General features: G+C 67.3%; 42 protein-coding genes (2 of these 42 running past the window's edge). 20 read left to right on the forward strand and 22 right to left on the reverse strand.

All coding sequences use genetic code 11. The features are described from left to right. The 6 genes in view from tssK to DK26_RS29595 are tightly spaced (at most 48 nt apart) and all read left to right on the forward strand, a layout consistent with a single transcriptional unit that may run on beyond the window. Positions 1-985: the 3' portion of a type VI secretion system baseplate subunit TssK gene (gene tssK / locus DK26_RS06100; RefSeq protein ID WP_066469384.1), read on the forward strand. 353 nt of this gene lie to the left of the window's left edge; only the last 985 of its 1,338 coding nucleotides appear in the window; the start codon falls outside the window, past its left edge; the stop codon is at positions 983-985. After that, on the forward strand, positions 982-2,460 hold the full coding sequence (gene tssL / locus DK26_RS06105; RefSeq protein WP_066469385.1) for a type VI secretion system protein TssL, long form: 1,479 nt from the start codon (positions 982-984) through the stop codon (positions 2,458-2,460). The genes tssK and tssL overlap by 4 nt, the downstream gene beginning before the upstream one ends. 48 nt (positions 2,461-2,508) lie before the next feature. After that, positions 2,509-6,156 (forward strand): type VI secretion system membrane subunit TssM, encoded by a 3,648-nt coding sequence (gene tssM / locus DK26_RS06110; RefSeq protein ID WP_066469386.1) that lies wholly within the window; start codon positions 2,509-2,511, stop codon positions 6,154-6,156. Positions 6,157-6,159: 3 nt separating this feature from the next. Further along, complete coding sequence (gene tagF, locus DK26_RS06115; RefSeq protein ID WP_066469387.1) at positions 6,160-6,864, forward strand: type VI secretion system-associated protein TagF; 705 nt, start codon at positions 6,160-6,162, stop codon at positions 6,862-6,864. Further along, positions 6,861-7,655, forward strand: coding sequence for a PP2C family serine/threonine-protein phosphatase (locus tag DK26_RS06120; RefSeq protein WP_066469388.1), 795 nt, complete (start codon positions 6,861-6,863; stop codon positions 7,653-7,655). The genes tagF and DK26_RS06120 overlap by 4 nt, the downstream gene beginning before the upstream one ends. Beyond that, positions 7,652-9,700, forward strand: coding sequence for a serine/threonine-protein kinase (locus tag DK26_RS29595; RefSeq protein ID WP_066469390.1), 2,049 nt, complete (start codon positions 7,652-7,654; stop codon positions 9,698-9,700). Before DK26_RS06120 ends, DK26_RS29595 begins: the two co-directional genes overlap by 4 nt. Before the next feature lie 9 nt (positions 9,701-9,709). On the opposite strand, the gene DK26_RS06130 is transcribed toward DK26_RS29595, so the two are convergent. The 5 genes from DK26_RS06130 to DK26_RS06150 all read right to left on the reverse strand — a co-directional run bounded on the left by DK26_RS06130 (position 9,710) and on the right by DK26_RS06150 (position 16,186). Beyond that, positions 9,710-9,994: a hypothetical protein gene (locus tag DK26_RS06130; protein ID WP_066469392.1), complete on the reverse strand. Its 285-nt coding sequence runs from the start codon at positions 9,992-9,994 to the stop codon at positions 9,710-9,712. Positions 9,995-10,057: 63 nt separating this feature from the next. Further along, positions 10,058-11,692 carry a transglycosylase SLT domain-containing protein gene (locus tag DK26_RS28445; protein WP_066469393.1) on the reverse strand — a complete coding sequence of 545 codons (1,635 nt, stop codon included), beginning with the start codon at positions 11,690-11,692 and terminating at the stop codon, positions 10,058-10,060. Positions 11,693-11,801: 109 nt separating this feature from the next. Beyond that, a complete protein-coding gene (locus tag DK26_RS06140) occupies positions 11,802-13,349 on the reverse strand; it encodes a methyltransferase domain-containing protein (RefSeq protein ID WP_066469396.1) in 1,548 nt (515 codons plus the stop codon). Between the two features lie 43 nt (positions 13,350-13,392). Next, a complete protein-coding gene (locus tag DK26_RS06145; RefSeq protein WP_083532999.1) occupies positions 13,393-14,556 on the reverse strand; it encodes an OmpA family protein in 1,164 nt (387 codons plus the stop codon). A gap of 112 nt (positions 14,557-14,668) precedes the next feature. Further along, positions 14,669-16,186: a caspase family protein gene (locus DK26_RS06150; RefSeq protein WP_066469398.1), complete on the reverse strand. Its 1,518-nt coding sequence runs from the start codon at positions 16,184-16,186 to the stop codon at positions 14,669-14,671. A gap of 142 nt (positions 16,187-16,328) precedes the next feature. On the opposite strand from DK26_RS06150, the gene DK26_RS29600 reads away from it, so the two are divergent. The 3 genes from DK26_RS29600 to DK26_RS06170 are packed head-to-tail and all read left to right on the forward strand — an operon-like array spanning position 16,329 to position 19,889. Next, positions 16,329-17,582, forward strand: a complete 1,254-nt coding sequence (locus tag DK26_RS29600; protein WP_083533001.1) for a DUF4399 domain-containing protein — start codon at positions 16,329-16,331, stop codon at positions 17,580-17,582. Next, on the forward strand, positions 17,579-18,061 hold the full coding sequence (locus DK26_RS06165) for a DUF4399 domain-containing protein (protein WP_198162288.1): 483 nt from the start codon (positions 17,579-17,581) through the stop codon (positions 18,059-18,061). The genes DK26_RS29600 and DK26_RS06165 overlap by 4 nt, the downstream gene beginning before the upstream one ends. 49 nt (positions 18,062-18,110) lie before the next feature. Then, positions 18,111-19,889, forward strand: a complete 1,779-nt coding sequence (locus DK26_RS06170; protein ID WP_066469400.1) for an SUMF1/EgtB/PvdO family nonheme iron enzyme — start codon at positions 18,111-18,113, stop codon at positions 19,887-19,889. 80 nt (positions 19,890-19,969) lie between these two features. On the opposite strand, the gene DK26_RS06175 is transcribed toward DK26_RS06170, so the two are convergent. The 7 genes from DK26_RS06175 to DK26_RS06205 form a co-directional block, all read right to left on the reverse strand. Then, the gene (locus DK26_RS06175) at positions 19,970-20,308 is read right to left on the reverse strand and encodes an SUF system Fe-S cluster assembly protein (RefSeq protein WP_248309896.1); all 339 of its coding nucleotides are present in this window, start codon (positions 20,306-20,308) and stop codon (positions 19,970-19,972) included. Between the two features lie 70 nt (positions 20,309-20,378). Then, positions 20,379-21,617 carry a cysteine desulfurase gene (locus DK26_RS06180; protein WP_066469404.1) on the reverse strand — a complete coding sequence of 413 codons (1,239 nt, stop codon included), beginning with the start codon at positions 21,615-21,617 and terminating at the stop codon, positions 20,379-20,381. Positions 21,618-21,620: 3 nt separating this feature from the next. Next, positions 21,621-21,827, reverse strand: coding sequence for a 4-oxalocrotonate tautomerase family protein (locus DK26_RS06185; RefSeq protein WP_066469407.1), 207 nt, complete (start codon positions 21,825-21,827; stop codon positions 21,621-21,623). Further along, positions 21,827-23,176 carry a Fe-S cluster assembly protein SufD gene (gene sufD / locus DK26_RS06190; protein ID WP_066469409.1) on the reverse strand — a complete coding sequence of 450 codons (1,350 nt, stop codon included), beginning with the start codon at positions 23,174-23,176 and terminating at the stop codon, positions 21,827-21,829. The genes DK26_RS06185 and sufD overlap by 1 nt, the downstream gene beginning before the upstream one ends. Beyond that, positions 23,176-23,928, reverse strand: a complete 753-nt coding sequence (gene sufC, locus DK26_RS06195; protein WP_066469411.1) for a Fe-S cluster assembly ATPase SufC — start codon at positions 23,926-23,928, stop codon at positions 23,176-23,178. The genes sufD and sufC overlap by 1 nt, the downstream gene beginning before the upstream one ends. 137 nt (positions 23,929-24,065) lie before the next feature. Beyond that, positions 24,066-25,538, reverse strand: a complete 1,473-nt coding sequence (gene sufB / locus DK26_RS06200; protein ID WP_066469413.1) for a Fe-S cluster assembly protein SufB — start codon at positions 25,536-25,538, stop codon at positions 24,066-24,068. Between the two features lie 78 nt (positions 25,539-25,616). After that, positions 25,617-26,831, reverse strand: coding sequence for a cysteine desulfurase family protein (locus DK26_RS06205; RefSeq protein ID WP_066469415.1), 1,215 nt, complete (start codon positions 26,829-26,831; stop codon positions 25,617-25,619). 281 nt (positions 26,832-27,112) lie between these two features. Between DK26_RS06205 and DK26_RS06210 the strand changes: the two genes are divergently transcribed. Both DK26_RS06210 and tyrS read left to right on the forward strand, forming a co-directional pair. Beyond that, positions 27,113-27,784 carry an alpha/beta hydrolase gene (locus tag DK26_RS06210; RefSeq protein WP_066469417.1) on the forward strand — a complete coding sequence of 224 codons (672 nt, stop codon included), beginning with the start codon at positions 27,113-27,115 and terminating at the stop codon, positions 27,782-27,784. Positions 27,785-27,933: 149 nt separating this feature from the next. Continuing rightward, positions 27,934-29,175 carry a tyrosine--tRNA ligase gene (gene tyrS / locus DK26_RS06215; RefSeq protein ID WP_066469419.1) on the forward strand — a complete coding sequence of 414 codons (1,242 nt, stop codon included), beginning with the start codon at positions 27,934-27,936 and terminating at the stop codon, positions 29,173-29,175. Positions 29,176-29,365: 190 nt separating this feature from the next. Here tyrS and DK26_RS06220 read toward each other — a convergent pair whose 3' ends face one another. After that, positions 29,366-32,836, reverse strand: a complete 3,471-nt coding sequence (locus tag DK26_RS06220) for a hypothetical protein (protein WP_066469421.1) — start codon at positions 32,834-32,836, stop codon at positions 29,366-29,368. 209 nt (positions 32,837-33,045) lie between these two features. On the opposite strand from DK26_RS06220, the gene DK26_RS06225 reads away from it, so the two are divergent. Together DK26_RS06225 and DK26_RS06230 are read left to right on the forward strand one after the other, a co-directional pair. Next, complete coding sequence (locus tag DK26_RS06225) at positions 33,046-33,510, forward strand: peroxiredoxin (protein ID WP_066469423.1); 465 nt, start codon at positions 33,046-33,048, stop codon at positions 33,508-33,510. A 96-nt stretch (positions 33,511-33,606) separates the two neighbouring features. Next, positions 33,607-34,935, forward strand: coding sequence for a M23 family metallopeptidase (locus DK26_RS06230; protein WP_066469425.1), 1,329 nt, complete (start codon positions 33,607-33,609; stop codon positions 34,933-34,935). Positions 34,936-35,134: 199 nt separating this feature from the next. On the opposite strand, the gene DK26_RS06235 is transcribed toward DK26_RS06230, so the two are convergent. From DK26_RS06235 to DK26_RS06250, 4 genes are all read right to left on the reverse strand, one after another. Further along, entirely contained in the window at positions 35,135-36,241 is a 1,107-nt protein-coding gene (locus tag DK26_RS06235) for a GDSL-type esterase/lipase family protein (RefSeq protein ID WP_066469428.1), read from the reverse strand. Further along, a protein-coding gene (gene prfB / locus DK26_RS06240; protein WP_157089533.1) for a peptide chain release factor 2 occupies positions 36,238-37,366 on the reverse strand; the annotation gives its coding sequence in 2 pieces (ribosomal slippage) (positions 36,238-37,296 and positions 37,298-37,366; 1,128 coding nt in all). The genes DK26_RS06235 and prfB overlap by 4 nt, the downstream gene beginning before the upstream one ends. Before the next feature lie 132 nt (positions 37,367-37,498). Continuing rightward, on the reverse strand, positions 37,499-39,949 hold the full coding sequence (locus DK26_RS06245) for a penicillin-binding protein 1A (protein WP_066469432.1): 2,451 nt from the start codon (positions 39,947-39,949) through the stop codon (positions 37,499-37,501). Between the two features lie 153 nt (positions 39,950-40,102). Further along, positions 40,103-41,311: an N-acetylmuramoyl-L-alanine amidase gene (locus tag DK26_RS06250; protein ID WP_248309880.1), complete on the reverse strand. Its 1,209-nt coding sequence runs from the start codon at positions 41,309-41,311 to the stop codon at positions 40,103-40,105. 712 nt (positions 41,312-42,023) lie between these two features. Between DK26_RS06250 and DK26_RS06255 the strand changes: the two genes are divergently transcribed. The 3 genes from DK26_RS06255 (at position 42,024) to DK26_RS06265 (ending at position 46,956) form a co-directional block, all read left to right on the forward strand. After that, positions 42,024-44,906: a ribonuclease E/G gene (locus DK26_RS06255; RefSeq protein WP_066469436.1), complete on the forward strand. Its 2,883-nt coding sequence runs from the start codon at positions 42,024-42,026 to the stop codon at positions 44,904-44,906. A 653-nt stretch (positions 44,907-45,559) separates the two neighbouring features. Beyond that, positions 45,560-46,498, forward strand: a complete 939-nt coding sequence (locus DK26_RS28460) for a cell wall hydrolase (RefSeq protein WP_248309881.1) — start codon at positions 45,560-45,562, stop codon at positions 46,496-46,498. A 92-nt stretch (positions 46,499-46,590) separates the two neighbouring features. Next, complete coding sequence (locus DK26_RS06265) at positions 46,591-46,956, forward strand: hypothetical protein (protein WP_066469440.1); 366 nt, start codon at positions 46,591-46,593, stop codon at positions 46,954-46,956. Between the two features lie 12 nt (positions 46,957-46,968). Here the strand turns inward: DK26_RS06265 and DK26_RS06270 are convergent, their stop codons facing one another. From DK26_RS06270 to DK26_RS06290, 5 genes are all read right to left on the reverse strand, one after another. After that, on the reverse strand, positions 46,969-49,218 hold the full coding sequence (locus tag DK26_RS06270) for a mechanosensitive ion channel domain-containing protein (protein ID WP_066469442.1): 2,250 nt from the start codon (positions 49,216-49,218) through the stop codon (positions 46,969-46,971). A gap of 87 nt (positions 49,219-49,305) precedes the next feature. After that, complete coding sequence (locus tag DK26_RS06275; protein ID WP_066469444.1) at positions 49,306-50,496, reverse strand: aminotransferase class I/II-fold pyridoxal phosphate-dependent enzyme; 1,191 nt, start codon at positions 50,494-50,496, stop codon at positions 49,306-49,308. 66 nt (positions 50,497-50,562) lie between these two features. Continuing rightward, the gene (locus DK26_RS06280; protein WP_066469446.1) at positions 50,563-51,129 is read right to left on the reverse strand and encodes an ImmA/IrrE family metallo-endopeptidase; all 567 of its coding nucleotides are present in this window, start codon (positions 51,127-51,129) and stop codon (positions 50,563-50,565) included. A gap of 70 nt (positions 51,130-51,199) precedes the next feature. Beyond that, positions 51,200-52,168, reverse strand: a complete 969-nt coding sequence (locus DK26_RS06285; RefSeq protein ID WP_066469448.1) for a Gfo/Idh/MocA family oxidoreductase — start codon at positions 52,166-52,168, stop codon at positions 51,200-51,202. 88 nt (positions 52,169-52,256) lie between these two features. Continuing rightward, positions 52,257-53,510 (reverse strand): diguanylate cyclase, encoded by a 1,254-nt coding sequence (locus DK26_RS06290; protein ID WP_157089534.1) that lies wholly within the window; start codon positions 53,508-53,510, stop codon positions 52,257-52,259. A 187-nt stretch (positions 53,511-53,697) separates the two neighbouring features. Between DK26_RS06290 and DK26_RS06295 the strand changes: the two genes are divergently transcribed. From DK26_RS06295 to DK26_RS06310, 4 genes are all read left to right on the forward strand, one after another. Then, entirely contained in the window at positions 53,698-54,612 is a 915-nt protein-coding gene (locus tag DK26_RS06295) for a MerR family transcriptional regulator (RefSeq protein WP_066469452.1), read from the forward strand. A gap of 93 nt (positions 54,613-54,705) precedes the next feature. Then, a complete protein-coding gene (gene tenA / locus DK26_RS06300; RefSeq protein WP_066469454.1) occupies positions 54,706-55,389 on the forward strand; it encodes a thiaminase II in 684 nt (227 codons plus the stop codon). Positions 55,390-55,840: 451 nt separating this feature from the next. Beyond that, a complete protein-coding gene (locus DK26_RS06305; RefSeq protein WP_066469456.1) occupies positions 55,841-57,091 on the forward strand; it encodes an ABC transporter substrate-binding protein in 1,251 nt (416 codons plus the stop codon). Positions 57,092-57,255: 164 nt separating this feature from the next. Beyond that, positions 57,256-57,671 carry the 5' end (the start) of an AraC family transcriptional regulator gene (locus DK26_RS06310; protein WP_066469458.1) on the forward strand. The gene runs 439 nt beyond the window's last position, so 416 of the gene's 855 nt are visible here — the first part of the coding sequence; its start codon is at positions 57,256-57,258; its stop codon lies off the right edge, out of view.

Consider the following 57,671-nt stretch of genomic DNA (forward strand, 5'->3'; position numbering starts at 1 on the left):
CAGCGCCAGCCGCTTCTTCCCGTCGACGGAGATGCTGATCGACTCCACTGCCTCGCTGCGGATCGAGGAGGAGATCGACATCGCCCATCCGCGCATGGCGCTGGAGCTGCGCAAGACCGCCAAGCCCGGCTTTGTCGGCCTTGCCCTCGGCCGCATCCTCGAAGTGCGCGACCGCGCCGTCCTGTTCGACGAAAAATTCGCCCCTCCGATTCTGATCTGCTCGGCGCATCCGGTCGTCGACGGCTGGATGGACCGGGTCATCGGCTGGATCGACAACAAGCTCGAGGAACTCGCCCGCTACGCCGCCGACCCGACCGCCGGCGGCGGCCTGCAAAGCGCCGACTACTTCATCCTGCAGATGCTGAACCGGCACATCCCGGTGCTGAAGCATATGCGCGGCTCGCGCTTCGTGCACCCAGAACGGCTGTTCGTGACCTTGCTTGCCATCGCCGGCGAGCTCGCCACCTTCACCACCGCCGAGCGCCGCGCCCGCGATTACCCGGCCTATGACCATGACGACCTCGAGGGCTGTTTCACGCCGGTCGTGCGCGACATCCAGGACTTTCTCTCGGCACAGCTAGGCCGCCGGGCCATCCGCCTCGAAATCGTCGAGCGCGCCCCGAACGCCTTCATGTCGACGATCCGCGACCGGACCCTGGTGCGCAATGCGACGCTGATCCTCGAGGTCGCGGCGCGCCGGCCGCTCACCGAGATCCAGGCGCAGTTCCCGCATCTCTTCAAGGTCGGCCCCAACACCAAGATGAACGAGATCGTCCATGCCCATCTGCCGGGCATCAATCTCGTCCATCTGCCGACGCCGCCGCCGCAGATCCGGGCGCTGACCGACCACGTCTATTTCTATCTCGACCGTACCTCGCCGCTCTGGCCGGAGTTCAGCACGGCGAGTTCGATCGGGATGCACTTCTCCGGTGACTGGCCCGACCTCGAAATGGAGCTCTGGGCCGTGCTCGAGGGCAGGAGATGAGTGACAAGGGCTCGCCGTACGATCCGTTCGGCCGCTCAGACCGAACGATCATCAAGCCGAACCCCGCCGGAAGGCGAGCACCTGCGCCCTCGCGCCCCGATCCGCAGCCCGCCACGCCGGGCTATCCGCCCGCGCCGCCCGCCTCGCCTTATGGACACCACCCGTCGACGGCGCCCCAATACCCGCATGCCGCCTCGCCCTCGCCCGGCGTTCCCGGCGGTGAGGAATGGCTCTCGGCCCCGCCGCCGCGGCCAAGCGCTCCGGCTCCGCCGGGCTATGCCCCGCAGGCCCTGCCGAAGCGCGAGCAGATGCTCACGCCGAACGCCAATCCGATGCTCAAGGCGGCGGGCCCTCTGCTGCTGCTGCTCGGGCGTATGCGCGCCTCGCTGAGCAGCGCGCCGGCAACCCAGATGATCGGCCAGGTCGGGGAGACGATCGAGGCCTTCGAGCAGGAGGTCCGAGCAGCCGGTGCCTCGCCCGAGCAGACGCGTACCGCGAAATACATCCTCTGCGCCTTCGCCGACGATATCGTCCAGAACATCCCCGGCGAGGATCGCCATGTCTGGACGCAGTACAGCATGCTCTCGCGCTTCTTCGGCGAGCGCACCGGCGGCGTGCGCTTCTTCGAGGAGCTGGACCGAGCCAAACGGGATCCAGCGGGCAACTACGACCTGCTCGAACTGATGCATGCCTGTCTGGCGCTCGGCTTTGAGGGCATTCACCGCACCTCGGCCGGCGGGGCCGCCAATCTGCAGATGATCCAGCGCAGCCTGTTCGAGACGCTGCGGCGGGTGAAGCAGCCCGATCCGGAATTGTCGCCGCGCTGGCAGGGGCAGGCGCTGGTCTCGCGCATTGCCGGCTTCAAGATTCCGGTCTGGTCGGTCGCCGCCGTCGCCGCCGTCGCGGTGCTCGGCCTCTACTTCATCCTCCGAGCGCTGCTCGGCGGCAATGCCGAGGCCTCCGCCTCCGCTTTGCTCGCCGTTCATCCCAAGGGCGAGCTCTCGATCGTCCGGAAGGTCTTCTCCAAGCCACCGCCACCGCTGCCACCACCGGCACAGCAGCCGAAAGTCTGCACCGCAGTGCGCCCGCCGATCACCTGCCAGGTCACGCCGAACCTGATCATCGTCCGGCTCGTCGACATCACCCTGTTCGAGCCGGGGCAGGCGGTGGTGCGCGACGAATTCCGCCCGCTGATCGAGCGGATCGCAGCGGTGCTGAACGAGGAAGGCGGGGCGATCAAGGTCGTCGGCCACACCGACAGCCAGCCGATCCGCACCGCGCGCTTTCCCTCCAACCAGCAATTGTCGCTGGAGCGCGCCAAGGCGGTCGGCGAGCTTCTCAAGACCAAGCTGAACCAGAAGGATCGGATCAGCGCCGAGGGCAAGGGCCCCGACGCGCCGATCGCCAGCAATGCCACGCCTGAGGGACGCGCCAAGAACCGCCGGGTCGAGATCCTGATCCAGCGCGAGAGCTAACTACGGAACTCGCACCGCGAGAGAGGCCATGAGGGAGATCGATACGAGATGAGCGTCGCGATCTGGCTCAGGATCGTCGCGATCGCGGTCGGCACGCTGGCCCTGGCCCTGCTGGTCTGGTTCGGCGGGCCCTTCGTCGCGATCGGCGAGATCAGGCCGTTCGAGCCGCTCTTCGTGCGCGTGCCGCTCGTCCTCCTACTTGCGGTCGGCGCGGCCGCCTGGATCGCCCTCGTCGTCATCCGCAGGCGCAAGGCGGTGGCTGCGTTGAGCGAGGCGCTGGCCAAGGAGGAGAACGCGACGGGCGATGGCGCGGCGCTGAGCTCGGCGATGCGCGATGCCCTAGCGACGCTGAAGCGGACCCGCGGCAAGGATGGCGGCGACTATGTCTACGACCTGCCCTGGTACGTGATGATCGGCCCGCCCGGCGCCGGCAAGACGACGGCGCTGGTCAATTCCGGCCTGAAATTCCCACTGGCGCGCGGCGGCCAGGCCCCGGCCGCGGTCGCCGGCAATGGCGGCACGCGCTACTGCGACTGGTGGTTCGCCGAAGAGGCGGTGCTGATCGACACCGCCGGGCGCTACACCACCCAGGACACCGACACCAAGGCCGAGCGCGCGAGCTGGCTCGCCTTCCTCGACCTCTTGAAGCACAACCGCCCGCGCCAGCCGATCAACGGCGTCATGGTCGCGATCAGCGTCGAGGACCTGCTGACCTCGACGCCGGAACAGATCGCCGCCCATGCCGAGGCGATCCGCGCCCGCCTGCTCGAGCTGAACGAGCGCCTGAAGATCGATTTCCCGGTCTATGCCGTCTTCACCAAGGCCGACCTGATCGCCGGTTTCAACGAGTTCTTCGGCGGACTCTCCGAGCCGCAGCGGCGCATGGTCTGGGGCCATACCTTCCAGACCCTCGACAAGACCCGCAACATGATCGGCGACGTGCCGCCGGAGTTCGACGCGCTGATCGAGCGCCTGAACGAGCGCCTTTCCGACCGCCTGCAGGACGAGCCCAACCCGACCGCGCGCGCCCAGCTCTTCGGCCTGCCGAGCCAGATGGCGGCGCTCAAGCCGATCGTCGTCGACTTTCTCGGCCGGGTCTTCGAGCCGACGCGCTACCAACAGAGCGCGACGCTGCGTGGCTTCTACTTCACCTCCGGCACGCAGGAAGGCACGCCGATCGACCAGCTGATCGGCACGCTCTCGCGCAATTTCGGCAGCGAGCATGCCGGCGCCGGCAGCTTTTCGGGCCGCGGCAAGAGCTACTTCCTGACCGACCTGATCCAGAAGGTGATCATCGGCGAGTCCGGCTGGGTCTCGACGGATCTGCGCGCCATCAGGCGCTCGGCGCTGCTGCGTGCTGCCGGTTTCACCGCGGTGGCGCTGGTCGCGGTCACGCTCGCCGGGCTGTGGTGGACAAGCTATTCGCGCAACAGCGACCTGATCAACCAGACCAATTACGCTCTCGCCGATTACCGCTCGAGCGCCGCTCCGGTGCTGCAGGAGACGACGATCTCGGAGCGGAACTTCAGCCGCGTTCTGCCGCTGCTGCACAAGCTGCGACATATGCCGGCCGGCTATGCCAGCAAGGACGAGCCGACGCCCGTCGCCGCAACCTTCGGCCTGAGCCAGCGCGAGCGCCTGCAATCGGCGACGCAGATCAGCTATCAGGAGGCGCTGGAGCGGATGCTGCGCTCGCGCATCATCTTCCGTCTCGAAGAGCAGCTCGAGGCCAACGCCAACAATCCCGGCTTCATCTACGAGGCGCTCAAGGTCTATCTGATGATCGGCGGCCGCGCGAAGCTGGACCGCGATCTCGTCCTCGCCTGGATGCGGCTCGACTGGGCCGAGAACCTGTTCCCGGGCGCCGCCAACGCCAAGGGCCGCGAAGCGCTGGAAGAGCACCTTACCGCCTTGCTCGACCTCGACGAGGGCGCCGAGCCGCTGGTCAAGCTCAACCAGACCCTGATCGAGACCAGCCAGCAGACTCTGCGGCGGATGAGCATCGCCGAGCGCGCCTACGAGTTGCTGCGCACGCAGGGGCGCAACGCCAACCGCGACTGGGTCGCGGCGCAGCGCGGCGGCTCGGATGTCCGGCTCGTCTTCGAAGGCGTCTCGGGCGAGGATCTCGACTCGATCCGGGTGCCCTATTTCTACACCTATGACGGCTTCCAGAACGCCTTCGTCGACCGCCTCGGCGATATCGGCGAGCGCATCGAGAAGGAGCGCTGGGTCCTCGGCGAGAATGTCGACCAGGCGGCGATCACCTCGCAATATGCCAGTCTTTTTCAAGATCTTCTGAAACTTTATTCACGCGACTTCACAGCATCCTGGCAGCGTGCCCTGCGCCGGCTGAAGCTGCGCCCGCTCAATGCTGACAAGCCCAAATACGTGGCGCTTTCGGCGATCGCCGCGCCGACCTCGCCCTTCAAGCAATTGCTGGAATCGGTCCGCGACGAGACGCAGCTGACCAAGGAGCGCGCCGCCCGCCGGCCGACCGCCGCGCAGGCGGCGGCGCAGGCCGGCAAGGAAGCCGCAGCCAAGACGCTGGAGGAGCGCGCCAATGCGGCGCTCGGCCGGCTCGGCACATCGCTGCCGCTGAGCGCGTCGGGCGTCGACCGGGTGCTTTCCGGCGGCAGCGAGGCGCTAGGTGCCAATATCGAGGCCGGCTTCAAGCAGTACCATGTCCTGGTCGATGGCGATCTCGGACGCCGCCCGGTCGATCAGGCGCTGCAGATCTTCGCCGAGATCAACCAGAACCTCGCAATAGCCGCGACCACGCCGGTCCAGTCGGCAGCGGCGAATGCGGCGATGGTGCCGCTGATCTCCTCGCTGCGCGGCAATTCCTCGCGCTACCCCGCCCCGTTCGATGCGATGATCGTCTCGGCGGTCAACGATTTCGAGGGCGACGCTACCAGCGCGACCATCTCGCTGCTGCGCCAGGCGCTGGGCGACGACGTCAGCCGCACCTGCACCAATCTCCTCGCCAATCGCTACCCCTTCACCAAGGCCAGCACCCGCGACATCGCCTTGTCGGACTTTGCCCAGCTCTTCGCCCCCGGTACCGGCGCGATGGACAAGTTCCTGAAGGAGCGGCTCGACCCCTATATCGACAAGTCCGGCGCGCAATGGACCTGGCGCGCCGACAGCCGCGTCGCCCGCTCGCTCTCGCCGACGACATTGCGTGAGTTCCAGCGCGCCAGCGACATCCGGGAGGCCTTCTTCCCGACGGGCGGCAACCTGCCCTCGTTCCAGATGGTGGTGGTGCCGACCGCCCTTTCCTCCGACGCCTCCGGCGCCAAGCTCGAGATCAACGGATTCACGGTGGCGAGCCAGCAGGGCGTCAACACCCCGACCCCGGTGATGTGGCCGGGCGCCGGGCTGGCAAAGACCTCGATCACCCTGACGCTCGGCGGCGGCGCTGGCAGCAACAATGCCGGCGGCATCTTCGGCGGCGGCTTTTTCTCGAACAGCCCGACACCGGCCGCGCCGAGCGAAGTCAAGCTGTTTGAGCGCGACGGCGTCTGGTCGTTCTTCCGGTTGCTCGATGCCGGCTCGGTGCTGCGCCAGGGCGATAATGTCGTCTTCACGCTCGCCGCCGGCGGCCGGCAGGTCGGCTACCAATTCGGCGTCGGCTCGCTGAAGAATCCGCTGGTGCTTCCCGCACTGCGCGAAATCCGCTGTCCAACGGGGATTTAAGCTATGGCGTGCGGGCTGTTCGGGAAGCTGCCGGGCAAGCGCGACTTCATCGCCCTGGGGGCGTCCACGGTCTTTCTCTCGGTCTACGAACCCTGGCTCCAGGGCGGGCTGACCGCAAGCCGGCTCGATCTCGGCGCCGGCTGGCAGGATGCTTTCCTCCACGCGCCGATCTGGCGCTTCTGGTTTGGCTCCGCCTATGGCGGCAACACCGTCGCGGGAGCGTTCATGCCCTCGGTCGACGGCATCGGCCGGTACTTCCCGCTCACGGTCTTCGCGGTCGCGGGTCCCGGCGCGGCGATCCCACCTCCCGAGACCGACCCGCAGGATGCCTGGTTCGACCGTGCGGAAGATTTCCTGCTGAATGCGCTGGAGCCCGAAGCGAGCTTCGAGACCGTTGCCGAGGCGCTGGCCCAGCTGCCGGCTCCGAATGACGAGCTGAAGGCCGCCCCGCCGGCCGACATGGTCAGGCTGTCCGACGGCACCATCGTCAGTGCGCTCGAGCCGGCGAGCTTCCCTGCCCGGCTGGCGGCGCTGCGGGTCGAGGACCATACGCGTTCCTACGCCCATGCCTGCTATCTCTGGACCGTCGGTGGCGAAAATTTCGAGCCGCTCGCCTTGGTCGGCCAGGCTCTGCCGAGCCCCTATCTGTTCAGCGGCCTGCTGACCGGCCGCTTCGACGCCTTTCTCGGTGTGGGAGCAGCGTCATGAACCATGCCGGCGCCACACTTGCCTTCGAGACCGGCGCGATCAGCCATCCCGGCCGCGTGCGCAGCCACAATGAGGACAATCTCGTGACGCGGCCCGAATTCGGGGTCTGGGCTGTGGCCGACGGCATGGGCGGGCACGAGAATGGCGCCATGGCGAGCGCCACCCTCGCCGCCGCGCTCGACGGCATCGGCCCCGCCCTCTCGGCCGCCGATCTCTTGGCGCGGCTGGAACAGAGCGTGCTCACCGCCAATGCCGAGCTGCGCCGCCGGGCCCAGGCGCGCGCCGGCGCGACAATGGGATCGACGCTTGCCGTCCTGCTGGCGCATGACAGCCACTTCGCCTGCGTCTGGTCGGGCGACAGCCGAATCTACCTCGTCCGCCACGGATACATCACCCAGATCTCGCGCGATCATACCGAGGCGCAGGATATGATGGATCGCGGCCTGCTCAGCGCCGAAGAGGCGCGGAACTGGCCACGCCGGCACGTGATCACCCGCGCCATCGGCGTCCACGATCTGCCCTCCCTCGAGATCGACCATGGCGAGCTCGAAGGCGGCGACACCTTCGTGCTCTGCTCCGACGGCCTGACCGGCCATGTCGAGGATGACGAGATCCTGCGCGCCGCATCCGGCCCGGATGTCCAGGGCGCGTGCGATGCCCTGCTGGCGCTGACGCTGGAGCGCGGAGCGAGCGATAATGTCACCGTCGTCATTGTCCGCTATCATCACGATCGCCGCGTGCAGACCCGCTGGATGCCGAACATGCGTCAGCCGAAGAACGAGGCCTCATGACCGATTCCGAGCGCACGATCATCATGCCGCGCAACGGGCTTTCAGCCGGCACCAGGCTGAACGGCATCTATGAGATCGAGCGCCTGATCGCCGTCGGCGGCATGGGCGAGGTCTACAAGGGCCGGGCCATCCAGACCGGCGATGCGGTGGCGATCAAGATGGTCCGCCCCGACATGGCGCAGGACGAGGCAGTCGTCACCCTGTTCCGCAAGGAAGCTGCGGCGCTGCACAACGTCTACAACGAGGCGATCGTCCGCTACTACGTCTTCACGGTCGACCCCGGCACGCAGGCGACCTACCTCGCCATGGAGTTCGTCGACGGACAGCCCCTGTCGGAGCGGCTCAAGCAGGGCCCGCTGTCGCCGGAGGAGGTCGATCTGCTGCGCCGGCGCATCGCCAGCGGTCTGCATGCGGCGCACATGCTCGGCATCACCCATCGCGACGTCTCGCCCGACAATATCATCCTGCCCGGCGGTCAGGTCGGGCGCGCCAAGATCATCGATTTCGGCATCGCCAAGTCCAGCGTGCTGGGCGAAAAGACCGTCATCGGCACGGGCTTCGCTGGCAAGTACAACTATGTCTCGCCGGAACAGCTCGGCCTGTTCGGCGGCGAGGTCACCGGAAAGTCCGACATCTACAGCCTCGGCCTCGTCCTCGCCGAGGCGCTCGGCGGCCGCCCGCTCGACATGGGCGGCACCCAGATGCAGATATTGGAGAAGCGGCGGCGCGTGCCCGACGTCGCCTCGCTGGACAAGAGCCTGCGCCCGCTGCTGGCCCGCATGCTCGCACCCGATCCGAAGGACCGCCCCGCCGACATGGCCGAGGTCGCGTCCTGGCAGCCGAAGGGCAAGCAGCCGACAACCGGCGGAGGCGCTCCCTGGAAGGCGCTTGCCGGCGTCGCTGCGCTCGTCCTGATCGCTGGCGGCGGTTTCGTCGGCTGGCAATTGCTGGGGCAGGACGATAGCTCACCCATCTCCCAGGCCCCACCGGTGCTCGCCGGTCGCAGCGATGTCCCGCCCGCACCAAGCCTGCAGGGCGTCGCGCCCGAGCCGAATGCTCCAGACCCGCCCCAGGCCCGTCCGGACCGAACACCGCCGTCTTCGCCCCAGGCCGCGCCGACCCCACAGCCACCGGCCGGCAGCTTCGCCTCCGACCGCCAGGAGCCGCAGCAGCCGCCCTCGCAGCGCCGGCCAGCCTCGACCTCGCCTCCGGCGGCCACACCGGCCCCGTCGCCGGCGCCCGCGACGCCATCGCAGAATGCCGCCCGACCGGAGCCTCCGCCGGCCGCTCAGGTCCAGGCGCCACCGCCAACCCCGCTGCCGCCTGTCGCCGTTCCTCCCGTCACGGCGCCCCCTGCCGCCGCCCCGCCGCCAGCGGAGACCAAGACGGCAACCAACACCCTCGAGCCGCCCCCCGCCACCGCGACGGAGCGCATCGAGCGCTATATCGCCGGCTACGATGGCGGTGCCTGCTTCTTCCTCTGGCCGACTGCGATCGGCGACCGGCGTGCGACCATCGAGGGCTTCGGCAGCTCGGCGCCGCCCTTCGTGGCCTTCGACACCGCCTTCAAGCGGAGCCAGGGCTTCGAAGCCCAGATCAGCCTGCGTTCGATCTCGACGGCGCAATGCCCGATGGCCGATTTCCTGCGCCAGCTCGGGCGCGGCATCGATCGCAGCCCGGTCATGCAGATCGGCGCCTTCACCATGAAGAGCGGAGACACGCTGAGCGGCACGGTCGAGAGCGACCCGAAGCAGAACCTCGCCGTACTGCTCGTCGGCGATGACGGGCTGGTCTACAACCTCGCCAACTTCACGCGGCGCGAGGGCGGCAAGGCGAGCTTCAATCTCCGGCTCCAATCGACGGCCGCGCCAGGAACCCCGGTCCGGCCGCAGGCGGTGATAGCGCTGGTCAGCCCCGCGCCTCTCCCGACCTTGTCCGGGCCGAACCCCGCTCCGGCAGGCGATATCTTCCCGGGCTTGCGGCAGGATGCTTCCCGCATCGGCGGCAAGCTCGGCGTCGGCATCAAGTATTTCCGGATCGAGTGAGGCCCGGCTTCAGTCCTCGCGGTAGAGGATGCCCCAATCGTCCTGCCAGAGCCCCTGCCCGTCCTCGACGACGATCGGCGCCTTGATCTCGTTGGCGAGCCTGACCGCCGAGCGGAAAGCCTCGACCGGCTCCAGCTCGTCGCTGAGGAAGTCGTTGACGAGATGGCCGCCCGCGAGTTCCGCCGGGCAGGCGATCCTGCCGAAGGTCTTGCCGTCGCGCTGGCCGAGGCTCAGCGTGATCGCATCCGGTTGCTGCTCGTCGACCTGTTCGAACCGGTTCTTCGCCGCCGCCATAACCCGCTCCCGGATTGCCGCAACGGCAGCGATCATGAGCCAGGAAGCCCGGGCCGGCAAATCCTAACGTGAGAGTTGCCGCGCTGGGGCTACGGGCGCTGGCCCGCCGCGCACCACCTTGTAGCGGTCGAGCCGCACCCTGATCATCTCGTTGAACTTCTTGTGCACCTCCGAGACCGAGAGCGTCTTGGTCTCGCCGCCGGCCTCGGCATAGAAGATCGGCCGGTTGGCCTGGGCCGGACGCGGCAGCAACTCGGCCGCGCTGGCGCCGGGCGTCTCCTCCATCGTTTCGATGAAGGTCTGCGCCGCATCCGGGCCGAGGAAGTGGATCAGGTAGATCTCGCCGCCGGTGAGATGGCGGCCCATCGCCTTCTCGAGCCGGAGCGTGTCGCGCTTCAGCATCTCCGCTGCGAGCAGGGCCGAAAGATAGGGCTCGCGCCTGAGATCGAGGATGCGCTGGCGCTCATTGGCGTCGGCGACGACGAACTGCCGGCCATTGCGCGTGATCAGCGCTGCCTCGGCCACCATGCCGTGCTTGCGCCCGAACTCGAAGACGACGCCGAGCCAGGTCTGCTCGATGAACTGGTAGAGCCCGGTCGCCGAGGAGGTCTTCGCCTGGACCGTGGTGGCGAAGGAGGATTCCTTGTCGGCGACCGCCATCAGCAGCGTCGGGTCGGCCCCGACGATCCGCCCCGCGCGCACGATGATGTCTACGAGATGCCGGCGGATGCGGATGGGCCCAAAGGTCAGGATCTGGTCGGGATCGCCGCTGGTCGTCATCGGCGCGCGCGGCAATTGCTGGCCCGGCGTCGCGGTCGGAACCGGCGCGGCGCCGGGCTTCGCCGGCAGTTTCGGCGGCACCAGCAGGATGTTCGAAGGCGGCAGCACCGGCAGCGGCAGGGCCGGCGCCTGCGGCGATGCCCCGGAGGCTTCGTCCGCCGACTGTTCGGTCAGCGCCGCCAGCGAAGGATCGTTGCTGAGCGCGAACTGCGTCGCCTGCCGCGCCGCTTCAAGATCGCCCTCGACCGAGGACAGGATCAGCGAGGGCCGCATCGGCGCCTGCAGCGAAGGCGCGTCCACCGTCTCCACCGGCGTGAAATCGGGGTCGGGAACCGGCGCGGGAGCAGGTGTCAACGTCGCCACCGCCACCCCTGCCATCACCGCCACGACGACGGCACCGGCGCCCGACAGCGCGAGCAGTCGGCCGCGGCCTCCGCCGTCCGCCGCCAAGGCGCCCGCGGAGCCCCCTGCGCCCGAGCCCACGGCGCCCGTCACCGGGACCGGAGTAGCGTCGCCCGTGACCGCCTTGCGGGCGGCCGTGAACCAGCCGCGCCCATCCTCGGCGGCGGCTTCGAGCTCTCCGACCATCCGGCGGGCTTGCTCGATCGAGATGCCCGCCTCGCGCTCCAGCGTCGACGCTGCTGCCTTGGGCCCCTGCTCGGCCAGCACCCTGACCGCGAAGAACCAGAGCTGCAGCGAGGTCCGGCGGTTCTGCAGCGGCGTCCCGGCGCAAGGCGAGACCAGGAAGTTGCAGTGCCCGCAGGCATAGGCGCGCAGCTTGATCCGCGGCACGAAGGCCGAAACCCGGCCGCAGGCCGGGCAGGCGATGCTGATGCCGCCCCGGCTCGCCTGCATCATCGCCTCGAGGCAGGCATCTTCCCGGAACGCGGCCTGGAACTGCTTGAAGCGCTGGCTCATGCCTCGCTACCGCCGGCAATGTCGGCCGCGCCCGCGAGCGCGCAGCCCGACAGCCGCCTTCTGCTCGGGCAAGGCCGAAGGATACGCGTGAAGCCCCCTCCCGACAACGTCACCCCGCCAGCAGGCCGAGCCGGGCGACGTCGCGCAGATGCATTTCGACCTCCTCCGCCGTCGCGTGCTGCGGCAGGCGCGTGCCGTCGCCTCCCGAGGCATGCGCCTCGGCCAGGAAGGCGTTCATCTCGGCGAGCAGCATCGGCGCCGTCCGCGTGCCGTCGAGCAGGCTGACGAACTTGCGCACCACGACGCCGTCAAGCGCCACGGCGCGGTGGCGCAGATCGGTGACCTCGTTGCCTGAAAGCGCCTGCCGCCGTGCCAGCAGGCTCGCCACCGGGCGCTCGCTGACGGCCGTGGTGAGCCGGTGCGGCTCCAGGGCGATCTCCAGCAGGCCGGCCCGGTAGATCGCCGTCAGCGCCTCGTCGAGTCGGCCGGTCTCGCGCGCGATATCGGGACCGAGGCTGTCCCTGGCCTCGCCCAAGGCGATCGCCACGAGCTCGGCATGGCCGATGCTGCCGGGCCAGGCCCGGCCGAGCGCCCGCAAGGCCGCCTTGGCGCTTTCGAGATCGACGGCAAGCCGGACATCGCTGCCGAACAGGAACCCGCCGACGCCGGGCCTGTCGTCTTGCTCCTCGGCCTCGCGAACATTCGCGGCGAGATGATAGGGCGCGAGCGCAAAGCGCGCGAAGCCGCGATGGAGCACGACATCCGAGCGGCAGAGCAGCGTCTGGCGGAAGCAGCGCCCGATCAGCAGGTCGAGCGACTGTTCCTGGCGCAGCGGCTCGTCGACCGGGATCGCGTTCAGGATCTGCTGGGCCGGCCCCTGCGCTCCGCCGAAGTTATTGGGGAACGAGGTCTCGGCCAGAAATTGCAGCCCATGCGGCGCTGCCGCGTCCAGCACCTCGTGCAGCGCGAACGCCCGCGCGCCGGGATTGAGATCGTCATGGTAGAGGACATTGTCCGGAATCTCGTCGATCTGCTGCAGGCGCTCGCGCAGGGCCGCGCCGTAGAACGAGCCGGGATCGGTCGCCTCGGCGAAGCGCCTGATCGCGGCCCGCGCGACCCTGACCCGCTCCAGCGGCTCATCGATGTCGCGCGTCTCGTAGAGCATGATGTCGCGGGCGAGATCGCGCAGCCGGCAGCCCGGCAGGGCATTGTAGCTGACATAGGCGATGCCTTGGGGCCGCAGCAATTGCCCGAACAGCGCAAGGATGCGCTCGCGCACGAAAGGCGGCACCCAGGAATAGACACCGTGGACCAGGATGTAGTCGAAGCTGCCGAGCCCGGCATCCGCCGCCATGATGTCGAGGTGGTGGAAGGTGATATTGTCGAGACCGAGTTCGCCGGCCTCGGCCTTGGCCCGGGCGATCGCGCTGGCGCTGAGGTCGATGCCGACGAAGCTGGCGCCGGGCGATTGCAGCGCCATCGGGATCAGGTTGCCGCCGCTGCCGCAGCCGAGCTCCAGTACCCGCATCGTCGCCGTCGGCGCCGGCTCCATGCCGTGGAAATGCGCGATCGTCGCCAGATGGCCGGGATGGGTCTGGGAGAAGGCATGGCCGGGATAGGCGACGGCATCGTAGGGGTTGGTGCTCGTCTCGCTCATGCCCGCGGCCCGTCCGTCACGCCAACCTCCTGCGTCGTGCCGCTCAGCAGCCGATGACCTTGAACTCGACCCGTCGGTCGAGCGCGTCGCTGGCATCGTCCTTTCCGGTCCCGATCAGGTTCTCGTTGAAGCCCTTGCCGGTCGCGATCATGCGGTTGCGGCTGTCGGGCGCCCCGGCCTGGAGCAGTTCCATCACATATTGCGCGCGCAGCACCGAAAGTCGCTCGTTGAGGTGCTGCGTGCCGGTGCGCGAGGTGTGCCCGACGATCTCGATGCAGGCGCCCTTCTGCCGGGCCCGTGTCGCGATCTGGCTCAGCCACATCGGATAGGGCTCCGTGATCTGCGGGTTGGCGATGAACTGCGTCGTTCCAGGCTGGAACAGCAGCTTGACCATCAGCTGGTTGCTGGTGAGGCCACTGTCGACGAGATCGCCGAAAGCATCGACCGCATCCTCGCCACGGCCTAGCTTGCTGGCGGCGAGATAGGCACCGACCCGGACGCGATGCTGGTCGCCGCCGGGCAGGCTTCGCGCCGTGCGATAGAAGGCCAGCGCCTCGCGATAACGCCGCGCCTCATATTCGAGGATGCCGTCATTGATCAGCGCCGCGGCGTTCAGCCGCTCGAGATAGACGGGGTCGATCGGCTCACCGAGCCTGGTCCCCTGGCAGACCTTGATATAGGCCTCGGTCGCCGGGTCCTTCGTCCACATCGGCGTATCGCGATAATAAGTCGTCGGCGTCACGTCGACGCCCTCCGGCCGTGCCCGAGCGACGCCTTTCGAGACGACACGCTTCGATTTCATATCCGCGAGCGTCAGGCAGATCCGGTAGGCGTCGCGCGCTCCCTTCGCGTCGCCGGCGTTGTTGACCGCGGTGAAGGTACCGACCAGCACGACCGGCTCGCGTGCCAGGCTCTCGGTTGTGAAGGGCTGCAGCTGGAAGCGTGGATATGATTTCGAGACGATCTCCGCGAGCGTCTGCTGCATCGAGCGGGTCGAGGCCGACTGCGCACCCGAGACGCCGTCGATCAGCGGGTCGATTACCAGCGCGATCCGGTCGCCGGCGAGATCGGCCTTGGAGAACAGGTCGGCGGCGGCGCGCTGCAGCGCTTCCGGGAACGGGATCGGCGTCGGCGCGGGCGCTGCGGCCGGAGGCGCCCCGGAGGGCGCCGGCGCCTGAGCGGACACCGCCGCGGGCACGACGAGCATGGCAAGGAGGACGCAACAGGTCAGGGAGGATCGACGCGCACGGCCAGTTGCCGAAGACATGGTCCGAGACGCGTCCATCGTTCGCTCTCCCATCGATCGTCAAAAGCCCCGCTCAGCGGCAACCCTGCAATGAACTCCCGCCGCCGTCGCCGAGTTGGGCCCGCATCAGCTCCTCGTTGCAGTCGCGTGCGCTGCCCGGCCGTCGGTTCCTGCTGCCTCGCGCCGGCACAGAAGCGTCGCTACCGCCAAGCGTGTCGTTGGACCGGCGGTCGACGACCGTGCGCTCCTGCGGCTGCGGCTCCTGACGGGGCAGGCGGGCGCTCGGCAGGAGAGGCTTCTCCGGCACCGGCAATTCCTTGACGGCGCCGCCGGAGCTGATCCGCGCCGCGACTGCCTTCTCGCGCTCCTGACGCTCCTGGGAGAGCTTGACCTTCTCGGCTTCGAGCACCGCGAGTTCCTGCTCGCGCCTGGCGAGTTCGCGGGCGAGGCGCTCGCGCTCGCCGGCCTCGGAAGGCTTCGTAGCGGGAGCGATCGCAACCGGCGCCGGCGCATCGGCAGGCAGTGGCGCCGGGCGCCCGGCACCGATCTTTCCAGAATCGCGATCGGCGAGGTCGGTCGCGGCCTGCTGCCGGCTCTTCTCCGCCTGCTGGAGCCGCTCCAGCAGAGCCCTTTCCCGCGCAGCGAATTCGTTTTCTAGCTTCTCGCGCTCGCGCGCCGAAACGCTGCGGCGCTCGAGCAGGTCGAGCCTTGTCCTGGCGTCGACGGCGAAGAAGCTGGCGGGGAAGCGCTGGATGAAGGCCTTGATCTCCGCCGCGTCGTCGCTGCTGCGCAGCCTCTTCCAGATGTCCGCGTCCGTTTCCTCGCGGTTCAGGTAGAAGTCGCCGAGCAGCGACAGGGTCAGCTCCGGCGTCTGCTTGCCGCCGGTCGCGTCGTAGACCACCTTCTGCACCCGGCGGAACATCGTCGCGATCTCGAGCCCGGGCTGCTTCATCTCCTGCACCAGCGCCGCCGTGAACGGGCTGTTGCGGCCCGAGCCATCGGCCGCGACATCGTTGGCCTGCGTCGCATAGGCGGTGACCATGCCCTGCGCCCGCGCGATCGGCGCAAGACCGGTGCCGACCGAGAAGCTGCGCGTCGCCTGGTTCTTCGAGAGCTGCGCGACGAAGGGGTTGTTGCGGCAGGCGTCGAGCACCATGATCTTGACGCCCTTGGCGAAGCCCAGCGCCGTGATCACTTCGCTGAGCTTCAGCGTCTCGTACTGGACCGAGACCTCGTCATCGATCCTGGCCTCGACCGGCACCAGGAAGTTCTCGCCGTTGAACTGGAAGCCGTGGCCGGCGTAGTAGAACATCACAGCATCGGCGTCCCGGGCCAGCCTGGCGAAGCGAAAGAGCGCGGTATCCATGTCGCGCTTGTCGAGATCGACACCGTCGACCACTTCGAAACCGACTTTGCGCAGGGCGTCCGCTGTATCGCGGGCGTCATTGACGGTGTTCGGCAGGGCGGGCGCATTCTTGTAGGCGGAATTGCCGATGACCAGCGCGACGCGCCGGTCCTGCGCCAGCGCCGGCAGGGCCAGCAACTGCGAAAGAAGAGCCACCAGTGCACAGAGCCTGAGCGCAGCGTTCATGGCACGCATTCCCTGCGTCAGCCTAAAGAAAGGCAAGGTGAAAATCCAGACCTATCCATTATTGCCACGGGCGGTTTGCTTGCTCCTGCGATAGCGGCCTGATAGTTTCGAGGTCCGTGCCGCGCCCTCAGGAAGAGCGCCGATGCAAGGTATCCGGCTGAAGCTCATTGTCGGCATCTCGGCGGCTTTCGCCTTGCTGGCGGGAGACGCCGGCGCACAGGAGCGCCCGCGGCAGCGTAATCCGGCCCCCGCGAACGCCAAGGTTTCCTTCGTCGATCTCGGCGATAACGCCAAGGTTCCCGGCAAACTGCTGGTGCGTTTCGCCATCACCGGCATGGAGATCGCGCCAGCCGGCACGCAACGCCGCAATGCCGGCCACCATCATCTGCTGATCGACACCAATCTGCCCCCGCTCGGCCAGCCGATCCCGAGCGACTTCAACCATCTGCATTTCGGCGGCGGTCAGACCGAAGCCGAGATCCTGCTCTCGCCCGGCCGCCACACCTTGCAGCTGCTCTTCGCCGATCACGATCACGTGCCGCACGACCCGCCGGTGATGTCCGAGAAGATTACCGTCGAGGTCGAAGCCATGCCGGAGGAGAAACCGCGCACCGCCGCCGCACCGAACGCCCAGGTCTTCTTCGTTGGGCTTCAGGATGGCGCGACGATCCCCGCCCGCTCGGTCATTCGCTTCGGCACCGCGAACATCGCGATCGTCCCGGCCGGCACGAAGCAGGACAATGCCGGCCACCACCATCTCCTGGTCGATGCCGAACTGCCGCCGCTCGACCGCGAGATACCCAGCGATTTCAACCATCTGCACTTCGGGCGCGGCCAGACCGAAACCGAGCTGACGCTGCCGCCCGGCGAGCACACGCTGCAACTGCTCTTCGCCGACCACGAGCATGTCCCGCACGATCCGCCGGTGATGTCGCAGAAGATCAAGGTGCGCGTCGAGGCGGCCTCGGCAACGCAGGCGCCAGCTGTGCCTCAGGCTCCAGTCGGCAAGCCGGGGCGCACGCCCGCGCCCAACGACGCCGCCGTCTATTTCATCTATCCGCGCAATGGCACGACGATCTATGCGACCTCGACGATCCGCTTCGGCCTACGCAACATGGGCGTGGCTCCGGCCGGGATCATCAAGCCGAATACCGGCCATCACCATCTCCTGATCGACGTACCGACGCCGCCGCTCGACGTCGCCATTCCCAGCGACCTCAACCATCTGCATTTCGGCAACGGTCAGACCGAGCGCAAGATCACCCTTCCTCCCGGCAGGCACACCCTGCAACTCATCCTCGGCGACGATCAGCACGTGCCGCACGATCCGCCGGTGCTGTCCGAACGGATCGAGGTCTTCGTCGGCAATCCCCGAAAGCGGAGCAAGCGTCGATGAGCAGGCCAGTGCGCATCGCCGAGCCACCTGCTTCCTTCCGCATGCGGCGGCTGACTGCCCTCGCCTGCCTCGCCCTGCTCTGCCCGCTGCTTGCGGCCACGGCCCCGTCCGCGCAGACGGCCCAGCGCCAGCCATCGCCGCGCGGCGCCCTGCTCTACTTCCATTACCCGCTCGACGGCCTGCGCGTGCCAGAGCGCTTCACCGTGCGGATGGGGCTGAAAGAGATGGGCGTCGCGCCGGCCGGCATCGACAAGCCGCTGACCGGCCACCATCACCTGCTGATCGATGTCGAGCCGCCGCCGCCGGACCAGCCGATTCCAGCCGACTACAATCACATCCATCTCGGCAACGGCCAGACCGAGGTCGTCGTCACCCTGCCGAAAGGCACTCACACGCTGCAATTGCTGCTCGGCGACCACCTGCACACACCGCATCAGCCGCCGGTTATGTCTCAGAAGATCACAGTCTATGTCCGCTGAACCTTCACGCCCGTGACGGCGCGGGCGGCCTGTCGGAGCGCTGAACCGAATGTCCTGGTACCGCCAGCTCGCTACCTTGCTTTTGGCACTGGCCGCCCTACTCGCTCCGGCCTGGCTGCCGACGCCCGCCGGCGCGCAGGGCGGCGGGGCCCCTGCAAGGCTGGCGCTGGTGATCGGCAACGCCGGCTACAAGGACGCAGCGCTCGCCAGCGCCGTGACCGATGCCCGCGCCGCCGCCGAGATCCTGCGCCAGGGCGATTTCGACGTGATAGCCGTCGAGAACGCCGACGCCGCCGGGCTGGAACGGGCGCTGAGTTCGTTCAAGGACAAGCTGACACGCGGCGCCCAGGTCGTCGTCTTCTATGCGGGCCATGCGGTCCAGCTTCGCGGACGCAATTTCCTTGTCCCGGTCGATGCCGCGATCAGATCGCCCGGCGATCTCAGCCGCGCCGCAATCGACTTCGACCGTCTGCTCGACGCGCTGATCGTCAGCCGGCCGGCAAGCGCGGTGATCGTCCTCGACGCCGCCCGCGACAATCCCTGGCAGGCAGCACTCGGCGGCAACCTCAAGGGGCTCGCTCCAATCGAGCCCATCGAGAATATAGCGGTGATGGCGCCTGCCGCTCCCGGACGGACCATCGCCGAGCCGGCCGGGCGCTCCAGCCCGGCGGTCGAGGAATGGTTGAAGGCGATCCGGACGCCCGGGCTCGACATGGCTGCCGCCCTCACCCGCAGCCGCGATGCCCTCGCCCGGCGAAAGCTGCAGATCTGGATCTCGTCGCTCCCCGCAGCCGGGCTCGTGGTCACGCCGACGGCGAGGCCTGCCGTCGCCGCACAGGCGACGCGCGGCGTCATCACCGCGCCGCCGCCGCCCGGGCCGCAATCCGACCAGCTCGGCCCCTATGAGCTCTCCTTCTGGGAGACCATCCGCAACAGCGAGAACCCGGCCGAATACCGCGCCTATCTCGACGCCTATCCCAATGGCCGCTTCGCCAGTCTCGCCCGGACGCGGGAAGAGTTCTTCAGGAGCCGCGGCCAGGGCCGCCCGGCCCCCAGCTCACCGCCCCAGACCGCCAGCGTCGCGCCTGGGCGAACGAGCGCCGCCCCGGGACCCGCCAGAATCATCCGCGATTGCGATGATTGCCCCGAGCTCGCGCTGATCCCCGCAGGCGGCTTCGAAATGGGCTCGAACGAGATGTTCGAGTTCGAGAAGCCGGTGCGCACGGTCACGATCGGCAATCCCTTCTATATCGGCACGCGCGAGGTCACTTTCGCCGAATGGGACGCCTGCGTCGCCCAGGGCGGCTGCAGCCATCGCCCTGGCGACCGCAATCTAGGCCGCGGCAACCGGCCGGTCACCGACATCCATTGGAACGATGCCGGCGCCTATGTCGTCTGGCTCTCGCTGAAGACCGGGCGGAAATATCGCCTGCCGACGGAGGCTGAGTGGGAATATGCCGCCCGCGCCGGCACGGCGACCAGCTATCCCTGGGGGAACGCCATCGACAAGGAGAAGGCCAATTGCGTCGGCTGCAACGCACAGCCGCGGCGCCAGGCCATCGAGGTCGGCCAGTTCCCGCCCAACGCTTTTGGCCTCTACGACATGGCTGGAAACGCCGCCGAATGGGTCGCCGATTGCTGGAGCGAGAGCTATCGGGCCTCGCCACGCGACGGCAGCGCCTATTCGCCGCCGGGCTGCCGTGAGCGCGTGCTGCGCGGCGGCTCCTTCAACAACGACCCGCGTTACCTGCGCTCGGCCGCGCGCTTCAAATACGAAAGCGACGTGCGCTTCTACACCAATGGCTTCCGCGTCGTCCGCGAGCCCTGACCGGCAACAAGCCACGGCCTGAAACGAGAAAGGCCGCTGCGCAGGCAGCGGCCTTGCTCATGCCTCGGATGAACGTCCGCTCACCACATGTCGAGCGCGACGCGCGCCTCGTCCGACATGCGCGACTGATCCCAGGGCGGATCGAAGGTCATGTTGACCGTGACCGAGGCGATGCCCGGCACCGCGCCAACCGCGTTCTCGACCCAACCGGGCATTTCGCCGGCGACCGGACAGCCGGGCGCGGTCAGTGTCATGTCGATCGTGACCTGGCGGTCATCGGCGATATCGACACGGTAGATCAGCCCGAGCTCGTAGATGTCGGACGGAATCTCGGGGTCGTAGACCGTCTTTAGCGCCGCCACGATATCGTCGGTCAGACGATCGATTTCCTCCGGCGGCAGGCCGGTGCTGGCGCCCATCGTGGGCGCGTTCGGCTTGATTTGCTCGGCAGTGTCGCTCATGGCGCTTCCAGTTCAGGCAATCGGCGGTTCAGGAGAACAGGTCTTCCGCCTTGCGCAGGGCCTCGACCAGCTTATCGACTTCCTCCAGCGTATTGTAGAGGCCGAACGACGCACGGCAGGTCGACGTCACCCCATATCGTGCGAGCAGAGGCATCGCGCAATGGGTACCGGCCCGCACGGCGACGCCGGCCCGGTCAATCACGGTGGCGACGTCGTGCGCATGCGCGCCCTTCATCTCGAAGGCGACAATCGCGCCCTTCTCCTTCGCCTTGCCGAAGATGCGGATCGAGTTCATCTCGCCGAGCCGCTGCATGGCGTAGTCGTGGAGGCGCGCCTCATGGGCCGCGATGTTCTCGCGTCCGAGCGCCATCATGTAGTCGAGCGCGGCACCGAGGCCGACCGCCTCGATGATCGCCGGGGTACCGGCCTCGAAGCGGTGCGGCGGATCGTTATAGGTAATCGCGTCCTCGCTGACGGTCAGGATCATCTCGCCGCCACCCTCATAGGGAGGCAGCTTGGCGAGCCATTCGCGCTTGCCCCAGAGCACGCCAGAGCCGGTCGGCCCATAGTTCTTGTGGCCGGTGAAGGCGTAGAAATCACAACCGAGCGCCTGTACGTCGACCGGCAGATGGACCGCGCCCTGGCTGCCGTCGACGACCAGCGGGATCCGGTAGCTCTGGCAGATCTTCGCGACCTCGGCGATCGGGACGATGGTGCCGATCGCGTTCGACATATGCGTCAGCGCCACCACCTTGGTCCGCGGCGAGATCAGCTTCTCGAACTCCTCGATGAGGAAATTGCCGTCCTCGTCGACCGGCGCCCATTTGATCACGGCGCCGTGGCGCTCGCGCCAATAGTGCCAGGGCACGATGTTGGAGTGGTGCTCCAGGATCGAGAGGATGATCTCGTCGCCTTCCTGGATCTTCAGGTGCTGCCCGAGCGACGAGGCGACAGCGTTCAGCGCCCCCGTCGAGGAGCGCGTGAAGATGATCTCCTCGATATGGGCGGCGTTGAGGAAACGCCGCGCGCTTTCGCGCGCCGCCTCATAGGCCTCGGTCGAGGCATTGGCGAGATAATGCAGGCCGCGATGGACGTTGGCATAGTCCTCGCGCATCAGCTTCGTCATCGCCTCGATAACCGCCTCGGGCTTCTGGGCCGAGGCGGCATTGTCGAGATAGACCAGCGGCTTGCCGTAGACCTCGCGCGAGAGGATCGCGAAATCCTTGCGGATGGCCTGGACGTCGTAGGGCTTCGCGATCACGTTCATGGCTCAACCCTTTCCGGGCTCGGGCGTGCGGTTGGCGACGAGGATGCCGGCATGCCCCCAATCCTCGCGCTCGATCTCCTGGATCACGATATGGGTGTTCTGCGGGTTCTTGCCGAGCACGCGCACCAGAGTCTGCGTGAACTCCTTGACGATCTCGGCCTTCTGCTCGCGGCTCGCGCCCTTGGTGAGCTGCAGGTTGACGTAAGGCATCAGATCGTCTCCAGCTTCGGCGCCGCCTCGCGCTGCGAGAGCCAGCGGTCGATCTCCCGCATGACGATCTCGCGCACTGCCTCGTCGCCGACGAACTCGGTGACCTCGCCGGCAAAGGCGGTGAGCACCAGCGCCTCGGCCTGCGGCCGCGGCAGACCGCGCGCCATCAGGTAGAAGAGCTGCTCGCCATCCATCTGCGCGACGGTCGCACCATGGCCGCAGACCACGTCGTCGGCGAAGATCTCGAGCTCGGGCTTGTTGAACATCGTCGCGCCGTCATTGAGCAGGAGCGCGTTGCTCTTCATGCTGCCGTCGGTCTTCTGCGAATGCTGGCGAACGACGACCTTGCCCTGGAAGACGCCGGTCGCCTCACCCTCTATGATGTTCTTGAACAGCTCGCGGCTTTCGCCATGGGCCGCCGCATGATCCATCACCAGCGTGACGTCGGAGTGCTCCTGCTTGCGCAGCAGGTTGATGCCGCGCAGCGCCGCCCGGCTGTGCTCGCCGGCGTAGCGCACGAAGCTCTGCTGGCGCAGCACGCCGCAGCAGGTCGCGAGCGCGACCGAGGCGAAGTTGGCATGCGCGCCGATCTCGGCGAGCAGCGACTGCACCCGCACAGTCTCCGGCCGCTGGCGCGTGACGATGCGGACATGCTCGACCTCGGCATTGTCGCCGACGGCAAAGGACAGCGCGCTGTTGATCTGGCTCGGGGCCGCGCCGACGCTCTCGCACTGCTCGACGACCGTGGCCTTCGCCCCGGCGCCGACCGAAACCAGCACGCGGGAGAACTGCGCGGTCTCCTTCGCGCCGGAATCGATGCCGAGAAGCAGGATCGGCCGCGAAAGCTCGACGCCGGGCGCGATCTCGATGACTATGCCGTCCCGTGCGAAGGCCGCGTTGAGCATCAGCGCGCTGTCGTCGCGCGCCACTTCCGGCAGCGCGAGCGCCGCCGCCGTCGCCTCCGGCGCCTCGGTCAGCGCCTCGGCAAGGCTGCGGACCGTGACGCCCTCGGGCAGCGTGTCGAGGTCGGAATCGGTCGGGCTGAAGATGCCGTCGATGCTGACCAGGCGCGGGCCCGGGATGGTCTGGATGGCGAGACGGTCGGCCACCGCCTGCGGACGCTCGGAGCGGCGCGCCAGCGGCATCGCCTCGCGCACGAGCGAGCGCAGATCGGTATAGCGCCAGGATTCGAGCCGGCGATGCGGCAGGCCTTTGGCCTCGAAGCCGGCGAAGGCATCCTCGCGCAGCTTGCGCACCGCGCCGGCGCCCGGCAGCTCCGCCTTCACATTGGCGAACTGCTCGGCGAGCTGCTGCTCGGCCGCGGTCTTGAGGGGGGTGATGATCGCCATTACGCGGCCTCACCATAGGACGCATAGCCGCTCTTCTCGAGCTCGAGCGCCAGCTCCTTGCCGCCGGTCCGCACGATCTTGCCCTTCGACATCACATGCACGGTGTCGGGCACGATATGGTCGAGCAGGCGCTGATAGTGGGTGATGACCAGGAAGCCGCGGTTCTTGGCGCGTAGCGCGTTGACGCCGTCGGCGACGATGCGCAGCGCGTCGATGTCGAGGCCGGAATCGGTCTCGTCGAGGATGCACATGGAAGGCGCCAGGAGCGCCATCTGCAGGATCTCCATCCGCTTCTTCTCGCCGCCGGAGAAGCCGACATTGAGCGGGCGGCGCAGCATATCGCGAGCGATACCAAGGCTATCTGCCGCAGTGTTGACCTGCTTGATGAAGTCGGGCGTCAGCAGCTCGGCCTCGCCGCGCGCCTTGCGCTGCGCATTCATCGCCGCCTTGAGGAAGGTCATGGTGGCGACGCCGGGGATCTCCAGCGGATACTGGAAGGCGAGGAAGATGCCGGCGGCGGCGCGGGCATCGGCCTCCATCTCCAGGATGTTCTCGCCATTGAGCAGGATCTCGCCGTCGAGGACCTCATAGTCCTCCTTGCCGGCGATGACGTAGGACAGCGTCGACTTGCCGGAGCCGTTCGGCCCCATGATCGCGGCGACCTCGCCGGCGTTCACGGTGAGGTTGAGGCCGTTGAGGATCTGCTTGTCCTCGTCGGCGATCTTGACGACCAGATTGCGAATTTCGAGCATTTATTTCGTTCTTTCGTGAGCCCTCATCCTGAGGAGCGCGCGCAGCGCGCGTCTCGAAGGATGCGTTTCAGGAGCAAGCCCACCATCCTTTTAAGACGCCGCCTCTGGCGGCTCCTCAGGATGAGGGCTGGTGAAAATCAGCCGACCGAGCCTTCCAGCGAGATCGTGATCAGCTTCTGCGCCTCGACGGCGAACTCCATCGGGAGCTGCTGCAGCACCTCCTTGACGAAGCCGTTGACGATCAGCGCCACCGCTTCCTCCTCGGAGAGGCCGCGCTGCTGGCAGTAGAACATCTGGTCCTCGCCGATCTTCGAGGTGGTCGCCTCGTGCTCGAAGATCGCGCTCGCGGTCTTGGCCTCGATATAGGGGATGGTGTGCGCGCCGCACTGGTCGCCGATCAGCAGCGAGTCGCAGTTGGTGAAGTTGCGCGCGCCCGTCGCCTTGCGGTGGGCCGAGACCATGCCGCGATAGGTCGAGTCCGATTTGCCGGCCGCGATGCCCTTGGCGATGATCTTCGAGGTCGTGTTCTTGCCGAGATGCAGCATCTTGGTGCCGCTATCGACCTGCTGGGCGCCGTTCGACACGGCGATCGAGTAGAACTCGCCGCGCGAGCCGTCGCCGCGCAGGATGCAGGACGGGTACTTCCAGGTGATCGCCGAGCCGGTCTCGACCTGCGTCCACGAGATCTTCGAGCGCTTGCCGCGGCAGTCACCACGCTTGGTCACGAAGTTGTAGATGCCGCCCTTGCCCTCGGCGTCGCCCGGATACCAGTTCTGCACGGTCGAGTACTTGATCTCGGCATCGTCGAGCGCGATCAGCTCGACCACCGCCGCATGCAGCTGGTTCTCGTCGCGCTTGGGCGCCGTGCAGCCTTCGAGATAGCTGACATAGGAGCCCTCGTCGGCGATGATCAGCGTGCGCTCGAACTGGCCGGTATTCTGCTCGTTGATGCGGAAATAGGTCGACAGCTCCATCGGGCAGCGCACGCCCTTGGGGATGTAGACGAAGGAGCCGTCGGTGAAGACGGCGCAGTTCAGCGTCGCGAAGTAGTTGTCGGTCACCGGAACCACGGTGGCGAGGTACTTCTTCACCAGCTCGGGATGCTCGCGGATCGCATCCGAGATCGAGCAGAAGATCACGCCGGCCTTGGCGAGCTCCTCCTTGAAGGTGGTGACGACCGAGACCGAGTCGAACACGGCATCGACCGCGACGCGGTTCTCCGGAGCGACGCCGGCCAGAATCTCCTGCTCGCTGAGCGGGATGCCGAGCTTCTTGTAGGTCTCCAGGATCGCCGGATCGACCTCGTCGAGCGATTTCGGCGCGGCGCCCTTCTTCGGCGCGGCGTAATAGTAGATGTCCTGATAGTCGATCGGCGGGTACTGCACCCGCGACCAGTTCGGTTCGGTCATGGTCTTCCAGCGCCGGAAGGCGTCGAGGCGCCATTCCAGCATCCATTCCGGCTCGTTCTTGCGCGCCGAGATGTAGCGGACCGTGTCCTCGGTCAGGCCCTTGGCCGGCTTGTCGACTTCGATCTCGGTGACGAAGCCGTACTTGTACTCGGTCACGTCGATCGACTTGACCTGGTCGATGGTCTCCTGGACCGCTGCCATATCTACTCTCCTGTCGCGGGTTCAAGGCCCGCCGGTTTGGTCTTCGTCTTGTTGGTCGTGTTCGTCTTGCCGCAGGGTTCAGGCCGCCGCCTGTTCCTGCCGGTTCGGTATCGTGGCCACCGCCTTCGCATAGGCCACGAGAAAACGCTCGATATCTGCCCCGGAGGTGGTCCATCCGAGCGAGGCGCGCAAGGCCCCCGCGCTCATGGCAGGGTCTACTCCCATGGCGGCGAGCACATGCGAGCGCTTGACCTTGCCCGAGGAGCAGGCCGAGCCCGAGGACAGGGCGACACCAGCGAGATCGAGCATGATCAGCGCCGTCTCGGCCTTGATGCCCGGCGTGGCGAAGGCGCTGGTCCCCGGGAGCCGGGCAACCTTGCCGCCGAATACCATGGTCTTGGGCGCCAGCTTCGCGAGGCCGACCTCGAGCGCATCACGCAGCCCGGCGAGCCTGACAGCCTCGCTCGCGAGAGCAGCCTTCGCTTCTGCGGCAGCAACGCCGAAGCCGACGATGCCGACCACGTTCTCGGTGCCGGCGCGCCAGCCGCGCTCCTGGCCACCGCCACGCATCGGCTTGTCGGCGAGCTCGAGCGCCCCGGTCCGAAAGACGATGGCGCCGACGCCCTGCGGACCGCCGAGCTTGTGCGCCGACAGCGTCAGGATGTCGACGCCGAGCGCCTCTATGTCGATGGCGACCTTGCCGGCCGCCTGGACCGCATCGCTGTGGATCAGGGCGCCATGGCGCCGCGCGATGGCAGCCGCCTCGGCGACCGGCTGGATCACCCCGGTTTCGTTGTTGGCGAGCTGCAGCGAAACCAGCGCCCGTTCGGCAGGCCGCTCCTCGGCATGGCGGGCCAGCCGTGCCGCCAGCCAGCCAAGATCCGCCAGACCGTCGCCATCGACGGGAATTGCCTCGACGGAGCCGGCCGCAAAACGATGGCCATCGCGCACGCAAGGATGCTCGGTCGCACCATGGAGCAGGAGCGCCACCGGCGCACGCACGCAGTCGCGCCCGCCGCTGCAATCGCTCAGGCCCGGCGCCAGCACCGTCGCGTTCGCCTCGGTTCCGCCGCTGGTGAAGACGACATTCGCGGTCTTCGCCGCACACAAAGCCGCGACCTGTTCGCGCGCCGCTTCAATGGCTGCGCGCGCGGCTCGGCCCTCGCCATGCACGGAGGACGGATTGCCGGTCGTTTGCAGCGCCCGCAGCATCGCCTCCGCCACGGCCGGGCGCACCGGCGTCGTGGCGTTATGGTCGAGATAGCTCCGGTGCGTCGCGTTAAACAGCGTCATTGCTCCATGTCCACACGGGCCTGCCGCGGCTGCGGCACGAAATGCTTGAAACTGCACCCCTGCGCCGTGCTATAGCCGCCCGTCCGAGCCGCACGGACTGGAGCGGCAAGCGTTCACCCGCCTGCTTGTTCCCGTCCTGTTCACGGCTGTTAGAACCATTCTAAGCGCTTGATTTAGGGCGCGAGCGGCGGGGCCGTCAAGGGCGAGCGCATGCATCGGTGGCATTCCTGCCGCTTTTGCGCGCTTGCTCCGCAGCTTTGCCCAGCAAAAGGCGAGATACGATGCCCGAGGTGATTTTCAACGGACCGGCCGGCAGGATCGAAGGCCGCTACCAGCCCGCCAAGAAGCGCGGCGCGCCACTGGCCATCATCCTGCATCCGCACCCGCAGTTCGGCGGGACGATGAACAACCAGATCGTCTACAACCTGTTCTACACCTTCGTGAACCGGGGCTTCTCGGCGCTGCGCTTCAACTTCCGTGGCGTCGGCCGCAGCCAGGGGCATTTCGACCATGGCGCCGGCGAACTCTCGGACGCCGCCGCGGCGCTCGACTGGATGCAGGCGCTGAACCCCGAGGCCAAGAGCTGCTGGATCACCGGCGTCTCCTTCGGCGCCTGGATCGGCATGCAGCTCCTGATGCGTCGTCCGGAGATCGAGGGCTTCCTCTCAATCGCCGCGATGGCGAACCGCTACGACTTCTCATTCCTCGCACCCTGCCCGTCCTCCGGCCTGTTCGTGCACGGCTCGGAGGATCGCGTCGCCCCCGTCAAGGAGGTGATGGCGGTGATCGAGAAGGTGAAGACCCAGAAGGGCATCCAGATCGAGCATGCCGTGGTCGAGGGCGCCAACCACTTCTTCGACGGCCGCGTCGATCAGCTGATGGAGCAGGTCGGCGTCTATCTCGACCGCAAGGTCGGCCCGGAAATCCTGAAGACCGAGCAGGAACAGGCCTGAGATTTCGCCTATCGGCTTCGAACCGTCATGCTCGCCCTTGGGGGCGAGCATCCACGTCTTGAACACGGCGCTCGATCAGTGAAGTGAAGACGTGGATGGCCGGGACAAGCCCGACCATGACGGCAAACCGTCAAACCATCGAGTCCACCATGACCACCTTTAAGTCCGACTTCCTGCGCACCCTCGACGAGCGCGGCTTCATCCACCAGATCTCAGACCCGGAAGGGTTGGATCAGGCGGCGCTGAAGGGGCCCATCTCGGCCTATATCGGCTACGACGCGACGGCGACCTCGCTGCATGTCGGCCATCTCATGCAGATCATGATGCTGCACTGGATGCAGGAGACCGGCCACAAGCCGATCGCGCTGATGGGCGGCGGCACCACCATGGTCGGCGACCCATCCTTCAAGGACGAGGCGCGCAAGCTCCTGACCCAGGAGACGATCGAGCAGAACCTTGCGGGCATCCGCTCGGTGTTCTCGAACTATCTCGACTTCTCCGGCCCGGCGACGATGATGAACAACGCCGACTGGCTGCTCGGGCTGAACTATCTCGAATTCCTGCGCGATGTCGGCCGGCACTTCTCGGTCAACCGCATGCTGTCCTTCGACAGCGTCAAGACGAGGCTCGACCGCGAGCAGTCGCTGTCCTTCCTCGAATTCAACTACATGATCCTGCAGGCTTACGACTTCGTCGAGCTCAACAAGCGCACCGGCTGCATCCTGCAGATGGGCGGCTCCGACCAGTGGGGCAACATCGTCAACGGTATCGATCTCGGCCATCGCATGTCGGACGTGCAGCTCTACGCGCTGACCTCGCCGCTGCTGACCACCGCCTCGGGCAACAAGATGGGCAAGACCGCCTCCGGCGCCGTCTGGCTCGACGCCAAGCTGCTGCCGGTCTTCGAGTTCTGGCAGTACTGGCGCAATACCGAGGACGCCGATGTCGGCCGCTTCCTGAAGCTCTTCACCAAGCTGCCCATGGCCGAGATCGCCCGGCTGGCAGCCCTGGGCGGGGCCGAGATCAACGAGGCCAAGAAGGTGCTCGCGACCGAGGTCACGGCGCTGCTGCACGGCAGGCAGGCGGCGGAAGCCGCGGCCGAGACCGCGCGCAAGACCTTCGAAGAAGGCGAGACCGCTCAAGATCTGCCGAGCGTCGAACTGCCGAAGGCGCAGTTCGAGGCCGGGCTCGGCGTGCTCAGTGCCTTCGTCAGCGCCGGCCTCGTGCCCTCGACCGGCGAGGCCCGCCGCCAGATCAAGGCCGGCGGCCTGCGCGTCAACGACCAGATCGTCACCGACGAGCGCGCCAGCCTCGGCCTCTTGGACCTGACGGACGGCACCGCCAAGCTCTCCTTCGGCAAGAAGAAGCACATCCTGCTGCGGGCCGTCTGACTGCCCAATGCGAAGCCCGGGCAGCGTCCCTGCCCGGGCGAATCGAAATCTCAGGAACTCACGACAAACGACTGAGAAAACTCACAGTTTCGACCAGAGATTGCCGGGGTCATTCCCGTTGCCGCAAAACCGGCGACGCACGAGCCAGCCGCCGCTCCTCCACGAACTGCGAGCGGCCGCATCCTGAGCCTCAGCGCTCAGCCGTATCGGGGACCTTGCCCTGCGGTCGCTGCTCGAGCGGGCCGCCGCCAAGCGGATCGATGAAGCGGCGCAGGATGCCGGGCGCGATCGCCGAGAGCGGATTGACCGTCATGGTCGGCGCCGTCGCCGAGCCCGAGACGCGGAAATTCACCGCGAACAGCCCGCCATACTGGCCGCCGCCGAGAATCATCCCGACCACCGGAACCTGCGCGAAAGCATTGTTGAGCGCATAGCCCGGCACGAACGTACCGCCGATATCGACCCGGTCGCGGCCGTAATCGACATTGCCCTGCAAGGTGAAGCCGACCTGCTGGCCCCAGATCACCGCCTCGCTGATGTCGATGCGGCTGGCACTGCGGGTGAACTCGGCCCGCATCTTGGTGAAGGCGACCTCGCTGACGTCGATGCGCTGCGGGATCGGCGCGCCATTGCGATCGAGCGCGCTCGGGGCGGTCGTGCTCTGCGCCCCGACGACGCGGCGCAATGCCGGCTCGTCGCGCACAGTGAAATTCCGCAGCAGCACCTCACCGTCCTGGCGGACATCGCCCGCCCCAAGGCGCAGGACGAGATCGCCACCGTGAGCGCGACGGTAGAGGTCGAAGAATCGCAGCGTCGCACCGCCATTCTCCGATTGAAGCACCAGCGGTCCGGCCCCCTCGCCCTGCCGCGCCTGCTTGATCGAGAGGTCGGCCCGCCCGATCCGGCCGGTGTAATTGATCGATCGGACGACGCCGCCACGTCGCGACAGCTTGAGCTGCGAGTTGCCGAGCGCCTCGTTGTTGAAGCCGGTCAGGATCGGCACGTCGAGATCGAGCTCGTAATCGGGGCCGGCTGGCGCCGCGCCACGGGCGCCGCGCGTCGGTGCCGCCGGCGCGCTCATCAGGTCACGGATGAAGGGGCGGACATCGAGCACGGCGCCGCGCACGGAGAGCTTCGTCACCGCCCCGTCGCGGGAAATCTCGACCTTGTTCAGATTATCGCCCGGAGAGAGCCTGAGCTGCGACAGGCTGGCGCTTTCGAAGGCGTTCTGCTTGTTCAGTGAAACCCGGCCCTTCACCAGGATCGGGGCGCTGTCGATGGTCAGATCCTCGAAATCCGGCCCGTCCGCATCCGCCACGTAAGTGAAGACCGCCCGGCCGGCCCGGCCGGCCGGCTTGCCTAGGCCGGGAATGGGGCTGTCGATCGCCGCGCGCGCCAGGTCGATCTCGACGCGTGGCGGCGCCTCCGGCGTCTTACCGAGCGTCTTGATCACCTTGACCTGAAGCACCCCGTTGATGCCGGCTTCCGGGCCGATACCGCGGCGCTGGCGGGCGGCGTTGTCGAGCGTCAGCGAAACCGTCGCCTCGCCCTGCCCCTTGGCGTTCTGGCGCAATTCGATCGGCCCACGATCGCCGCCGATGCGGCCTTCGCCCTTGATCGACAGCTGGCCACGGTCGTAGTTCAGCGTGAGATTGGCGCCGTCCAGCTTCTCGTTGCCGAGCAGCGTGTCCGACGCGACGCCGGTCAGCGTACCGTTGCTCTGGATCACCACGTCGGCAAAGCTCAGATCGTTCACCAGCGGCAGCGAGATCTGGTTCTTCAACTCACTCGTCCCGCGCAGCGATGCCGGATCGATCTGCAGCGGCGAGAACTCCTTGAGCGCCGGAAATCCGAACAGCGAGAGCAATGCGTCCATCGAGCCGGTCGAGCGGAAACCGATCCGTGCCAGCGCTCGATCGGCCCAGCTGTCCGTCATCGTGAAGCTGCCCTCGTCCAGCATCAGCTTGCGGCCATTGCCGAGATCGGCCGCCGCCTGAGCGATGCCGAGCTGCACCGTGCGACCGGTAATCGTGCCGGCGACGCTGGCATCGACCAGCGGAGGCAAGCCGGGGCTCGGCAGGAAACGGACCTGCGAGCCCTTGAGCACCACGGTGATGGCATCGTCGTCCATGCCCTGGCCGCCATGCAGGCGCGCATTGGCCTCAGGAGACATCGCAAGATCGACCGTGATCTCCTCGACCCGTCCGCCGAGGATCTGCCGGCTCAGGGTCGCATGCAGATCGGGCGAGGTCACAGCCGGCCAGACAGCGAGCGCAGCGCGCATGTCGGAATTGACGGCCCTGATCTTGAACTGATGCGAATTGCGCTCGCCGATGCGGCGGGCGGCCCCGGAGCCCTCAGCATCGATCAGCGGTCCCTTGACGACGAGCTGCTCGATCCGGACTTCGCCGGCGGCAGGCTCGACCTCAAAGGCGGCCCGAAGCTTGTCGACTGCGACCGGTGCATCATGGTCGACGCCGGCGACCTGCCCGGCCCCCTCGAAGCCGACCTTCCAGACCCCGCCCTCCTCGCGCGCCTGCCCACGCCCGATCAGCTTCGTCGCCCCCGCCTCGATCTCGGCCGTGGCGATGCGTACGGTCTTGAGGCCGTCCTCGCTGTCGAAATCGAGGCGTGCGCCCTGAATCTCGAGCGGCTCGAGCGCTGCGCTGCGGAGATTGACGACTCCAGGCGCGACATTCAGCCCGGCCGCGATCTTGCGAGCCCCGTCCGGCATCTGGGTCAGAGAGATCTTGCCGCTGAGCGCCAGCCCGTCGAGCGCGACAGTCGCGTTGCCGAAGGCGAGGGCCACCGCCTCCGACGGCTCGAAACGCCGGATATCGATGCTCGCCCGGCGGGTACCGTCGGGACTGCTCGACAGATCGAGGGTGACATCCTTCCAGCGCGACCCGGTGCGTCCCCGCGCCGCGAGCCTGGTCAGCCCGCCGCCAAGCCGCTCCAGCCTGACCTCGACATCTTCGAGCCCAGCCTTCTGGCGTCCGGAAGGGTCGATCAGCGTGACCCGCGCGCCGCCCATGCCGGCCTGCTCGAGCGAGCCGAGCAGGCCGTCACCCTCGGCGAGCGCGCCGATCGCGTTCATCACGCCGGTGAAGGCATTCCAGTCTGCGGGATCGCCGACGACCGGCGCATTGGGCAGTGGCACGGCTTGGGCGCCCTGCTCCAGCAGCAGTGCACCGTCCTGGGTGACGCCGAGACGGATATTGACGCCGCGTAGATCAAGGGAAACCAGCTTGATCTCGCCGCGCAGCAGCGCGAACGGCTCATAGCCGAGCACGGCCTCCGGCGCCCTGAAGGAAGCGCCGCCCGAATGACGGAACGAGACCTGCTGGACCCGCAGCCGCGAACGGCCATCGACACGGTCGAGCCCGGCCTGCTCGACCTCGACTTTCCAGTTCGGGCCGAGCCTTTCTTCGATGGCGTTTGAAATCCGGCCTTCCAGTCCCGAGAGCGGAATGAAACCGCTGACGAGCAGGGCGCCGGCCGCCAGGCTCAGCGTCACGACAGCTACGACAATAGCGACGCCGATCGTGACCACGCCCTTCCAGGCGCGCTTTGCCACCGCGGCGGGGTCACAGGCTTCCGCTTGCGTCGGAGCAGGCGCCGCGGCGATCGGCGCCGGAGTGTTCCTGTTGTCCTCGGTCAAGAAGGATTCGCTTCATGTCTTGCGGTTGAAAGGCCCGGCATCCGGTCAAACGCCCTTCCGGCACAATGCGCGCGACCGCCCGACGGGTACAGCCCGCGACAAAGTAACCGATTCTCCGGCCGCATGTTCCTGCTCTCTGGCCTCAGCCGGCTCAGCGTCCTATGGCTCGCCAGCCCATGCGGCGCGATATCGACCAAAGGAAGGCAGACATGGCCCTGAACGAAGGCAGCTTCGCCCCAGACTTCACCTTGCCGAAGGACGGCGGCGGCACTGTGACGCTCTCGGAGCTGAGAGGCGGCAAGGTCGTGCTCTACGCCTACCCCAAGGACGACACCCAGAGCTGCACGCTCGAAGCGACCGCCTTTAACGGCCTGCGCAAGGCTTTCGCCGCCGCCGGAACGCGAATCATCGGCGTCTCGCCCGATTCGGTCGCCAGGCACGACCGCTTCAAGCAGAAATATGACCTGGAGATCGATCTCCTCGCGGACGAGAACCGCCAGATGATCGAAGCCTATGGCCTGTGGGTCGAAAAGAGCATGTATGGCCGCACCTATATGGGAGTGGAGCGCACCACCTTCCTGATCGATGCTTACGGCAAGATTGCCCGGATCTGGCGCAAGGTGAAGGTGAAGGGCCACGCCGAAGAGGTGCTTCTGGCCGCCGAAACCCTCTAAACCGCGAAAAGGGCGCGGTTTTCGGGGTCGCTTTGCGATTGATTAACCCTAACAGGGTCTAATCGGATCATCGCAGCGTCACAGTCGGTATTGCGTATGACACTCCCCGATTCCGCGGACCACCCCCGCGCGCCGGCACTCGCCGTGACCGGCATCCTCGCCCGTCGCAGTTTCGCCATCCGCCGTTCGACGGCGCTACTGGGGCTCTCGCTGCTCGGCCTGACCACGGCCTGGAGCGGCGCGACCACTTGGTACATCCTGCGCAAGGATGATCTCGCCGCCCGGCTGATCAACCGCGAAACCTCCAGGCAATACGCCTATGAGGACCGCATCGCGGCCCTGCGCGCCGATATCGACCGGCTCGCCAGCCGCGCCCTGCTCGACCAGGACGGCGTCGAAGCCCGCGTCGGCGAGATCGCCATGCGCCAGGCCGAGCTCGAATCGAAGCAGGCGCTGGTCAGCGCCGTCACCGAGACCCTGAAGGCCAACGGCATCGGCATCACGCAGGCCTCGAAGTCCGCCGCGGGGCCGCGCCTGATCAAGCCGGAAGCGCCGACCCGGGCCTCCAGCGTCAGCAGCTTCGCACCGCTCGGCCCATCCAAGCCGACCCCGGCACCCGATACCCCCCTGCTTCGCGGCGCCGAAGATCGCAATGCCGGCCCATGGCAGTCCGGCGAGGCACCGGAGCCGGTGTCGCCGGCGCAGCGCGTCGCCGAAGCGCTGGAACAGCTCGATCAGGCGATCGACCAGACCGGCTCGTCCCAGCTCGGCACGCTCCGCAACATCGACCGCAGCCTCGGCGAAACCCAGAAGACGCTGCGCTCGGCGCTCGCGGAAACCGGCCTCGACACCGACCGCCTCGCGGCCACCACGAGCATTGCCAAGGGCGTTGGCGGCCCCTTCGTTCCGATCAAGATCGACCCCGCCGCCGGCCCGTTCGAGGCGACGCTACACAGCCTGCAGCCGCGCATCGCCGCGGTGTCGCGCCTGCGCGAGCTCGCGCTGCAATTGCCGCTGCGCCGCCCGCTCCAGGGCGAGATCGACATGAGTTCGAACTACGGCTACCGCGTCGACCCGTTCACTCGCGGCCCGGCCATGCATACCGGAATGGATCTGCGCGCCGAGACCGGAACGCCGGTCCGCGCCACCGCCGCGGGCAAGGTCGTGACCGCCGAATATTCCGGCGGCTATGGCAACATGGTCGAGATCGAACATCCCGGCGGCATCAGCACCCGCTACGCCCATATGTCGGCGATCCTGGTTTCCGTAGGCCAGAACGTCAGCGCTGGCACCCTGGTCGGCCGCGTCGGCTCGACCGGCCGCTCGACGGGCCCGCATCTTCACTACGAGACCCGCATCGACGGCGACACGCTGGATCCGATCCGCTTCCTGCGCGCCGGAGACAAGCTCGCCGGCCAGCTCTGACGGGCAAGCAAAAGCCCCGCGAAGTCTTCCGCCCCAAGGACAGGACTTCCTCGCGAAGATCTTAATCAGCCTCCTGAAGAAAGAACCTTCAGGAGGCTGATTTGATTCGAGAATCCCGCATCCCGTGGAAAAGCCGGACCGCCGTTCGAAGCGCCGCGGCTCGCTTCCTGGCCGTCCCGCAGGATTTCGGCCAAGCGCGCTAGCGCAACGCCTCCGCGATCGCCGCTGCGGCAACCGCGTGGCCATACTCGTTCCAGTGCGCGTCGGAGTGGAAGTCGAAACGCTTCTGGTTCTTCGCCCAGTCCGACAAGAAAACCGGATGGAGGTCGAGGAAGGGAATGCCGTGCCGGCCTGCCATTTCGGCAGCGATGCGGTTCAGGCGCAATGCGCTGCTGTCGCGCCCGGCATAGATCGCCTGCCGCTCGCCATCCATGACGAGCTGGAGCTTGGCGCCGACCGCCTCGGCGCGCGCCTTCAGCCGTCCGAACAGGTAGTCGATGGCGACTCGGATGTCGGCCTCACGCGCCAACACGCCGGCAACATCGATATTGGCGGCGAACCCGCCCTCTCCCGCGGCCTGCGCCGGCCCGAGGATGGCATCCAGCAGCACCTGCGGCCGCACCTGCCAGCGATAGAGCAGGAAGCGCGCTGTGGCGGTCTGGCGCAGGCTCTCGAATGCGCCGGGATGCCAGGGCTCCGGCGGCACCTCGCCGGCGACGCGGCCGTCCTCGATGCGCAGCTTCAGGAAGCTCGAGGTGTAGCGACCCGGCTTGAAGACGAAGCTCTCGTCGAAATCATTGTGGACCAGCATCACGACGATGCGGTCGGGACGACGGCTCTCGACCTCGCGCTCGACCATCTGGAGGTACTGGCTGAGCGGAGCGCCGGCGACGCCGAAGCGATAGCCCTCGACCGTCCCCTCCGGCCCCAGTGCCGCCACCGTCTTTTCGGCGAATGTCCGGTCGAACGGCACCTGCAGGGCCTCGACGAAGCTGTCACCGACGAAAGCGATCCGGGAAATGCCGGGCCGACGCTCGATCGGATAATCCGGGAGGGGCGAATTCCAGCCCTGCGCGTTGATCTTGAACGGCGCCGCGATCTCGTCTCGGACGCGCCAGGTTCCGGCCTGCCCAGGCTGATAACGCACGACGCCGTTGAAGAAGGCGTTGCGTGGCACGTCGCTGCCAGGCAGCAGGAAGCGGAACAGCACCAGCTCGCAAAACAGCGCGAAGAACAGAATGCTGCCGGCCAGGACCGCGAGATTGATCAGGATCTCGCGGCCGCGGGAACGCTTCTCCGCGCTCAATCGATGTCCTCGACTTCGACCTCGGTTCCGTAGACCCGCTGCGCCAGCGAGGCCTCCATGAACGGGTCGAGATCGCCGTCGAGCACGTCGGACGGAGCCGTCGACGCGACGCCGGTGCGCAGGTCCTTCACCAACTGATAGGGCTGCAGGACATAGGAGCGGATTTGATGGCCCCAGCCGATATCGGTCTTGGAAGCCTGCTCGGCATTGGCCTTGTCTTCGCGCTTCTTGAGCTCGACCTCATAGAGGCGGGCGCGCAGCATGTCCCAGGCCTTGGCCCGGTTCTTGTGCTGCGAGCGCTCCTGCTGGCAGGCCACCGCGATCCCGGTCGGGATATGGGTGATGCGCACCGCCGAATCCGTGGTGTTGACGTGCTGGCCACCGGCGCCGGACGAGCGATAGGTGTCGATCCGGCAGTCGGATTCCTTGATGTCGATCTGGATGCGGTCGTCGACCACCGGATAGACCCATACCGAGGCGAACGAGGTCTGCCTGCGGGCGTTGGAGTCAAACGGCGAGATCCGCACCAGGCGATGCACGCCCGACTCGGTCTTCAGCCAGCCATAGGCGTTGTGGCCCTTGAACTGCAGCGTCGCCGACTTGATGCCGGCCTGGTCGCCGTCCTGATAGTCGAGCGTCTCGACCTTGAACTTCCGCCGCTCGCCCCAGCGCCGATACATGCGCAGCAGCATCTCGGCCCAGTCCTGGCTTTCTGTGCCGCCGGCGCCGGGATGGATTTCGACATAGGTGTCGAGCATGTCGGCCTCGCCCGAAAGCAAGGTCTCGACCTGCCGGCGCGCCGCCTCGACCTCGACGGCCTTGATCGCCGCTTCGCCCTCGGAGACGGTGGCCGCATCCTCTTCTATCTCGCCGAGTTCGATCAGCGTCAGCGCGTCGTCGAGATCACGCTCGAGCTTGGTGATGCCGTTGATCTGGTCCTCGAGCGAGGTCCGCTCGCGCATCAGCTTCTGCGCGGTTTCGGCATCGTTCCAGAAATCAGGGCCTTCGGAAAGAGCGTTCAGCTCTGCGAGACGTCTTTGCGCGACATCCCAGTCAAAGATGCCTCCTCAGCAGTCCAATCGACTGCTTGGCGTTATCAAGTTGCGTCTGGATTTCTGGGCGCATGATTCTGAGTCTGTTTCCGTCTGCCGCTTTGGCCTGGGCGCTGAGATAGGGGCGAAAGGACCGGCTGTAAATGGCACAGGCTCCCCTCTCCCGAACGGAGAGGGTCGCGTGCGCCCAACAGCGAACGAGGTGCTAGTACAGCCCGCCGGTTCCGGAGCCGACGGCACGACCGCCAGCCGGAGCGACGCTCATCGCCCCACCTGAACCGTCGCCGGCCGCGCCGATCACCGAATAGCTATCCGGCGGCGCCGTGCCCGGCTTGAAGGCCTCGAGGATGCCACCTTCGCCACCGGCGCGCATGCCGGTGCGCGGATCGACTCGGATCAGCTTGATGCCAGCCGGGACACGGAACGGCGTCGCCGGCTTGTCCTTAAGCGCCTGCATCATGAAATCGCGGAAGATCGGCGCGGCGTACTGACCGGCGGTCGCCGAGTTGCCGAGCGATTTCGGCTTGTCGAAGCCCATATAGACGCCGACCGCGAGATCGGGCGAGAAGCCAACGAACCAGACGTCCTTGGCGTCGTTGGTCGTGCCGGTCTTGCCGGCCAGCGGCTTGCCGACGGCCTTGACCACTGTCGCGGTACCAGCGTTGACGACGCCTTCCAGCATCGAGACCATCTGGTAGGCGGTCAGCGGGTCGAGCACCTGGTCGCGATTGTCGACGAGGCGCGGCTCGCGCTGGTTGGCCCATTTATCGGCGTTGCAGCCTTCGCAGACGCGCTGGTCGTGCCGGTAGATCGTCGAACCGAACCGGTCCTGGATGCGGTCGATCAGGGTCGGCCGGATGCGCTTGCCGCCATTGGCGAGCATCGAATAGGCCGCGGTCATCCGCATCACCGTGGTCTCGCCGGCGCCGAGCGACATCGAGAGCACGGGCAGCATGTCGTCATAGATGCCGAAGCGCCGCGCATATTCGGCGATCAGCGGCATGCCGACATCCTTGGCGAGGCGGACGGTCATCAGGTTCTTCGAGAACTGGATGCCGTAGCGCAGTGTGCGCGGCCCGGTGAACTTGCCGTCATAGTTGCTCGGCGCCCAGACACCGAGGCCGCCGCCCTGGTCGACCTCGATCGGCGCGTCCAGCACGATGCTCGACGGGGTGTAGCCATTGTCGAGCGCGGTCGCGTAAACGAACGGTTTGAACGACGAGCCGGGCTGGCGCAGCGCCTGCGTCGCGCGGTTGAACTCGGACTGGTCATGCGAGAAGCCGCCGACCATGGCGAGCACGCGGCCGGAGAACGGATCCATCACGGTGATCGCACCGTTGACCTCCGGCATCTGGCGCAAGCGCACCTGCCCGGGCTTGCCATCGATCGGCTCGACATAGACGACGTCGCCGACCGAGACCGCCTGCGAGACACGCGTGCGCCTCGTCCAGCGAATGCCTTCGGCGCCGAGCGTCGCAGTCTCGCGCTCGGGCCGGAGATGGCCCGAGGTCTCGCGGATCGGCTGCAGGCCGACGCGGGCGCTGTCGCCGGCGACATCGAGCACGACCGAAAGCCGCCAGGGCTTGACGTCGCCGAGCACCGGCAGTTCGCCGATCGCGACACCCCATTCGCGGCCCGCGAGATCGAGCTTCTGCATGGCACCGCGCCAGCCGCGCGCCTCGTCGAAGCGCACGAGACCGTCGACCAGCGCCTTGCGGGCCATCAGCTGCATCTTCGGATCGACCGTGGCACGGACCGAGAGACCGCCCTCGAGCAGCTTCTTCTCGCCATAGCGGTCCTGCAGTTCGCGGCGGATTTCTTCGGCGAAGAAGCCTGCGGCGATATTGTTCGGCGAAACCGTGCGCGGGTTGACGCCGAGCGGCTGGTTCTTCGCGGCGTCGGCCTCGGCCCGCTTGATCACGCCGTTCTCGGCCATGCGGTCGAGCACGTAATTGCGGCGCTCGATCGCGCGCTCGCGGTTGCGGAATGGATGCAGGTCGGTCGGCGCCTTCGGCAGCGCCGCGAGATAGGCGGCTTCCTGAGCGTTGAGCTCATGCACCGACTTGCCGAAATAGTTCAGCGCCGCGGCGGCGACGCCATAGCTACCCTGCCCCGGGGCCGGCGCGCCGAGATAGATTTCGTTGAGATAGAGTTCGAGGATCTTGTCCTTCGAATAGGTCGACTCGATGCGCAGCGCGATCAGCGCCTCGCGAATCTTGCGCTCGATGCTCTGCTCGGAGCCGACGAGGAAGTTCTTCGCCACCTGCTGGGTGATGGTCGAGGCACCCTGCGGCCGACGGCCGGAGCCGCGGTTGCGGAAATTCGAGATCGCGGCGCGCGCCAGACCTTCCGGATCGACGCCGAAATGCTTGTAGAAGTTCTTGTCCTCGGCCGAGAGGAAGGCGTCGATAATCAGCTTCGGCACCGCCTGGATCGGCAGGTAGAGCCGGCGTTCCCTGGCGAATTCGGCGATCAGGCTGCCGTCGCCGGCATGGACGCGGCTCATCACCGGCGGCTCGTAATTCCGCAGCTGAGCCGAATCGGGCAGGTCTTTGGAGTAGTGCCAGACGAGGCCGGCCGCACCCGCCACGCCGATCACGAAAATGATCGTGCCGGCGGCGAACGCCCACCCGAAAAGGCGCAGAATGAACCGCATCGAGAAACTTGACCTCGTCTAGCGGCAGCGGCGTCGCTCGAATCGACGGCATGCCCTGCCCGGGTGATCGATCTTTAACTTCATTCTATAACATGGCGGAAATGGCAGAACCGTGGCTGTAAGACCACAAAGCCTCATCTTCGCCCCGCTACGTCACCGCCGGCTCTCTGCTGCCTTGCCGGGCGGCTGGGTGCGATCAAAATACTGGTCGACTGCGCCCTGCACCGCAGTTACCGCCTGCGCCCGCCAGCTTTCGGAATTCAAGAGCTCGGCGTCCTTCGGGCTCGACATGTAACCGAGCTCGATCAGCACCGACGGGACGTCCGGCGCGGTCAGCACCCTGAAACCTGCCGAACGCAGCGGCACCTTGTGCATCTTGACCGAGCCGCCGAGATTCTCGACGAGGTTGCGCGCGAAGGTGGCCGAGAAGCCGCGCGTCTCCCGCTTGGCGAGGTCCATCAGGATGCCGGCGACGTCCTGCACGTCCTCGCTGGCGTCGAGACCGGCGACGGCGTCGGCCTGGTTCTCCTTGGCGGCGAGCCGCGCGGCTTCCGCGTCGCTTGCCCGCTCGGAGCCGGTGTAGATCGTCGCGCCGCGGACATCCTGCGCCTGGGTGAGCGAATCCGCGTGGATCGAGATGAACAGATGCGCCTCGACGCTGCGGGCGATCCGAACGCGGTCACCCAGCGCTACGAAGCTGTCATCGGCGCGGGTCATGATCACGCGGTAGCGCCCCTGCGCCTCGAGCTGCTCTTTGAGCTTCAGGCCGAATGCCAGCACCACCGACTTCTCGGCGATCGAGGCGACGACGGCGCCGGGATCGATGCCGCCATGGCCGGGGTCGATCACCACGATCCTGCGCTGGTCGCCTTCCGCCTTGGCCTCGACAGGCACATGCGGCAGCTGGGCCTTCGCGGCAGCGGCCCGCGCCAGTGCGGCGAACTCTTCACGGCTGGCGCGCTTGAGCTCGATGACGAGCTCGCCAAAACCGCCGCGGAGCGGCTTCACCGAGACATCGGCGACTGCGGCCGGCTGGGCGAGGTCGAGAATCAACCGGGCCCGGTCCGGCGTGAACAGGCCATAGCGGAAGCCGGAGACGAAGCCGGCGGCTTTGCGTGCATTCGAGGCGGGTATCTGGAAATTGACCGATGGCAGGTCGACGATCACACGGTCGGGGCCAGCCATCACGAAGGCGCTTGCCGTGACCGGCTGCGACAGGGTCAGCGTCAGCCGCACGTTCTCGCCCTGGCTTTCGATTCGCGCCTCGCTCGCGACCGGAAAATCGCTGGTCGCCCGCCCCTGAGGATTCGCCGCTGCGCCCCCCGCCAGGATCAGGGCCGTCAGGAGCAGCGCCGGACGCACAAAACGCCGCACCGCGCCGGCGAGACGGCCGGCGACCGCGGCAGCACAAGAATGAAGGCCCGAAGACAGGGGCAGCTCCTACATTTGCGGCGGCAATGCTTAAGGGCTCTTAACCATAGCGCTGCAACCCGTTGACAATCGGTTACCACGTCGAGCCTAGGGCGGAAACCGGCCGATTTCTTGTCCGGGCGCGTTCTCCCTTGCCAAATATGGCAAGCTGTCTGTAATGGAGTCGGTCGCATCGTGATGGCTTCCGCCGCGCGCAAGCAGGGTCGCAATAACCCGTTGACGCCCGACGAAAAAGCCAACCGGCCCGGTCGCTCGAAGCGATCAGGATCGGCGCGAAGGCGGCTAGCAACAGATCGTCCGCGGACGGGCCGGCGTCAGGCAGAAATCGACGCCGGGTTCGGCATTCCGCGAGCGTGTCAACGCGGTGCGCTTCGCCTTGCGGCAGGCGCGTCGCAGGTCAAAGGTAAGATGTCGGGGCATACGACGCCGCTTCCCATTTCGGTGTTTCGTCGAGACCTTCACGGTTGCGACGGGCTTTCTGCCCGTTCCGCCGCTCGCCTCCGCTATCCGGCCTTGGCTGATTTTTCCTCCCTGCAACATGCCGGCGCGAGCCGGCCGACGCGCGGCGCCCCTGCCCGCGGCAGCGGACTTGTGTCCGCAGCCCGGCGGGTACCAAAGGCAGCTGCGCAGATGGACCTGTCCTATGGCCAACAAGATGCTGATCGACGCCACCCACCCGGAAGAGACCCGGGTCGTGGTGTCCCGCGGTTCCCGCATTGAAGAATTTGATTTCGAATCCGCCAGCCGAAAGCCGCTCCGCGGCAACATCTATCTGGCGAAGGTGACGCGGGTCGAACCGTCCCTTCAGGCCGCCTTCGTCGAGTACGGCGGCAACCGCCACGGCTTCCTCGCCTTCTCCGAAATCCACCCGGACTATTACCAGATCCCGGTCGCCGATCGGCAGGCGCTGCTTGCCGAAGAGGCCCGCGCCGAGCGCGAGGAAGAGCGCGACGAGGAGAAGCGCGAGAAGCGTGGCCGCCGCGACCGCGGCCGCCGCGGGGACCGTGACGGGCGCGCCAAGCGCGCCAGCAATGGCGACGAGACCGTCAGCGCCGAAGTCCAGGCAGAGAACGGCCAGGGCGAGGCCGAGCATGTCGAGACGGACGGCAAGGAAGCCGCGATGGTCAACGAGGGCGCGCCCGCCTTCGGTGAGTACTTCGCGCCCGCCGTTGCCGAGTCTAACAGCGAGAGCGTCGCCGAGAACGCTGCGCCGCTGACCTTCGAGACCGTTAGCGAGCCCGCAGCCGAGGCCGAGACCGAGGAAGTGCGCGCCCCGTCCGAGAACGGCGACGAGACCGGCGGAGACGACAGCAACGACGACCATAGCGGCGACGACCACCCTGAGGAGGAGCCCGAGCAGCTCGGCGGCGGCGATGCCCTCGACGACATGCCGGAGCGCCCGCGCCATTCGCGCCGCCAGTACAAGATCCAGGAGGTGATCAAGCGCCGCCAGATCATTCTGGTCCAGGTCGTCAAGGAAGAGCGCGGCAACAAGGGCGCCGCCCTCACTACCTATCTCTCGCTCGCCGGCCGCTATTCCGTGCTGATGCCGAACACCGGCAAGGGCGGCGGCATCTCGCGCAAGATCACCAATACCGAGGACCGCAAGCGCCTGAAGGAGATCGCCCAGGAGCTGGAGGTTCCAGAGGGGATGGGCATCATCCTGCGCACCGCCGGCGCCTCGCGCACCAAGCCCGAGATCAGGCGCGATTACGAATACCTGATGCGGATGTGGGAGAGCGTGCGCGAGCTGACGCTCGGCTCGGTCGCCCCGGCGCTGGTCTATGAAGAGGGCAACCTCGTCAAGCGCTCGATCCGCGACCTCTACAACAAGGACATCGACGAGGTTCACGTCGCCGGCGAAGCGGCCTATCGCGAGGCCAAGGACTTCATGCGCATGCTCATGCCGAGCCATGCCAAGAGCGTGAAGCCCTATCGCGAGCAGACACCACTCTTCGCCGCCTTCGGCGTCGAGAGCCAGCTCGATGCGATGTTCTCGAACACCGTGACGCTGAAGTCCGGTGGCTACATCGTCATCAACCAGACCGAGGCGCTGGTCGCGATCGACATCAACTCCGGGCGCTCGACCCGCGAGCACAATATCGAGGACACCGCCCTCAAGACCAATCTCGAAGCGGCGGAGGAAATCTCCCGCCAGCTGCGCCTGCGCGACCTTGCCGGCCTCATCGTCATCGACTTCATCGACATGGAGGAAAACCGCAACAACCGCGCCGTCGAGAAGAAGCTCAAGGACTGCCTGAAGAACGACCGAGCCCGCATCCAGGTCGGCCGGATCTCGGCCTTCGGCCTGCTTGAGATGTCGCGCCAGCGTATCCGCACCGGCGTGCTCGAGAGCTCCTCGGTGCCCTGCCCGCATTGCGCCGGCGCCGGCCTCGTCCGCTCGACGCCTTCGATCGCGCTGCAGATCCTCCGCGCGCTGGAAGAGGCGCTGATCAAGAGCGCCTCGCACAATCTCGAAGTCCGCACCCGTCCCGAGGTCGCGCTCTATGTGCTCAACCAGAAGCGCGCCCATCTGCGCGACCTGGAGGAGCGCTTCAACATCGCGATCACCGTCTCGGCCGACGCCGCCCTGCTCGGCACCCGCTATTTCGAGGTCGAGCGCGGCGAATTCGTCGGCAACGAGAACCGCGTGATCCCGGTCAGCAGCATGCGCGCCGAGGCGATCGTCGAGGAGCCCGAGGAGGATGAAGTCCTCGATCTCGAAGCCGAGAGCGAGGAGAGCGGCGAGGCCGAAGCCACCCCGCGTTCGGCCAACGGCGAAGGCGAAGAAGCTCGCGGTGAAGGCGAAGGTGGACGCAAGCGCCGCCGCCGCCGCCGCCGCCGGCGTGGTGGTGAGCGCGATGGCGAGGGCCAGCGCCTCGAAGGTGGCAGCGACGAGGCTGACGACGGCCAGGATGACGACCAGGATGCATCGGGCGAACAGGCCGATAGCGCCGAGAGCGGCGAGCCCGTCGCGGAGGTCGTCGAAGTCGTCGCCGAGGCTGCCGCCCCTGTCGTCGAGCCGGTTGTCGAAGAACCTGTCGAAGCCGAGGCCAAGCCGCGCCGCGGCCGTCGCGGCGGACGCAGCAAGAAGGCCGAGGCCGAAGCGGCGACTGCCGAGGCGGCCGTGACCGAGGCCACGGAAGCCAAAACCTCCAAGACCCCAGCCGCCAAGGCTGCGGGCACCAAGGCCGCGAGCGCGACCGAAGCGGCGGCAGAGACTGCTGCGGCGCCGGTCGAGACGGCGGCCGAGAAGCCCAAGCGCAGCCGCGCCCGCAAGAAGGTGGTTCCGATCACCGAGGACGGCGCCACCGCCGAAGCCGCCCCTGCGGCGGAAGCCACGCCTGCCCCGGCAGCCGCGCCTGAAGCTCCGGTCCCGGCGGCAGCCGAACCGGTTGCCGAGGCAGCTGAACCGGCCCCTGCGCCGCGTGTCGTCGAAGAGCCGGTCGCGGTGGTGCTGACCCCGCCCGATCCGGATCGCCCGAAGCGCGGCGGCTGGTGGAACCGCCTCGCCGGACGCAAGTGAGACCAGAGCCCGCTGCTATCGCAGCGGGCTTTTTTCATAACCCAGGGCAAGCCGCGGGCGCGCCGGGAACCGGACCGGCATTGAACAGTGCCACGGTGAGACAAAACGCCGCCTGGAAAACCGCCATTAGTCAGGAATGGCCACAAAGTCGCCGAACTCCATGTCCATAGCGAGCGTAATTCGACGCAAGAAAAGCGACACAGGAGGCTATAAAATATTGACGTAAAGTAACTTACAAATAAGCCGCTACAAGGAATTTCGGGTTAACTATCGACTACTCTGGATTGCGCACCGCTAGCGCAGCCGCTTCTCTGATGATCCACTCTCCGGTCACCGCAAGAGACAGGATCCCCCCGCCTACGTCACCACTCTGCCTATCGGTGACGACGCGCGAGAGCGCACTGCCTACCCGGTCCAGCCGCGACGAATGACCTGCGCCCCATCGCAGGCTCGCGGCGCTCCTGAGTGTCAGTCGGCAAGTACGCAGAATGGCCGTGCCGCAAGGCGCGCGGTCGCTCGTCTCATCGCGGCTGGTGAAGCGCCAGAGCGCCCCAACCCCGCCCCAAGCCGACCAGGTCAAAAGAGCCGCTGATCCTGCCGCCGTTCCCCCGGCGCCGCAAAGGCTCGGCCTGTTCCCGATCCCGGAGTTCCCCATGAAGCGCCTCGCCCCAGCGGCGTCGCTTGCGCTCGCGGCCTTTGTCGCGCTGCCCGCCAAGACCGCGCCGGCCACGCTGCCTGCCCTCCCCGCAATGCCGCTCGGCATCGACCGCGACCTGCTTCCCTTCCCCGGCAAGCCGATTCATCTGATCGGCGTCGATGCCGGTGAGACAGGTCTTTTCGGCAAGCCCGATCTCACGACTGCGCTGACCACCGCGAGCCTCTCCTTCGACGCGCTCCAGGGCGAAGAGCACCGGACCCCGTTGCATGACGTTCTCCCGCAGCCACGGGGCGACCAACAAACCGAATCCGATCCGCCTGAGCCATTATCGCCGCCGACGATAGCGCCGCCGACCGGCGACGGAGCAACTCCGGCGGTGGCTCAAACTGCAGCGCAAGGCTCGGCCACGCCAACGAGCGAGCGCACCGCCCACGCGGCCGCCTCATCGACGCCAGCGGGTCGAAAGCAGCCCGAGCCGCAACAGCTCTATGCCGGGCTGATCAAGTCCGAAGACATGGCGCGCGAGCAGCGCTGCCTGGCCGAAGCGGTCTATTTCGAGGCGCGCTCGGAACCGGAAGAAGGGCGCGCCGCCGTCGCCCAGGTCGTGCTCAACCGCGTCAAGAGCGGCGTCTACCCGACCTCCGTCTGCGGCGTCGTCTACCAGAACCGGCACCGCAAGCTCGCCTGCCAGTTCACCTTCGCCTGCGAGGGCAAGTCGCTGCGCATAAAGGAGCCCGAGTCGTGGGAGATAGCCGAGCGCATCGCGCGCGAGGTCTACGAGGGCAAGATCTACCTCACCGAGGTCGCCGCCTCGACCCATTACCACGCCGATTACGTATCGCCCCGTTGGGCGAAGAAGCTCAGGAAGATGGACGTTATCGGCCGGCACATCTTCTACAGCCTGGAGCCGAGCAGGGTTGCGCAGGCTCGGTGACGCACTCGCTGGAAGAAACCGGCTGCCGGCCTTGACCCGACGGCGTCGGAATGCGGAACTGGCTACGGTCTCCCTCAGCATGCGGAGCCGTCATGCCGCCGCCGCGCAGTCCCGAACGTCTCATCCTCTCGGCCTTGTGCGGAGCCGGCCTGCTCGGCCTCGCCTGGCTCGCCCTGCAGGCGATCGGCTGGTTCGGGGTCGGCCTGCTCGGCCTCTTCGTGCTGTTCGTCGCGGTGCGCTTCGAGCTCGAAGGCAATCTGCCGATCGGCCCGCAGATGACGCCCGATCTCTATGCGAGCCAGTTCCGCAAGCACGGGCGCGAGCACGCCAGCGACCGGGCCGAGCAGCGCACGCTGCTCAGCCGCCAGCTTTCGGCGGCACGCCTCGCCGCCGGCTTCGGCGTGCTGCTGACGGTGATCGGCTTCGGCTTCTTCTTCATGCTCGAGCTCGGCCGATGATCCGGCCGGGCCTTACTCCGCCGCCGGTGCGAGCGGCGATGGCGGCGCCACGGCGGTGATCGCAGCCGCTCCCGCGGCCCCCTTGCCGCCGCCCTCGCGCACGGTCACCGCGGTCGAGGCGAACGGCACCTCGGCCTCGATCAACCCGCGATAGACCCGCTTCAACGCCTCGCGCTGCAGCATCGAGGCCTGGGTCGGCTTGGAGGTGAATTTCAGCCGGATCACGATCGCCGCGTCGGTAATGTCCGCGACGCCCTGCATCTTGAGCTGGGCGATGAAGTGCGGGCCGAATTCGGGGTCCTCCAGCAGAGCGAGGCCGACCTTCTTGATGGTCTTGCGCGCCTTCTCGATATCGGCCGAATGGTCGAGCCGGACATTGAACTTCACCGTCGCCCAGTCGCGACTGGCATTGGTCAGCGACTGTACCTGCCCGAACGGAACGGTATGGATCTGGCCGCTCTGGTGGCGCAATTGCATCGAGCGCAGCGAAATCTTCTCGACCGTGCCCTTGAGGCGCCCGGTGTCGACATATTCGCCGACGCGGAAGGCATCCTCCAGCATGAAGAAGAAGCCGGAGACGATGTCGCGCACCAGCGCCTGCGAGCCGAAGGAGATGGCGAGGCCGAGAATACCGAAGCCGGCCAGAAGCGGCCCGATATCGACACCCAGTCGCGACAGCAGCACCAGAATTGTCAGGCCGATCACGGCGGTCAGTACGACGCCGCGCAATACCGGCATCACCGTCGCCAGCCGCGACGGGATATTGTCTTCCGGCATCACGTCCTCGTCCACCGGACCGGTGGAGCGCGGGCGCGGCGCATAGGCATCGAAGAAGCCACGCAGGAAGACCATCACGACCCAGCCGGCGAAAGCCAACACGGCGATGCTGGCGATCTGGCGGGAAATCTGGCCGAACTGGCCGGAGCTCATGCCGAAGAGCAGGCCGGCCCAGATGCGCGCTACCAGATAGAAGCCGCCGGCCCACATCACGCCGCCGGCGGCCGCGCGCACGGCATGGCCGAGCGCCTGCGCCAGCGGCGTCGGCCTGGCGATGGCGGCACGCCGCGCTTGTCGGCAGGTCAAGAGGCTGTTGACCCCGACCGAGAGGATCGGCGCCAGCACGACGATGATCTGCGTCAGCTCGGCCGCCTCGGACCAGCGGCCGCCATTCGGCATCATCGCCGCCGCGCGCCCGACCATCCAGAGCAGGACCGCGATCGCGACATAGATCCAGGGCATCGCCAGCGCCAGGAACCTGCGACCGGGGCCGGGCTCCGCACTGCCGCTCAGGACGAGCGCGGTCAGATCGTAGCGCGCGTCGACGAACCACCAGATCTTGTAGGCGGCGAGCACGAAGCCGCTGAGCGTCACCAGTCCGGCGACCGGCTCCGGTCCACCGGAAACCCGATGGGCCAGCAGCGCGGCGACGATGAAGACCGGTACGAGCACGGCGTAGGTGCAGAGCAGGCGGAAATGCCGCTCCGCCCGCGGCAACGGCATCAGCCGGCGTTCGGGCTGGCCGGGAGCGAGCAGGAAACGGCCGGTTGCGACATAAGTCGCCCCGACCGCCGTGCCGTTGGTAATGCCGTGCAGGGCGTGTGCCGCAAGATCGTCCGAAGGCAGCCAATAGCTTCCGGCGAGGCGCGCCACCACGAGGCCGAGCACGATCGTCAGCATATCCTGCAGGAGGCCGAAGCCGGACGCGATAAGCCTTGCCGTGAAATACTCGGCGCGCGGCCTCATCCGGGCGGCGAACCATCTTGCCGTGGCGAAACGGAACAGCAGGGCGATACCGAGCGCCAGGGCGAGCGATGCGAGGAGGCGCGTCGTCGGCGAGGCATTGCGGTTCAGCGACCAGCTCCGCAGCCAATCCGACGGCAGGAACCGGACGCTCGGAATCGCGGCGCGGCCATAGTCGAGGCCTGAGACGAAGTAGTCGGCCAGGGCCTCAGCCTGCGAGTCCGCCGTCTCGACGGCGGATGGCGCGGGAGCAGGCTTAGGCGCGGTCGCCGCTTTCCCCGCCGGGGCGGCTGGAACGGCAGCGGGCGCTGGCACATCGGCCGGCACCCCGCCGATCCGGACCTCGACCCGGCGTCCGCCGGCCGAAAGCGCATCGACGAGCTTGCGGACCGTCTCCGGGGTTTCGTCGCCGCGCAGCGTCAAGAGCAGCGGCTCTCCGGGCGCAGCATTGGTCTGCGCCGCCGCCGGCCCGGCGAAAGCCAGGGCCATCATCGCCAGCAGGAACCAGCGCACTGCGGCCATTCCCGGACCAATCCACTTCCGACGCATTCCGTCCCCCTGCCTCGTGAGTTCAGATTGCTGCCGCTCGGCCCGGATTGGCAAGCAAGATCAGCGTGTCTTGAGCCAGCGCCCGAGCCGTGCCACGGCATCCTCGCATTCCGCCAGCGACCCGGCGAAGGAAAGCCGCACCGTGCGCGCCCCGCGCCCCTCGTCGAAATCCAGCCCGGGCGTGATCGCGAGCCCGGCCTGTTCGAGAGCGTCGCGACAGAAGCTCATGGAATCGTTCGAGTACTTTCCGATGTCGAGATAGATGTAGAAGGCGCCGTCGACCGGCAGGAAGTCGCCGAGCCCGATTTCCGGCAACGCCTTGAGCAGATAGGCGCGATTGGCGGCATAGCCGTCCTTGATCGCCTCGCATTCGGCTGTCGCGTCGAAGGCCGCCTCGCCCGCGACCTGGCTCAGCATCGGCACCGAGATCGAGAGATTCTGCTGCAGCCGCTCGATCGTCCGGACCAGCCGCTCCGGCACCACCAGCCAGCCGACGCGCCAGCCCGTCATGCAGTAATACTTCGAGAAGGAGTTGACGACGATCGCGTCCTGATCGGCGGAGAGCGCCGTCGTCGCCGGCTGGTCGTAGGTCAGACCGTGGTAGATCTCGTCGGAGATGTACCAGAGGCCGAGCCGCCGGCATTCGGCCGCGACGGCTGCGATCGCCTCCGGCGTCATCACCACGCCGGTCGGATTGGCCGGGCTCATCGTCAGCACGCCGGCGAGCGGCGCCTCGGCATGGGCCCTGGCGATCAGCTCGGGCGTCAATGCGTAGCGTGTCTCCGGGCCGACCGGGATCGCGACCGGCTCCAGCCCCAGCGCCACCAGGATGTTGCGATAGGCCGGATAGCCCGGTGCCGTGATCGCGATACGCGCACCCGGCTCGAAGCAGGCGAGGAAGGACAGGATGAAACCGCCCGACGAGCCCGTGGTGACGATCACCCGCTCGGCCGGAACCTCGACGCCGTAGGCCTCGCGATAATGCCGGGCGATGCGGGCGCGCAGCGAGCCGATGCCGAGCGCCTGCGTGTAGCCGATGCGCCCGTCGTCGAGCGCCCGCGCCGTGGCAGCCCTGATGCTTGCCGGCGTCGGCGCCGAAGGCTGGCCGACTTCCATGTGGACCACCGAGCCGCCCCGTCGCTCGATCGCCTCGGCGGCATTCATCACATCCATGACAATGAAGGGGGCGACGGCTTCCGCCCGCGCGGCGGGTTTCGGCGCCGGCGGCGTGCCGGATGCGGCAATGGTCATGCGTAGCCTCGACGAGATTGGCGTTGCGCCGAGCCATGCCCCGCCGGCGCGCGGATCGCAAGCCGCTCAGCCCGCAATGCCACCCGGCCGCGAAGGCGAAACGGAGGCATTCTCGCCCGAGCGCAACTCGCTGTGCCGGACGATCGCGGCGCTCATGCTGACATGATAGCGCCGGCTCAACCCTGTCGCATCCAGCGCCCGCACGGCCGGCGTATCGGGGATCAGGAAGGCGGCGGCATAACGCCGGGCCTGATACTCCATCGACCGCAGCTTTGGCGAGAAGCGCTCCGCAGGACTGCCGGAAGGGCTGCGATTGAACGTACCTTCATGGCCGAGCAGAGCGTGGCCTACGGCATGCGCCACCGCCATCAGTGCCCTGCCCTCGCCGCGATCCGCGCCCTCGAATATGGTGTCCGCTATCAGCAGGCGCTTGGCCTGTGAATCCCATTGCGCCTCGGCTTCGCCGAGGCTGTCATCGGCGAAGCGCTCATAGGTGAAATTGGGATAGCGTGCCTTCAGCCGGGCCATCAACTTCGCAAAGTCGATGGCCCGATCGTCGCGAAAGCCGAGCCCGCGCCGATGCGCCAGGGCGCGCGCGTCGATCTGCTCGTCGGTCAGGAAGGCGTGACGCATGGGCGAGCCTCCGGGGCAGGCCAACCATACCTCTGGTGCCGCGGCGGCTCAATGAACCGCGCGGGACGCCTCAGCTCGCCAGAATCGCCTCGACGATCTCCTGCACGTCGAGCGCCTCCTGAAGCGTCGCCAGCTGATGCGGCTCGCCGCGGGTCAGCCTGGCGACGCCTTCGAGCTGGCGCTTCAGCGCAACCGGCCGCGCTTCGAGCTGCGACAGTGCATCGGGCGCGCGCTGCCAGGAACCGTCCGGCAGCCGCCGCTCGGCCAGCGACCAGTCGCAGAGCCGGACCGCCCCTTTGTCGCCTTCCAGCAACCAGATGTTGTGGTCGTCCTTGGCAGTCGTGCCGACACCGCCCGTCAGGGTCAGAGGAAGCTCGCCGGCCAGGAGCTTTGCCTCGATCGCGCGCTCCGAGCGACCAGCTTCCGGAAAGCTCGCGCGCGCTTCGAGCCCGTGCAGTGGGCCGAGCAGGCGCCGGCTCAGGAACAGGAAATGCGAGACGACCTCGCGGGTGAAGCCGCCCTGCTCGCGCCGGTCGAGCCAGCCGGCCGCATCCGCCTGCCAGGGTCGCGGCCAGCGTGCGAAAGCGACCTCGATCGAGACCTTGCGGAGCGTGCCGAGCTCGCCCTTCGCGATCCAGACCGCCAGCGTTGCGACCGCTGGCGAGGAGGCGAAGGGGAAGTTCACCGCCCCGCGCCCGCCGGCCTCGGCAACGAAGGCGCGGGCATCGGCGAGGTCGACCGCGAGCGGCTTTTCGCAGAACACGCTGCGGCCGGCGCCGAGAGCGGCACGGGCATGGCCGAGATGCGAGGCCGGCGGCGAGGCGACATAGACGCAGTCGCTGGCCGCGACCACGGCCGCTGCATCGGCCAGGGCGGGGACCTGCGGCAGCTCCCCAGCGATTCGCGCCATCGCCTCGGCCGAAGGATCCCAGATGCCGGCGGCACGGACGAGATCGGGCGACTGGTCGAGCACGGCGCGCAGCATGCGCTCGCCCATGATGCCGGCGCCGATGATGCCGATGGAAACGGGTGCGGGCATGGGAAGCGGCCTTGTTGCTGAAGGAGCGCACCGCATAGCAGGTGTCGTCGCGGCGAGACAGGCGGATCCGTGCGCGATCGCCTTGCCGTCAAGCGCGGCGACGTATCTCCGCGGAGAGCGTCTCGACCTTGGCGATCGCACTGAACTCGACGCGGTTCCGCCCCAACGCCTTGCTGGCATAGAGCGCCGCATCGGCGCGCTGGTAGAGTTCCGGCATCAGCTCGCGGCCATCGAACGCCGTCGCTCCGATGCTGATGGTGATATGCCCCGCCGTCGGCGAGGCCGCGTGCTCGATGCCGAGTTCCTCGATCGTGGCGACCAGCCTTTCGAGCTGCGCCAGCCCTTTCTCGGGAGCGACGTCGTAGAGCAGGAGACCGAATTCCTCGCCGCCGAGGCGTCCGGCCAGGTCCATCGGCCGGCGGCCTGCCGTGGCGATCGCGCCGGCGATCAGGCGCAGCGCCTCGTCGCCGGCCTGATGGCCGTAATAGTCGTTGTAGCGTTTGAAATGATCGACATCGAGGATGGCGAAGACGATCGGAACGCCATCGCGCCGCGCCTGCTGCAAGGCCGAGGCGACATTGTCCTCGAACCCACGGCGATTTGCGATTCCGGTCAGCGGGTCCGACATCGCATGGTCGTGCAGCATCCGCCGCAGCAGGAACTGGTCGCGCTGGGCGCGCTCGCGCAGCCAGGCGCCGACGCCGCCGACGAAGACCGCGAAGAACAGCAGGATCGAGAGCCGGATATGCTCTGTGAGATGGGCGGCATCGCGCAGCATGACGAAGCCGAGCGCGGCGGTGAACAGCGCGACGAACAGCGCGACGGCTGAGCTCTGCAGGAAGGTCAGCCCGACCGGCAGGAAGACGGCGGCGATGATGACCAGTTGGGCGATATCAGCCTGTGGTAGTCCGCGTAGCTTGAACATGTTGGCGATGAAGGTGCTGGTCGCACCGATCAGGGCGAGCACCAGCATCGAGAGCCGGTGATAGGCGCCCGGCAGGCGCTGCGTCGCCAGCATGCTGATCTGGATCAGAAGGACGCCCAGCGTCACCAGCCGCAGCGTGATCGCGAGCGGCACGTCCCGGTCGCCGGCGAGCATCGCGGCCCAGCCATCGAGCCGCGTCAGATCGAGCCCGATGAAGATCAGCCAGATGCCGAGCGCAGTGATCAGGCAGACCAAAGTGCTGGTGCGCTGGTCGGCCCGCATGTGCAGGCGGTACTCGTGCTCCAGCTTGGGCTCGAAATGCAGGCCGTCGATGCGCCACCGTGAAGCAGCGCGCTGCGGCTGCGCCTCGGCGGGCACCTCCCGTCCGGGCGCGAAACTGTTTCGGGGGCTTTGCACGTGCGCGATCCTGGCCACGACAAGCTAATGGGAGTTTGACGCGGCTCAACGGAAGCGGATGCGCCCCTACAGTTTCAGCCGGGAAGGTTTCGGGCCGCTTGCGCAATTGCCGCGCATTCGAACGATCTCGCGAGAGACATCGCGCGCCGCTTGACCCTCCATCAGATGGAGACGCTACGACGTCCCCATGACAGACCAACGCTACACCATCGGCGAGCTCTCCGGCCTCAGCGGCGTGCCGGTGCGGCGCATCCGCTTCTATTCCGACAAGGGCCTGCTGCCGCCGTCCACCCGAACCATGGCGAACTACCGCGTCTATTCGGATGCCGATGCGGCGCGGCTCGCGCTGATCCAGGCACTGCGTGCCATGGGAGCCAGCCTCGCGGCGATCCGCGGCATCCTCGCCCGCAAGACCTCGCTCGCCGAATTGCTGGCGCTGCGCCTGTCGGCGCTCGAAGCCGAGATCGCCGGAAAGCGGCGCATCGCCGCGACCCTGCGCGCCGCACTGCGCCATCCCGAGCCCACCCCGGACGACATCAGGAGACTATGGACCATGACCAGCCTGTCCAATGCCGACATGCGCAGCCTGACCGAGCGCTTCTTCGAGGAGGTCACCGGTGACAGGATCAGCCCTGAGTGGAAGCGAGAGGCGCTCGCGGCCGGAAGCCCGGAGCTGCCGGAAGATCCCTCTCCGGAGCAGATCGACGCCTTCGCCGAGCTCAGGGCGATGCTGACGGATCCGGCCCTGATCGCCAGCGCCAAAACGGATGCCGCGACGATGTGGACCGCGGATTTCGATCCAGCCGCCTATCATGCCGCCGCCGAGCGGATACTCGCCGCCATCCGCCTGGCCATGGCGAAGGGCGAGGCTCCGGACTCGCAGAGCGGCCAGGCCATCGCCCGTGACTGGCTGGACGCCTCGGCGAAGGCGATGAAGCGCGCGCCGGACGCGAACTTTCGCGACTGGCATCTCGACCAGTATCGCCGCCATCACGACCGATCGCTGCGCTATCAGCAGTTGCTCGCCATCCTGCGCGGCGAAGACGCGCCCGGGCGCGAATGGTGGTGGATCAACGAGGCGCTGGCGGCGCTCGCGCTTTAGGCGCACGGGCGGCCGGCCCCGCAGCCGCTTCCGTCGCGTCGCCGCGCTGGCTATCACTGCGCCCGATTCCGTCTTAGGGAACGAGGTGCCGCCGTGGATATCTTCGACAGGCTGAAAGTCGCAGCCGCAGCAGACTGGGCCGCCTATGTCGAGCATGATTTCCTGCGGCAGATGGGCGACGGCTCGCTGCCGCAAGCGGCGTTCCGGACCTATCTCGCCCAGGACTATCTCTTCCTGATCCAATTCGCGCGCGCCTATGCGCTCGCGACCTATAAGAGCCGCACGCTCGCCGACATGCGGGCGGCCAAGGCCGGTCTCTCGGCGATCCTCGATCTCGAAATGGACCTGCACATCCGCCTCTGCAGTCGCTGGGGCCTGTCGCCGGCCGATCTCGAAGCGGCGCCCGAGCACCAGGCGACGGTCGCCTACACCCGCTATGTGCTCGATTGCGGCCAGTCCGGCGACCTGCTCGACCTGCATGTCGCGCTGGCACCCTGCGTCATCGGCTATGCCGAGATCGGCGCTCGGCTTGCCGCCGAAATCGGCCCGGCGCTCGAAAGCCACCCTTATCGCGAATGGATCGGCGAATATGCCGACGAAGCCTTCCAGAACGTCGCCCGCGATGCCCGCCGCCATCTCGACGAACTCGCCGCCCGCGCCATGACCGAACGGCGCTTCGCCGACCTCGCCGCCCTGTTCGGCAAGGCCTCGCGGCTGGAAGCCGACTTCTGGCAGATGGGGCTGGACGAAGTGGGAGCCTTCGCTCAGGCTCGCTGAGAGGCAGGCAGGGGCGAGGCGCTGCAACCGCCCCTCGCCCATAAGCAAGACGGTCACGCCGCGCGGATGACGCGTGCGGCTCGCTGCGCCGCTCTCGCTGCGGCAGCAGGCCAATGTCGTAGCGTCATGGACAGGCTCGCCCCGCCTATTTCTACGCGCGCAACGTTTTCCCGCCGATGATCGCTGCCGCCCCCTCTTTCACCATACGGGCCGGCACGTGGTTCTGCAGAACTCGTCTCGGCAGAAGCCCAGCTTTACCGCGCCCTTCAGCTTTCCCGAATCTGCTCAGAGCAAATCCGTCGCCGCGCCCCAAAAGCAGACCCTGAGCAATGTTCGCGATCTTGGCAGCAAGGCGTCGTGTGCTACCTTTCCCTTAGAGCGGATAAAAAAGCCGCCTTCGGCCTCGCCGTTGAAACCTTCGGCGTGGTCAGACACGAAGGGAGGAGATTCGATGCGCAAGGTGCTTTTGACCGCCGTCGCGGTCTGTAGTCTCGTCGCAGCCTCTTCGGTTGCCGGCGCCCAGGAAAAACTCAAGATCGGCATGATGGCGACGCTGTCGGGCGCATTGACGTCCGGCGGCGAGGATGGCGTGCGCGGCGTCCAGGTGGCGCTGAAGCAGCTCGGCAACAAGATCGCCGGTCGGGAAGTCGAGTTGATCATCGCCACCACCGATGCCAGCCCGGATTCCGCGCTGAGGGCCGCGCGCAAGCTCGTCGAACAGGACAAGGTCCAGGTCATCGTCGGGCCGCTCTCGGGCTCCGAGGGTATCGCCATCCGCGACTATTCGAAGACCGTTCCGAACGTGACCGTCGTCGACGGCTCCTCGGGCGCACTCGAGACCACTTACGTCAATCCGTCGCCGAACTATTTCCGCTTCAACAGCAACGGCGCGATGTGGATGGCCGGGCTCGGCGACTACGTCTTCAAGGACAAGGGCTACAAGAAGGTCGCGGTGATCGCGGAGGATTATTCCTTCCCCTACACGCAGGTCTTCGGCTTCGCGCTCGGCTATTGCGGCGCCGGCGGGCAGATCACCCAGCGCCAATGGGTACCGCTCGGCACCAAGGATTTCGGCTCGGTCATCGCCAATATTCCCGATGATGTCGATGCGGTCTTCCTCGGTCTCGGCGGCGGCGACGCGGTCAACTTTCTGAACCAGTACAGCCAGACCGGCGGCAACGCGAAGTTCGTCGGCGGCTCGATCATGGTCGACCAGACCGTGCTCTCCTCGCGCGGCGCGGCCAAGAAGCTCCTCGTCGGCACGCCGTCCTCCGGCGGCGTCGCGGATGCCTGGGACGACCCGCGCTGGAAGGCCTGGGTCAAGGCCTATCAGGACGCCTTCCCGGCTGACAAGCGCTTCGCCAGCCCATCCCTCTTCGCGACCAACTACTACAACGCCTTCACCGCGCTCGCGACAGCGCTGGGCAAGGTCAATGCCGATCTCTCGGACGGCGGCGCGAAGTTGCGGGCAGAACTGGCCAAGGTCGAGCTCGATGCGCCCAACGGCAAGATCAAGCTCGACGACGACCGTCAGGCGATCGCGACGACCTTCATTACCGAGGTGGCGGAACTGCCGAACGGCGAACTCACCAACAAGTTCGTCCGCACGGTTCCGAACGTGAACAAGACGATGGGCCTGTCCCCCGAAGCCTTCAAGGCGGTGGGCCTGCCTTCGCGCACCAACCCGGAATGCAAGAAATAGACGCCTGACGAAGACTGCCGAAGGGGGAGTTACGCGAGATGCGCGCCCCCTTCGTCCCTGTGACGTCCCGGTGCCGCCGCCTGCGATGATCTGCGCAGGCGACGGATGGCGGCTGGCCTGACGAGGCCAATGTCGCGCCGCCGGACTTGTTTTCGAGAGGAACCATGAGTCGCGCAGTCGCGGTCTGCCACGGTCCGTTCGGCCGGGTTTCGATCTACGATCTCGACCGGCCCCTGGTGCTGCACGCCCATCGCGAGGCCCATCTGATCTTCTTCCTGGAGGGATCGCGTGGCCTCGTGACCGTCGGCAGCCGTTCGACGCGCGTCGACCCCTTCATGGGTGTCGCGATCAATCCGTGGGAACCGCACAATTTCCAGCCGGAGAGCAAGGGCTGCTTCGGCCTCTTCCTCGTCGTCTATCTCAGGCCGGAATGGCTGGCCGCCCAGGGCATGTCTCCCTTCGGGGGATCGTTCTTTCCGTCATCGGAGCTGGTCGTGACCCGCGAGCTCGCCGCCTGGCGCGACAAGATCGTCGAGATGCTGCTCTGCTCGCGCCGGGACCTTAATCTCGGGCCGGTGCT

Source organism: Allobosea sp. WAO, assembly GCF_001509835.1.
Lineage (GTDB): Bacteria > Pseudomonadota > Alphaproteobacteria > Rhizobiales > Beijerinckiaceae > Allobosea.

What these genes read in the sequence shown, in the direction of transcription:
- DK26_RS06230 (WP_066469425.1), top strand. Translation starts at nt 33,607, where the DNA reads ATGACACTCCCCGATTCCGCGGACCACCCCCGCGCGCCGGCACTCGCC.
- DK26_RS06165 (WP_198162288.1), top strand. Translation starts at nt 17,579, where the DNA reads ATGAGCAGGCCAGTGCGCATCGCCGAGCCACCTGCTTCCTTCCGCATG.
- sufD (WP_066469409.1), bottom strand. Translation starts at nt 23,176, where the DNA reads ATGGCGATCATCACCCCCCTCAAGACCGCGGCCGAGCAGCAGCTCGCC.
- tssL (WP_066469385.1), top strand. Translation starts at nt 982, where the DNA reads ATGAGTGACAAGGGCTCGCCGTACGATCCGTTCGGCCGCTCAGACCGA.
- DK26_RS06130 (WP_066469392.1), bottom strand. Translation starts at nt 9,994, where the DNA reads ATGGCGGCGGCGAAGAACCGGTTCGAACAGGTCGACGAGCAGCAACCG.
- DK26_RS06185 (WP_066469407.1), bottom strand. Translation starts at nt 21,827, where the DNA reads ATGCCTTACGTCAACCTGCAGCTCACCAAGGGCGCGAGCCGCGAGCAG.
- tyrS (WP_066469419.1), top strand. Translation starts at nt 27,934, where the DNA reads ATGACCACCTTTAAGTCCGACTTCCTGCGCACCCTCGACGAGCGCGGC.
- DK26_RS06180 (WP_066469404.1), bottom strand. Translation starts at nt 21,617, where the DNA reads ATGAACGTGATCGCGAAGCCCTACGACGTCCAGGCCATCCGCAAGGAT.
- DK26_RS06210 (WP_066469417.1), top strand. Translation starts at nt 27,113, where the DNA reads ATGCCCGAGGTGATTTTCAACGGACCGGCCGGCAGGATCGAAGGCCGC.
- DK26_RS06225 (WP_066469423.1), top strand. Translation starts at nt 33,046, where the DNA reads ATGGCCCTGAACGAAGGCAGCTTCGCCCCAGACTTCACCTTGCCGAAG.
- DK26_RS06265 (WP_066469440.1), top strand. Translation starts at nt 46,591, where the DNA reads ATGCCGCCGCCGCGCAGTCCCGAACGTCTCATCCTCTCGGCCTTGTGC.
- DK26_RS06270 (WP_066469442.1), bottom strand. Translation starts at nt 49,218, where the DNA reads ATGGCCGCAGTGCGCTGGTTCCTGCTGGCGATGATGGCCCTGGCTTTC.
- DK26_RS06275 (WP_066469444.1), bottom strand. Translation starts at nt 50,496, where the DNA reads ATGACCATTGCCGCATCCGGCACGCCGCCGGCGCCGAAACCCGCCGCG.
- DK26_RS06245 (WP_066469432.1), bottom strand. Translation starts at nt 39,949, where the DNA reads ATGCGGTTCATTCTGCGCCTTTTCGGGTGGGCGTTCGCCGCCGGCACG.
- DK26_RS28460 (WP_248309881.1), top strand. Translation starts at nt 45,560, where the DNA reads ATGAAGCGCCTCGCCCCAGCGGCGTCGCTTGCGCTCGCGGCCTTTGTC.
- DK26_RS06175 (WP_248309896.1), bottom strand. Translation starts at nt 20,308, where the DNA reads ATGGGCGCCAGCACCGGCCTGCCGCCGGAGGAAATCGATCGTCTGACC.
- DK26_RS29595 (WP_066469390.1), top strand. Translation starts at nt 7,652, where the DNA reads ATGACCGATTCCGAGCGCACGATCATCATGCCGCGCAACGGGCTTTCA.
- sufC (WP_066469411.1), bottom strand. Translation starts at nt 23,928, where the DNA reads ATGCTCGAAATTCGCAATCTGGTCGTCAAGATCGCCGACGAGGACAAG.
- DK26_RS06205 (WP_066469415.1), bottom strand. Translation starts at nt 26,831, where the DNA reads ATGACGCTGTTTAACGCGACGCACCGGAGCTATCTCGACCATAACGCC.
- DK26_RS29600 (WP_083533001.1), top strand. Translation starts at nt 16,329, where the DNA reads ATGCAAGGTATCCGGCTGAAGCTCATTGTCGGCATCTCGGCGGCTTTC.
- DK26_RS06145 (WP_083532999.1), bottom strand. Translation starts at nt 14,556, where the DNA reads ATGCTCGTCGTGCCCGCGGCGGTGTCCGCTCAGGCGCCGGCGCCCTCC.
- DK26_RS06255 (WP_066469436.1), top strand. Translation starts at nt 42,024, where the DNA reads ATGGCCAACAAGATGCTGATCGACGCCACCCACCCGGAAGAGACCCGG.
- tagF (WP_066469387.1), top strand. Translation starts at nt 6,160, where the DNA reads ATGGCGTGCGGGCTGTTCGGGAAGCTGCCGGGCAAGCGCGACTTCATC.
- DK26_RS06285 (WP_066469448.1), bottom strand. Translation starts at nt 52,168, where the DNA reads ATGCCCGCACCCGTTTCCATCGGCATCATCGGCGCCGGCATCATGGGC.
- DK26_RS28445 (WP_066469393.1), bottom strand. Translation starts at nt 11,692, where the DNA reads ATGAGCCAGCGCTTCAAGCAGTTCCAGGCCGCGTTCCGGGAAGATGCC.
- DK26_RS06150 (WP_066469398.1), bottom strand. Translation starts at nt 16,186, where the DNA reads ATGAACGCTGCGCTCAGGCTCTGTGCACTGGTGGCTCTTCTTTCGCAG.
- DK26_RS06280 (WP_066469446.1), bottom strand. Translation starts at nt 51,129, where the DNA reads ATGCGTCACGCCTTCCTGACCGACGAGCAGATCGACGCGCGCGCCCTG.
- tssM (WP_066469386.1), top strand. Translation starts at nt 2,509, where the DNA reads ATGAGCGTCGCGATCTGGCTCAGGATCGTCGCGATCGCGGTCGGCACG.
- DK26_RS06140 (WP_066469396.1), bottom strand. Translation starts at nt 13,349, where the DNA reads ATGAGCGAGACGAGCACCAACCCCTACGATGCCGTCGCCTATCCCGGC.
- DK26_RS06305 (WP_066469456.1), top strand. Translation starts at nt 55,841, where the DNA reads ATGCGCAAGGTGCTTTTGACCGCCGTCGCGGTCTGTAGTCTCGTCGCA.
- sufB (WP_066469413.1), bottom strand. Translation starts at nt 25,538, where the DNA reads ATGGCAGCGGTCCAGGAGACCATCGACCAGGTCAAGTCGATCGACGTG.
- DK26_RS06295 (WP_066469452.1), top strand. Translation starts at nt 53,698, where the DNA reads ATGACAGACCAACGCTACACCATCGGCGAGCTCTCCGGCCTCAGCGGC.
- DK26_RS06170 (WP_066469400.1), top strand. Translation starts at nt 18,111, where the DNA reads ATGTCCTGGTACCGCCAGCTCGCTACCTTGCTTTTGGCACTGGCCGCC.
- DK26_RS06120 (WP_066469388.1), top strand. Translation starts at nt 6,861, where the DNA reads ATGAACCATGCCGGCGCCACACTTGCCTTCGAGACCGGCGCGATCAGC.